The 57,671-nt window shown below is 56.2% G+C and carries 50 protein-coding genes (1 of these 50 running past the window's edge); 25 read left to right on the top strand and 25 right to left on the bottom strand.

Going from position 1 to position 57,671, the window contains the following annotated elements:
* Positions 1-230: 230 nt before the first annotated feature.
* Positions 231-737, bottom strand: a complete 507-nt coding sequence (tpx, locus tag B9Y90_RS07325; RefSeq protein ID WP_039303554.1) for a thiol peroxidase — start codon at positions 735-737, stop codon at positions 231-233.
* A gap of 138 nt (positions 738-875) precedes the next feature.
* On the opposite strand from tpx, the gene ycjG reads away from it, so the two are divergent.
* Positions 876-1,841 (top strand): L-Ala-D/L-Glu epimerase, encoded by a 966-nt coding sequence (gene ycjG / locus B9Y90_RS07330; protein WP_085540787.1) that lies wholly within the window; start codon positions 876-878, stop codon positions 1,839-1,841.
* Positions 1,842-1,844: 3 nt separating this feature from the next.
* On the opposite strand, the gene mpaA is transcribed toward ycjG, so the two are convergent.
* Positions 1,845-2,552 (bottom strand): murein tripeptide amidase MpaA, encoded by a 708-nt coding sequence (gene mpaA / locus B9Y90_RS07335; RefSeq protein ID WP_085540788.1) that lies wholly within the window; start codon positions 2,550-2,552, stop codon positions 1,845-1,847.
* Positions 2,553-2,720: 168 nt separating this feature from the next.
* Between mpaA and B9Y90_RS07340 the strand changes: the two genes are divergently transcribed.
* Both B9Y90_RS07340 and B9Y90_RS07345 read left to right on the top strand, forming a co-directional pair.
* The gene (locus B9Y90_RS07340; RefSeq protein WP_085540789.1) at positions 2,721-4,340 is read left to right on the top strand and encodes a peptide ABC transporter substrate-binding protein; all 1,620 of its coding nucleotides are present in this window, start codon (positions 2,721-2,723) and stop codon (positions 4,338-4,340) included.
* 72 nt (positions 4,341-4,412) lie between these two features.
* Positions 4,413-4,679, top strand: coding sequence for a DksA/TraR family C4-type zinc finger protein (locus B9Y90_RS07345; protein ID WP_039293969.1), 267 nt, complete (start codon positions 4,413-4,415; stop codon positions 4,677-4,679).
* Between the two features lie 28 nt (positions 4,680-4,707).
* Here B9Y90_RS07345 and B9Y90_RS07350 read toward each other — a convergent pair whose 3' ends face one another.
* The 3 genes from B9Y90_RS07350 to B9Y90_RS26380 are packed head-to-tail and all read right to left on the bottom strand — an operon-like array spanning position 4,708 to position 5,887.
* Positions 4,708-4,887: a GGDEF domain-containing protein gene (locus tag B9Y90_RS07350; protein ID WP_085540790.1), complete on the bottom strand. Its 180-nt coding sequence runs from the start codon at positions 4,885-4,887 to the stop codon at positions 4,708-4,710.
* The gene (locus B9Y90_RS07355) at positions 4,884-5,603 is read right to left on the bottom strand and encodes a GGDEF domain-containing protein (RefSeq protein WP_176227851.1); all 720 of its coding nucleotides are present in this window, start codon (positions 5,601-5,603) and stop codon (positions 4,884-4,886) included. The genes B9Y90_RS07350 and B9Y90_RS07355 overlap by 4 nt, the downstream gene beginning before the upstream one ends.
* On the bottom strand, positions 5,585-5,887 hold the full coding sequence (locus B9Y90_RS26380; RefSeq protein ID WP_139827361.1) for a hypothetical protein: 303 nt from the start codon (positions 5,885-5,887) through the stop codon (positions 5,585-5,587). The genes B9Y90_RS07355 and B9Y90_RS26380 overlap by 19 nt, the downstream gene beginning before the upstream one ends.
* A 184-nt stretch (positions 5,888-6,071) precedes the next feature.
* Between B9Y90_RS26380 and zntB the strand changes: the two genes are divergently transcribed.
* The gene (gene zntB / locus B9Y90_RS07360) at positions 6,072-7,055 is read left to right on the top strand and encodes a zinc transporter ZntB (RefSeq protein WP_085540792.1); all 984 of its coding nucleotides are present in this window, start codon (positions 6,072-6,074) and stop codon (positions 7,053-7,055) included.
* Between the two features lie 460 nt (positions 7,056-7,515).
* Here the strand turns inward: zntB and ttcA are convergent, their stop codons facing one another.
* Positions 7,516-8,436 (bottom strand): tRNA 2-thiocytidine(32) synthetase TtcA, encoded by a 921-nt coding sequence (ttcA, locus tag B9Y90_RS07370; protein WP_085540931.1) that lies wholly within the window; start codon positions 8,434-8,436, stop codon positions 7,516-7,518.
* 160 nt (positions 8,437-8,596) lie between these two features.
* Between ttcA and B9Y90_RS07375 the strand changes: the two genes are divergently transcribed.
* Complete coding sequence (locus tag B9Y90_RS07375) at positions 8,597-9,433, top strand: alpha/beta fold hydrolase (protein ID WP_085540793.1); 837 nt, start codon at positions 8,597-8,599, stop codon at positions 9,431-9,433.
* Positions 9,434-9,482: 49 nt separating this feature from the next.
* Here B9Y90_RS07375 and B9Y90_RS07380 read toward each other — a convergent pair whose 3' ends face one another.
* Both B9Y90_RS07380 and B9Y90_RS07385 read right to left on the bottom strand, forming a co-directional pair.
* A complete protein-coding gene (locus B9Y90_RS07380) occupies positions 9,483-9,881 on the bottom strand; it encodes an ACT domain-containing protein (RefSeq protein WP_039293961.1) in 399 nt (132 codons plus the stop codon).
* Between the two features lie 131 nt (positions 9,882-10,012).
* Complete coding sequence (locus B9Y90_RS07385; protein WP_085540794.1) at positions 10,013-12,049, bottom strand: prolyl oligopeptidase family serine peptidase; 2,037 nt, start codon at positions 12,047-12,049, stop codon at positions 10,013-10,015.
* 211 nt (positions 12,050-12,260) lie between these two features.
* Between B9Y90_RS07385 and umuD the strand changes: the two genes are divergently transcribed.
* Positions 12,261-12,680, top strand: a complete 420-nt coding sequence (gene umuD / locus B9Y90_RS07390) for a translesion error-prone DNA polymerase V autoproteolytic subunit (RefSeq protein ID WP_085540932.1) — start codon at positions 12,261-12,263, stop codon at positions 12,678-12,680.
* A 2-nt stretch (positions 12,681-12,682) separates the two neighbouring features.
* Positions 12,683-13,954 (top strand): translesion error-prone DNA polymerase V subunit UmuC, encoded by a 1,272-nt coding sequence (gene umuC, locus B9Y90_RS07395; protein WP_085540795.1) that lies wholly within the window; start codon positions 12,683-12,685, stop codon positions 13,952-13,954.
* A 20-nt stretch (positions 13,955-13,974) separates the two neighbouring features.
* Here umuC and B9Y90_RS07400 read toward each other — a convergent pair whose 3' ends face one another.
* The 7 genes from B9Y90_RS07400 to speB are packed head-to-tail and all read right to left on the bottom strand — an operon-like array spanning position 13,975 to position 20,901.
* Positions 13,975-14,907: a 2-hydroxyacid dehydrogenase gene (locus B9Y90_RS07400; protein ID WP_085540796.1), complete on the bottom strand. Its 933-nt coding sequence runs from the start codon at positions 14,905-14,907 to the stop codon at positions 13,975-13,977.
* 4 nt (positions 14,908-14,911) lie between these two features.
* Positions 14,912-15,640 (bottom strand): class II aldolase/adducin family protein, encoded by a 729-nt coding sequence (locus B9Y90_RS07405; protein WP_039293951.1) that lies wholly within the window; start codon positions 15,638-15,640, stop codon positions 14,912-14,914.
* Between the two features lie 2 nt (positions 15,641-15,642).
* Positions 15,643-17,160: an amino acid ABC transporter permease/ATP-binding protein gene (locus B9Y90_RS07410; protein WP_085540797.1), complete on the bottom strand. Its 1,518-nt coding sequence runs from the start codon at positions 17,158-17,160 to the stop codon at positions 15,643-15,645.
* Positions 17,161-17,191: 31 nt separating this feature from the next.
* Entirely contained in the window at positions 17,192-17,995 is an 804-nt protein-coding gene (locus B9Y90_RS07415) for an ABC transporter substrate-binding protein (RefSeq protein WP_085540798.1), read from the bottom strand.
* A complete protein-coding gene (locus B9Y90_RS07420) occupies positions 17,995-19,080 on the bottom strand; it encodes an isopenicillin N synthase family dioxygenase (RefSeq protein ID WP_085540799.1) in 1,086 nt (361 codons plus the stop codon). Before B9Y90_RS07420 ends, B9Y90_RS07415 begins: the two co-directional genes overlap by 1 nt.
* Complete coding sequence (locus tag B9Y90_RS07425; RefSeq protein ID WP_085540800.1) at positions 19,077-19,940, bottom strand: TIM barrel protein; 864 nt, start codon at positions 19,938-19,940, stop codon at positions 19,077-19,079. Before B9Y90_RS07425 ends, B9Y90_RS07420 begins: the two co-directional genes overlap by 4 nt.
* Positions 19,941-19,950: 10 nt before the next feature.
* Positions 19,951-20,901 carry an agmatinase gene (gene speB / locus B9Y90_RS07430; RefSeq protein ID WP_039293939.1) on the bottom strand — a complete coding sequence of 317 codons (951 nt, stop codon included), beginning with the start codon at positions 20,899-20,901 and terminating at the stop codon, positions 19,951-19,953.
* Positions 20,902-21,016: 115 nt separating this feature from the next.
* Here speB and B9Y90_RS07435 point away from each other — a divergent pair, with 115 nt between their 5' ends.
* A complete protein-coding gene (locus B9Y90_RS07435) occupies positions 21,017-21,928 on the top strand; it encodes a LysR family transcriptional regulator (RefSeq protein ID WP_039293936.1) in 912 nt (303 codons plus the stop codon).
* Positions 21,929-22,038: 110 nt separating this feature from the next.
* Complete coding sequence (locus tag B9Y90_RS07440) at positions 22,039-23,109, top strand: malate/lactate/ureidoglycolate dehydrogenase (protein ID WP_139827362.1); 1,071 nt, start codon at positions 22,039-22,041, stop codon at positions 23,107-23,109.
* A gap of 34 nt (positions 23,110-23,143) precedes the next feature.
* Here B9Y90_RS07440 and B9Y90_RS07445 read toward each other — a convergent pair whose 3' ends face one another.
* Complete coding sequence (locus B9Y90_RS07445) at positions 23,144-23,674, bottom strand: RES family NAD+ phosphorylase (protein ID WP_085540802.1); 531 nt, start codon at positions 23,672-23,674, stop codon at positions 23,144-23,146.
* A 350-nt stretch (positions 23,675-24,024) separates the two neighbouring features.
* A complete protein-coding gene (locus tag B9Y90_RS07450) occupies positions 24,025-24,444 on the bottom strand; it encodes a DUF2000 family protein (RefSeq protein ID WP_085540803.1) in 420 nt (139 codons plus the stop codon).
* 179 nt (positions 24,445-24,623) lie between these two features.
* Between B9Y90_RS07450 and B9Y90_RS07455 the strand changes: the two genes are divergently transcribed.
* Both B9Y90_RS07455 and dbpA read left to right on the top strand, forming a co-directional pair.
* Positions 24,624-25,127 (top strand): DUF1543 domain-containing protein, encoded by a 504-nt coding sequence (locus B9Y90_RS07455; protein WP_085540804.1) that lies wholly within the window; start codon positions 24,624-24,626, stop codon positions 25,125-25,127.
* A 153-nt stretch (positions 25,128-25,280) separates the two neighbouring features.
* Positions 25,281-26,654 carry an ATP-dependent RNA helicase DbpA gene (gene dbpA / locus B9Y90_RS07460; protein WP_039296840.1) on the top strand — a complete coding sequence of 458 codons (1,374 nt, stop codon included), beginning with the start codon at positions 25,281-25,283 and terminating at the stop codon, positions 26,652-26,654.
* A 113-nt stretch (positions 26,655-26,767) separates the two neighbouring features.
* Here dbpA and B9Y90_RS07465 read toward each other — a convergent pair whose 3' ends face one another.
* Both B9Y90_RS07465 and B9Y90_RS07470 read right to left on the bottom strand, forming a co-directional pair.
* Positions 26,768-27,685 carry a bestrophin family protein gene (locus B9Y90_RS07465; RefSeq protein ID WP_039293928.1) on the bottom strand — a complete coding sequence of 306 codons (918 nt, stop codon included), beginning with the start codon at positions 27,683-27,685 and terminating at the stop codon, positions 26,768-26,770.
* A gap of 124 nt (positions 27,686-27,809) precedes the next feature.
* Positions 27,810-29,348: a methyl-accepting chemotaxis protein gene (locus tag B9Y90_RS07470; RefSeq protein ID WP_085540805.1), complete on the bottom strand. Its 1,539-nt coding sequence runs from the start codon at positions 29,346-29,348 to the stop codon at positions 27,810-27,812.
* Between the two features lie 195 nt (positions 29,349-29,543).
* Between B9Y90_RS07470 and B9Y90_RS07475 the strand changes: the two genes are divergently transcribed.
* Both B9Y90_RS07475 and B9Y90_RS07480 read left to right on the top strand, forming a co-directional pair.
* Positions 29,544-30,881: an esterase-like activity of phytase family protein gene (locus tag B9Y90_RS07475; RefSeq protein ID WP_039293923.1), complete on the top strand. Its 1,338-nt coding sequence runs from the start codon at positions 29,544-29,546 to the stop codon at positions 30,879-30,881.
* Between the two features lie 142 nt (positions 30,882-31,023).
* Complete coding sequence (locus B9Y90_RS07480; protein WP_085540806.1) at positions 31,024-31,782, top strand: alpha/beta fold hydrolase; 759 nt, start codon at positions 31,024-31,026, stop codon at positions 31,780-31,782.
* A gap of 32 nt (positions 31,783-31,814) precedes the next feature.
* On the opposite strand, the gene B9Y90_RS07485 is transcribed toward B9Y90_RS07480, so the two are convergent.
* From B9Y90_RS07485 to B9Y90_RS07505, 5 genes are all read right to left on the bottom strand, one after another.
* Entirely contained in the window at positions 31,815-33,545 is a 1,731-nt protein-coding gene (locus B9Y90_RS07485) for an ABC-F family ATP-binding cassette domain-containing protein (protein WP_085540807.1), read from the bottom strand.
* A 315-nt stretch (positions 33,546-33,860) separates the two neighbouring features.
* A complete protein-coding gene (locus B9Y90_RS07490; protein WP_085540808.1) occupies positions 33,861-35,591 on the bottom strand; it encodes an ABC-F family ATP-binding cassette domain-containing protein in 1,731 nt (576 codons plus the stop codon).
* Between the two features lie 432 nt (positions 35,592-36,023).
* A complete protein-coding gene (locus B9Y90_RS07495; protein WP_085540809.1) occupies positions 36,024-38,165 on the bottom strand; it encodes a virulence factor SrfC family protein in 2,142 nt (713 codons plus the stop codon).
* Positions 38,162-41,134 (bottom strand): virulence factor SrfB, encoded by a 2,973-nt coding sequence (locus B9Y90_RS07500; RefSeq protein ID WP_085540810.1) that lies wholly within the window; start codon positions 41,132-41,134, stop codon positions 38,162-38,164. Before B9Y90_RS07500 ends, B9Y90_RS07495 begins: the two co-directional genes overlap by 4 nt.
* Before the next feature lie 2 nt (positions 41,135-41,136).
* Positions 41,137-42,507, bottom strand: coding sequence for an SrfA family protein (locus B9Y90_RS07505; RefSeq protein WP_085540811.1), 1,371 nt, complete (start codon positions 42,505-42,507; stop codon positions 41,137-41,139).
* A gap of 279 nt (positions 42,508-42,786) precedes the next feature.
* On the opposite strand from B9Y90_RS07505, the gene B9Y90_RS07510 reads away from it, so the two are divergent.
* The 4 genes from B9Y90_RS07510 to B9Y90_RS07525 all read left to right on the top strand — a co-directional run bounded on the left by B9Y90_RS07510 (position 42,787) and on the right by B9Y90_RS07525 (position 46,105).
* Positions 42,787-43,338, top strand: a complete 552-nt coding sequence (locus tag B9Y90_RS07510) for a flavodoxin family protein (protein ID WP_085540812.1) — start codon at positions 42,787-42,789, stop codon at positions 43,336-43,338.
* A gap of 147 nt (positions 43,339-43,485) precedes the next feature.
* Positions 43,486-43,944, top strand: coding sequence for a MarR family winged helix-turn-helix transcriptional regulator (locus tag B9Y90_RS07515; protein WP_085540813.1), 459 nt, complete (start codon positions 43,486-43,488; stop codon positions 43,942-43,944).
* Positions 43,945-43,992: 48 nt separating this feature from the next.
* Positions 43,993-45,054 carry an HlyD family secretion protein gene (locus B9Y90_RS07520; protein WP_085540814.1) on the top strand — a complete coding sequence of 354 codons (1,062 nt, stop codon included), beginning with the start codon at positions 43,993-43,995 and terminating at the stop codon, positions 45,052-45,054.
* Positions 45,044-46,105 (top strand): DUF2955 domain-containing protein, encoded by a 1,062-nt coding sequence (locus B9Y90_RS07525; protein ID WP_085540815.1) that lies wholly within the window; start codon positions 45,044-45,046, stop codon positions 46,103-46,105. The genes B9Y90_RS07520 and B9Y90_RS07525 overlap by 11 nt, the downstream gene beginning before the upstream one ends.
* Positions 46,106-46,107: 2 nt before the next feature.
* On the opposite strand, the gene B9Y90_RS07530 is transcribed toward B9Y90_RS07525, so the two are convergent.
* Positions 46,108-46,626 carry an Lrp/AsnC family transcriptional regulator gene (locus tag B9Y90_RS07530; protein WP_039293892.1) on the bottom strand — a complete coding sequence of 173 codons (519 nt, stop codon included), beginning with the start codon at positions 46,624-46,626 and terminating at the stop codon, positions 46,108-46,110.
* Positions 46,627-46,716: 90 nt separating this feature from the next.
* Between B9Y90_RS07530 and B9Y90_RS07535 the strand changes: the two genes are divergently transcribed.
* From B9Y90_RS07535 to urtA, 8 genes are all read left to right on the top strand, one after another.
* Positions 46,717-47,916 carry an MFS transporter gene (locus tag B9Y90_RS07535; RefSeq protein WP_085540816.1) on the top strand — a complete coding sequence of 400 codons (1,200 nt, stop codon included), beginning with the start codon at positions 46,717-46,719 and terminating at the stop codon, positions 47,914-47,916.
* A 147-nt stretch (positions 47,917-48,063) separates the two neighbouring features.
* Positions 48,064-49,662 carry an ABC transporter substrate-binding protein gene (locus tag B9Y90_RS07540; RefSeq protein ID WP_085540817.1) on the top strand — a complete coding sequence of 533 codons (1,599 nt, stop codon included), beginning with the start codon at positions 48,064-48,066 and terminating at the stop codon, positions 49,660-49,662.
* Positions 49,663-49,872: 210 nt separating this feature from the next.
* The gene (locus B9Y90_RS07545) at positions 49,873-50,106 is read left to right on the top strand and encodes a DUF2526 family protein (protein WP_085540818.1); all 234 of its coding nucleotides are present in this window, start codon (positions 49,873-49,875) and stop codon (positions 50,104-50,106) included.
* A gap of 12 nt (positions 50,107-50,118) precedes the next feature.
* Entirely contained in the window at positions 50,119-50,991 is an 873-nt protein-coding gene (locus B9Y90_RS07550) for an NAD(P)-dependent oxidoreductase (protein WP_085540819.1), read from the top strand.
* A 209-nt stretch (positions 50,992-51,200) separates the two neighbouring features.
* Positions 51,201-52,997, top strand: a complete 1,797-nt coding sequence (gene atzF, locus B9Y90_RS07555; RefSeq protein ID WP_217808978.1) for an allophanate hydrolase — start codon at positions 51,201-51,203, stop codon at positions 52,995-52,997.
* A gap of 10 nt (positions 52,998-53,007) precedes the next feature.
* Entirely contained in the window at positions 53,008-56,628 is a 3,621-nt protein-coding gene (gene uca / locus B9Y90_RS07560) for an urea carboxylase (protein WP_085540820.1), read from the top strand.
* Positions 56,629-56,764: 136 nt separating this feature from the next.
* Positions 56,765-57,445 (top strand): GntR family transcriptional regulator, encoded by a 681-nt coding sequence (locus tag B9Y90_RS07565; RefSeq protein ID WP_085540821.1) that lies wholly within the window; start codon positions 56,765-56,767, stop codon positions 57,443-57,445.
* Positions 57,446-57,477: 32 nt separating this feature from the next.
* On the top strand, positions 57,478-57,671 hold the 5' portion of the coding sequence (gene urtA / locus B9Y90_RS07570; RefSeq protein ID WP_085540822.1) for an urea ABC transporter substrate-binding protein. Its footprint extends 1,078 nt past the window's final position; only the first 194 of its 1,272 coding nucleotides appear in the window; it begins with the start codon at positions 57,478-57,480; the stop codon falls past the right edge of the window.

Here is a 57,671-nt window from a genome sequence, read left to right on the forward strand (position 1 = left end):
ATGGCGCTGCTGGCGCATCTTTGCTGGCTTTTTAGCATGGTGACGGCCTTCATGAGGGGATATGTGGCCCGGAGGCTGTGGCTGAAAACGCTGGCCAGGTGAAGAGAAAAAATATCGCGATCGCGACCTGCGGTCGCTCAAAAACAGAACCCCACCGAAAAACAGTGGGGTTAGTCAGCAGTCTGAAAACCCCGGCATGCCGGGGTTTTCTTTTCATACAGACCTGAGGCTTAAGCCTTCAGCACTTCCAGTGCCGCAGCGTAATCCGGCTCGGTGGTGATTTCATTCACCAGCTCGCTGAAGATCACTTCATCGTTCTCATTGATAACCACGACCGCACGTGCGGTCAGGCCTTTCAGCGCGCCTTCGGCAATGCTGACGCCGTAAGTCTGCTGGAACTCAGGGTTACGCAGGGTGGACAGGGTGACAACGTTGTTCAGGCCTTCAGCGCCGCAGAAACGGGACTGAGCGAACGGCAGGTCGGCAGAAATACACAGTACAACGGTGTTATCCAGCTCGGTAGCCAGCTGGTTGAATTTGCGCACGGACGCGGCACACACGCCGGTATCGATGCTTGGGAAAATATTCAGCACTTTACGTTTGCCGGCAAACTGGCTCAGCGCAACGTCAGAAAGATCTTTCGCGACCAGAGAGAAGGCGGCGGCTTTGCTGCCAGTCTGTGGGATCTGACCTGCAACCTTGACCGGGTTGCCCTGGAAATGAACGGTTTGTGACATGTTTAATCTTCCTTTTACATAAAATTAACGCCGGGAACAGTGTATTCCAGGAAATCCGTGATGAACATAAAAAACTGAAAGTACATGCAAAAGCGTGGGCTCGCTATACTCAGGCGATAACCCCAAGGGAGACTGAGAATGAGAACAGTGAAAGTTTACCAGGAAGCCTGGCCGCTCCATACGCCATTTGTGATCTCGCGCGGAACCCGCAGCGAGGCGGTTGTGGTGGTGGTGGAAATTGAAGAAGACGGCATAAAAGGCGTCGGTGAATGCACGCCATACCCGCGCTATGGCGAAAGCGATGCTTCGGTGCTGGCCCAAATCACCACGGTACTTTCACAGGTTGAGCGCGGTATGACGCGTGCTGAACTACAGCAGGCTCTTCCGGCTGGGGCGGCGCGCAATGCCATTGACAGCGCACTTTGGGACCTGGAAGCCCGCCAGAAACACACCACGATATCAGCCCTGAACGCGGTCGAATTGCCAGAAATGGTGACCACGGCGCAAACCGTGACGATCGCCGCCCCGGAACAAATGGCTGCCTCAGCGGCGTTGCTTTGGCAGAAGGGGGCGCGTTTGCTCAAGGTAAAACTGGACGATCGCCTTATCACCGAACGGATGGTGGCCATCCGGGCGGCGGTGCCGGAAGCCATTTTGATTGTGGATGCCAACGAGTCCTGGCGCAGCGATGGCCTGGCCGCCCGCTGCCAGTTGCTGGCCGATCTCAACGTGGCGATGCTGGAACAGCCGCTACCGGCAGGGGATGATGATGCGCTGGCGAATTTTATTCACCCGCTGCCAATTTGCGCCGACGAAAGTTGCCACACCCGCAGCAGTCTGCCGGCGCTTGCCGGGCGCTATGAGATGGTGAACGTTAAGCTCGATAAAACCGGGGGGTTAACAGAGGCATTATTGCTGGCTCAGGCCGCGCGGGAACAGGGGTTTGATGTCATGCTTGGCTGTATGCTCTGCACATCCCGCGCCATTGCCGCCGCTTTACCGCTGGCGGCTAAGGTGCGCTTTGCCGACCTCGACGGCCCCACCTGGCTTGCCGTTGATGTGGAGCCATCGCTGCATTTTGAAACGGGCAAACTGTATCCCTAATACTTACCTGTGCCAGTGCAAAAGGTCAGTCATCGCCCGCAGATAGCGCTCGCTGGCCTCATCGGCTGATATCGGCGGGAACTCAGCCGTAATGCACGGCAGACCTAAATCGGCACACCAACTGCCGAATGACCCCGGCGTTTCGTAGCCAACGCTGGTCACCAGCGGCAGCGCAAAGGCTTCCGCCAGCCAGTGCCCCAGTGCGGAGCTGTGCGGATCTTCAATACAGCCCAGCGGATCGTGAAAAGAGACTACCCAGGCGGGCTGCAACTGGTGAATAAGCTGGCACAACGCGGTGGTTTCCGGCTCGGAACCCGGCGTTTGCCCGGTAGAAAGCACCACGTCACGCTTGTCCGCACTGCTGTTCCAGCGGTAGACGGTATCGCCAGCTTTCCAGTTGGCCGCCGGGAAGTTGCGGTTCAGGTCGACGCCGTGCGCATTGGCGCGCAGGCCAAGCTGGCAGCCGTCCGGGTTCACCGCCAGCACCACGTGGTGCCGCCTGAACTGCGGCTCAATCGTTCTCAAGGCACAGGAAAGCGCCACCATTGCGGCGTTTTCATCCCCGTGAGTACCGGCAATGATAAGCCCACCGCGTTCTTCTGTTTGAGTCGCGGGGAAATAGAGCAGCGGCGCACCTAATACCGATTTGCCGTAGCGTTCACAGCCCGGCGGCAGATGGCCGCGCTGGGGGCGAGGGCGGGTCGTGGGCATGATATTCCTCTCACTGAATAAAGCGGCTATTAACGTCATTAATAGCAATGTTTTAGGGAAAACTCACCTTAATCCGCAGATGTGAGCTTTTTCCTGGAATCAAAAGAATAAATTACGCTACAGTAACTTACACAAATCTCCTGAATGCAAAAACACGGAAGGAAAGCGATGAAAAAAAGCCTCAGTTTTAGCTGTTGTGCGTTGGCCGTGGCCGCCATGCTGCAAAGCGCCTGGGCGGCGGATGTTCCTGCGGGAACGAAGCTGGCGAGCAGTCAGGAGTTAGTCAGACATATTAAAGATGAACCCGCGAGTCTGGACCCAATTAAAGCGGTTGGTCTGCCGGAAATTCAGGTTATTCGCGATTTATTTGAAGGCCTGGTTAACCAAAACGAAAAGGGTGAGCTGGTGCCGGGTGTTGCCACCAAATGGCAAAGCAACGATAACCGCATCTGGACGTTTACGCTCCGCGACAACGCCCGCTGGTCCGATGGAACGCCTGTCACCGCCCAGGATTTTGTTTACAGCTGGCAGCGCCTGGTTGACCCTAAAAATACCTCTTCCTTTGCCTGGTTTGCCGCGCTGGCGGGTATCACCAATGCCCAGGCGATTATCGACGGGAAAATACCAGCCGATCAGCTCGGCGTAACGGCGGTGGATGCTAAAACGCTGCGCGTTCAGCTTGATAAACCTGTGCCGTTCTTCCCAAGCCTGGCAGCAAACTTTGCCTTCTACCCCACGCCTAAAGCGGTCGTCGAAAAATTAGGTAATGAGTGGACGAAACCCGGCAATCTTGTGGGCAACGGCGCATTTACGCTGCAGGACCGCGTGGTGAACGAGAAGCTGGTTGTGGTGCCGAATAAAAACTACTGGGACAACGGGAAAACGGTGCTGACCAAAGTGACCTTTATCCCTATCAACCAGGAGTCTGCGGCAACCAAGCGTTACCTGGCGGGTGATATCGACATCACAGAGTCTTTCCCGAAAAACCTCTACCAGAAACTGCTGAAAGACATTCCGGGGCAGGTTTATACGCCGCCGCAGCTTGGCACTTATTACTATGCGTTTAACACGCAAAAAGGGCCGACGGCAGATGCTCGCGTTCGCCTCGCCCTGAGTATGACCATCGACCGCCGTCTGATGGCCGAGAAAGTATTGGGCACGGGAGAGAAACCGGCCTGGCGCTTTACGCCTGACGTTACCGCGGGCTTTAAGCCGAACCGCTCTCTGTTTGAAGACATGAGCCAGCAGGAGCTGAACGCCCAGGCGAAAATGCTGCTGCGTGCCGCCGGCTATGGCGATGCCAAACCGCTGAAATTGACGCTGCTGTACAACACTTCCGAAAACCACCAGAAGATTGCGATTGCCGTCGCGTCAATGTGGAAGAAAAATCTGGGCGTTGACGTGAAGCTGCAAAATCAGGAGTGGAAAACCTACATCGACAGCCGCAACACCGGCAATTTCGACGTCATTCGTGCGTCATGGGTAGGGGATTACAATGAACCTTCTACTTTCCTGTCGCTGCTAACTTCCACTCACAGCGGCAATATTTCACGCTTCAATTCCCCGGAATACGACAAGCTGCTGTCTCAGGCAGCGCAGGAAACCACCGACAAAGCGCGGAATGCGGATTACAATGCCGCCGAAAAAATCATTCAGGAAAAAGCACCCATCGCGCCAATCTACCAGTACACCAACGGCCGCCTGATCAAACCGTGGCTGAAGGGCTACCCGATCAACAACCCGGAAGACGTGGCCTACAGCCGCACGATGTATATTATCAAACACTAAGCGCGGCTAAAATTTAGTCAGAAAAAGTGTTATTATAGTCACCTCAGGCATAGCGATTGCGGAGGTGACGAGATGGCATCAGGTTGGGCCAATGACGGCGCCGTTCAGGAGCAAATCGACAGTACCGTGGACGACGCCGTGGCCAGAGCGCGCAGCGAGCTACCGAAGGGCGAAAGCCTTGAGTACTGTGAAGAATGCGGCGAACGCATTCCGGAAGCACGGCGCAAAGCGATTCAGGGCGTGCGGTTGTGTATTAGCTGCCAACAGGCGGAAGATGCGCACCGGGCCACGTTCTCAGGCTATAACCGACGTGGCTCGAAAGACAGCCAGTTACGTTAGTAAGAACCGGGCCATTGCCCGGTTTTTTTTATCCCTCGACAGGCTCATCGACTCGGGCGCTGTTTTCCACGCCGTAGCGGTGCCAGCGGTTTCGCCCCTGAGCTTTAGCCGAATACAGCGCGGCATCTGCCTCTGCAATCAACCGGGATGTGCTGATTTCTTTTGACCAGCCGGCTATTCCCAGACTCACCGTTACCGCTGGATTCACGGGCGAAGCGCGTGTTCAAGCGCGGCCTGGGCCAGGTTACGCTGGATGCGTTGCGCAACCAACACGGCCTCTTCGCTGCTGGCGCCCGGCAGCAGAATAATAAACTCTTCGCCACCGAAACGAGCCACGAGATCCCGGTGGTGGCGGACAGATGCCTCCAGAATCTGTGCGACGCGAATCAGGCATTCGTCGCCGGCCAGATGACCATAGCGGTCGTTGTAATTTTTAAAATGATCCACGTCTACCATGATAAGCGACAGCGAAGTATTCATCTGCTGGCCGCGCTGCACGCTTTTATCCAGCAACAACTGAAAGCTGCGGCGGTTAGCGATGCCGGTCAGCGGATCTCTGTTTGCCAGCGATTTTAACTGATGAATCAGCGCGTTGTTTTCCAGCTCCCGCTGCATGGCCAGCCGGCACCAGCCGTGCAAAATACGCCGGCCCGATTCAAAAACAGCGGCGACAAGCAGGAAAATAAGGCTAAGGAATATAACGTCACCCGTTGGGTAGAAAAAATTCCCGGCAAACGCCACCAGCCAGATCGGAATCACGAAGGCATAGAGCGCCCGTGTGTCGGAATAGAGCGAAATCAGCGCGGAAAAAATCAGCAGCGAGGTAAAAGGAAACACCGTTCTGACATCATGCTCCGACAGCAAAATAAAAAAGCCCAATACCCAGCAGGGGCTGAGCAGCGCTATCACTCGGTGAGTAAACACTCGCAGCGGCTCGCTTTGCTTATTGTCGACCATGTTGACAATAAGCAAAGCGTGGCCGCGCAAAGCACGGATATCACTATCATGGTGCCGTCGAGCAGATGCTGAAAACGAACGGTTGCTGTAGATTCACGCAGCGGCGTGAAGATATCTCGCCCGAATATAAACGCAGAGAACAGCAGGTTGAGCCAGAGAAACCAACAGGTGCTAATGGTGACGGAACGCTGGCGCATCATGGCCAGGCGTAATTCCAGATCCGAGGTGGGCTTACGTCGCTCTGATAACATGCTGATCCTTATCCCTCTGAGCCGATATCGCTATGTGCTTAACTTTAGTCCCTGACGTTGGGTTGTCTAATGATTAAGCGATTTCTCCAGCGAATTCAGACTGTTTCACGCCAACCAGCGGTTGCCTTCGTATCAGAGATGGCTAGACTGACAGAAAGAACTGACTCAGCTTGAGGATTGCGCAGTGGATGTAATTAAAGGCAGCGAGCTGCACGTGCCGGACGCGGTATTTGCCTGGCAACTGGACGGCAAGGGCGGCGTGAGGCCCCTCGACAGCAATGAAATTATCGACAGCGAGCATCCCTGCTGGCTACACCTGAATTACACCAACGCTGACAGCGCTGACTGGCTGGCCAACACGCCGCTGTTGCCGAACTATGTCAGGGAGGCGTTAGCCGGTGAAAGCATGCGCCCCCGCGTTTCTCGCGTAGGTGACGGCACGCTAATCACGTTGCGTTGTATTAACGGCAACACCGATGAACGCCCGGACCAACTGGTGGCCGTGCGGCTTTACATCGATGAACGGCTGATTGTCTCTACCCGCAGGCGGCAGGTGCTTGCTCTGGATGATGTGGTGAACGATCTGAATGAAGGCACAGGCCCCACCGACTGCGGCAGCTGGCTGGTGGATGCCTGCGATGCGCTTACCGACCATGCCAGCGAATTTATTGAGCAAATGCACGATAAAATCATCGATCTCGAAGACAATCTGCTCGACCAGCAGGTGCCGCCTCGCGGGGCTTTAGCGCTGTTGCGTAAACAGCTGATTGTCATGCGTCGCTATATGTCGCCGCAGCGTGACGTTTACGCGCGGCTCGCCAGCGAGCGGCTAAGCTGGATGAACGACGATCAGCGTCGTCGCATGCAGGACATTGCCGACAGACTGGGCAGGGGGCTGGACGAAATCGACGCCTGCATCGCCCGCACCGGCGTGATGACCGATGAAATCTCCCAGGTTATGCAGGAATCTTTAAACCGCAGAACCTACACCATGTCGCTGATGGCGATGGTATTTTTACCCAGCACGTTTTTAACCGGGCTGTTTGGCGTTAACCTTGGCGGTATTCCCGGCGGCGGCTGGGCCTTCGGCTTCGCGCTGTTCTGCATAATGTTGGTGGTTATGATAGGCGGTGTTGCCTGGTGGTTACATCGCAGTAAATGGCTGTAAAGTTGCGAGGTTTTGAACGAGTTTGTGGGCAAAAACGGCGCCGTTATTGAGCAAAATCAAGAAACCGAAAGCCTTGCCGCGGCAAACTCTCTCCCGCAGGTGAATGCAACGTCAAGCGATGGGCGTTGCGCTCCATATTGTCTTACTTCCTTTTTTAGAATTACTGCATAGCACAATTGATTCATACCATGCCGGCTTTCAAAGTCGGCTTTTTTTTGCCTGCAATTTGTGGACTATGCTTTAAAGGGCGATTCACCCACGCAGGAGATGACGATGCTGTATCGCAACAGCCTGATGATGAGCGACCCGGCTTTCCCCACCGAACCCGTGCCGGTACCAGACCCGATCCCCAGACCACAGCCGATACCCGATCCGCCGACCGACCCAGATCCAAGGCCGATAATCGACCCACCAACACATCATTGAAGCTTTCCCTCTCCGGGCGGAGAGGGAATGAAGATTATTTAATTTCCAGGATATCCAGACGCTGCAGCGGGGCATCAGCGTTGTCTTCTTCCGGCTGCCAGCCAACGGGCTGCATAGGAATTTCTTCGCGATCGAACGCCAGGTCGCCGCCGTTCACCACTTCTGACCCGTGGGTAATACCCGCGAAGTCAAACAGCTCGGTATCACAGAGATGCGATGGCACCACGTTCTGCATCGCGCTAAACATCGTCTCAATGCGGCCCGGGTAGCGTTTATCCCAGTCGCGCAGCATGTCGGCAATTACCTGACGCTGCAGGTTTGGCTGCGAGCCACACAGGTTGCACGGAATAATTGGATATTCGCGGGCGATGGCAAAACGCTCAATGTCTTTCTCGCGGCAGTAGGCCAGCGGGCGGATAACAATATGTTTGCCGTCGTCGCTCATCAGCTTTGGTGGCATGCCCTTCATCTTGCCGCCGTAGAACATATTCAGGAACAGCGTTTGCAGAATATCGTCGCGGTGGTGGCCCAGCGCGATTTTGGTACAGCCCAGCTCAGTGGCGGTGCGGTAAAGAATGCCGCGGCGCAGGCGGGAACACAGAGAGCAGGTGGTTTTGCCTTCCGGGATCTTCTCTTTCACGATGCCGTAGGTGTTCTCTTCCACAATCTTGTATTCAACGCCGATGCTTTCCAGATAGGCCGGCAGCACATGCTCAGGGAACCCCGGTTGTTTCTGGTCGAGGTTTACCGCCACGAGGCTAAAGCTGATTGGCGCGCTTTTCTGCAGGTTAAGCAGAATTTCCAGCATGGTGTAGCTGTCTTTGCCGCCGGAAAGGCAAACCATAATGCGGTCGCCGTCTTCAATCATGTTGTAATCGGCAATCGCTTCACCCACGTTGCGACGCAGGCGTTTCTGTAACTTGTTCAGGTTGTACTGTTCTTTTTGAGTGGTCATGAAAGTCTCGGGCTCTGAATCCAACACGCGCAGCGTGTCATGCTGGCGTGTATGGTACGGATTGCGGCGGCGAATGCCAGCAGGATTTACGGTCATACCACGTCTATCGGCTATGCTTTATCAGGTTAAACGTAATTCATAGCAGCAAGGAGTGAGGTTTATGACATTCGTAAAGACGAAAGATGGCGTCAATATCTTTTATAAAGACTGGGGGCCGAAAACGGCTCAACCGATTGTTTTTCATCACGGTTGGCCGCTCAGCGCCGATGACTGGGATAACCAGATGCTGTTTTTCTTAGGCGAGGGCTTCCGGGTTATCGCGTTCGACAGACGCGGACATGGCCGGTCTGACCAGGTCAGCGACGGGCACGATATGGATCATTATGCGGCGGATGCCTCGGCGGTGGTGGAACATCTGGATCTGAAAAATGCCGTGCACGTTGGCCACTCAACCGGCGGCGGACAGGTAGCCCGCTATGTCGCCCAATACGGCCAGCCTCAGGGGCGCGTTGCGAAAGCTGTTTTAGTCAGTGCCGTTCCACCATTAATGGTGAAAACGGCGAGTAATCCGGGCGGGACGCCGCTTGAGGTGTTTGACGGCTTCCGTAAGGCGCTGGCGGCAAACCGCGCGCAGTTTTACCTTGATGTTGCCTCTGGCCCGTTCTATGGCTTTAACCGCCAGGGCGCTGAGGTTTCTGAAGGAAGTATTCGGAACTGGTGGCGGCAGGGCATGGCCGGCAGCGCGAAAGCGCACTATGAGGGGATCAAAGCGTTTTCAGAAACTGACCAGACCGACGATCTGAAAGCCATCACCGTACCGGTGCTGGTTCTGCAGGGTGATGACGACCAGGTTGTACCGTACAAAAATGCGGCTATTCTGCAGGATAAACTGCTCAGCAACAGCACGCTGCACATCTACCCCGGCTATCCGCACGGGATGCATACCACGCATGCCGATACCATCAATGCGGACATCCTGAAATTTATCCGCAGCTGATAGCGCTGTTATCAGGGGAGGCAAAAGCTTCCCCTGCTTATTTCTCCGCTTATGCCTCGGATGCCAAAGATGACAAGGCCGACATGGCTGATTCGGTATCTGTATGCGCCACGAAAATATGGTCGTGATAATACCCAGCCACCACGTTACAGCTGATGCCTTTTTTCGCCAGCGCGCGTGAAAATGCGGCGGTAAGGCCCACGGCGGCGAGGGATGAATGAATCTTCAGGGTGATCCAGCTGGCGACGTAATCGTAGTTAACGGCATGTTTATCCGCCAGATCCTGCGGCAAAACCAGCGTGACGCCTTCAACCTCCCGGACGGTCACAATCGCGGCATCTTTTAATTCCGCTGAAGGCGCGGGTAAAGTGCAAAAAACATATTTCCCTGGGTTAAGCTCCGGGGCAGCATTGCTCAGCAGTATTGCCAGGTTATTCTCGCCAGCCATTTATCGGTCTCCTTTTCATTGATTGAGGACGAATTAAATAGCGTTTGAGCGATAAATAAAAATTAAAAAATATGCTGTTGCATTAGGTACGCTAATGATGAGGCGGTGCGCCTGTGACGCACCGCCCGCAGTTATTTCCCGGTCAGCATCTGCCAGAGAAACTCTTCTATCATGGCCTGATGGGCCGCGGTCTGGCTATTTTCCGGCGCGCTGCCGTGGCCGGCGTCCGTTTCCTCATACAGCCAGACGTTCTCGTGCCCTTGCTGCTGCATCCGTGCCGCCATTCGGCGGGCATGAGCCGGACTAACCCTGTCATCCTGGGTGCCGGTGGTGAACAGCGTGGGTGGATAATCTACGTCAGCGGACACTTTGTCGAAAGGAGAATAACGCCGCAGCCACTCCCGCTCTTCGGCAATGTCCGGGTCGCCATACTCGGCAATCCAGGATGCCCCCGCGAGCCAGCGGTGATAGTTCAGCATATCCAGCAGCGGGACTTCACACACCAGCGCGCCAAATAACTCCGGGTAATCGGTGAGCATATTGCCAATCAGCAGGCCGCCGTTGCTCCCGCCCTGCGCGGCAAGTTTTGCGGCACAGGTGACTTTCCGCGCCGCCAGGTCGCTTGCCACAGCGGTAAAATCTTCCCAGGCGCGATGACGATGCTGTTTGAGCGCAGCCTGGTGCCAGCCGGGGCCATATTCACCGCCGCCCCGAATATTCGCGACGACGTAAACCCCGCCGTTTTGCAGCCATGTCACGCCTTTTGAGTCCAGGTAATGAGGTGTTAAAGAAACTTCAAATCCACCGTAACCATACAGCAGCGTCGGATTCTCACCGGACAGCGCCAGCGCTTTGGCGGCCACCTGGAAGTAGGGGACGCGGGTTCCGTCCAGCGAAAGGGCAAAGTGCTGGGTCACGCTAAACTCTCCGGCGTCAAAGCAGGTCGGATCCTGTTTCACGAGGCTGAGCGTGTCATTGTCCAGATCGCCATAGCTGAGGCTGTGTGGCTGCAGAAATCCGTGGCTGACCAGCCGGTAGCGGTTACTTTCATCGTCGATACCGCCGGCGGAAACGTTGGTGAAATCAGGCAGCTCAAGCGTTTTTATGCAGTGCCGCTGGCCGTTATCGATTTTTATAAATTCGACCTTCTCAACGGCGTCCTGGCTCAGGTTAAGCAGAAGGTAGTCGCGGGTTGAACTGTAGCCTTGCAGCGTCGTGCGCGAGTTGGGCGTGAAGAGTGCAATGAAATTGCGCTCGCCCCGCTGAAAATCAGCCAAATCAATCGCCAGTAGAGCACCGGCGGGCCAGACAGTCTCCGCGATTGGCCAGTCGGAGGTGAGCGTAACCAGCAGCCAGTCTTTGAAAAATCCGCAGGAGGCATCTTCAGGAATAGCGATAAGCGTCAGGGTGTTCTGGTCGGTCAAAAGCCAGGTTTGGCCATGGTAAAAGTCTTTGCTGCAGTGCACCAGATCCCGCTCAAAACCGGGGGTGTCATCATGCCAGGCTGAAACGGCCATGTCCGTCGCTTCACCGGCGTAGATAGGCGGTGTATCTTGCGGTGATGTACCCCGAGTCCAGCGATAGACACTGCGTGGATAGCCGGACGTCGTGAGCGTGTCCTCTCCTGCATCGAGCGCCAGCAGCAGCGTGTTTTCATTCAGCCAACTGACCGAACTTTTGCTTTCCGGCAGGAAGAAGCCCTCGGGGATAAACGCTTTATTTACCAGATCGAATTCACGAATTTCACAGGCATCGCCGCCGCTGGATAAAAAGATCAGCGCCCGGGAATAGTCCGGGTGGAGGAGATCGGCGCCATGATAGCTCCAGTTTGCGCCTTCCTCTTCATTCAGACGATCGACATCCAGCACCGTTTCCCATTCTGGTGTCGCGGTAAAGTAAGAGCTTTCAGAAGTCCGGCGCCATATACCGCGAGGGTGTTCGTCATCCTGCCAGAAGTTATACACCGCGTTGCGGTAATGGCTCCCCCAGGGAATATTGGTTTTATCGTCCAGCGACTGCAGGATCGCGCCCCGCATTTGCTGGAAACGCTCTCCCGTGGCGAACCTGTCCGTGGTGCGTTTATTTTGTTTTTCCACCCAGCTTAGCGCCGCGGCATCTTCCGGGGTTTCGAGCTGGCTAAGCAAATCCTGAATCACTGGCTGTGTCATCACGCGTCCTTTTGTTGGGTACCGGGCTTGCAACTGACCATATCATTATGCTCATGCTCATTACACCTGAAGGCTTTTGTGGTTTCTGCCAGCGTGCTCGAATTTTTTCGTTCGCAAAACGAAGGGCTTAGCAAAAGTACGTGTTTTCTTACTTGAAGTGTCTTTTTTACCTGATACTGTATATATAAACAGTATTTTTATTGGCGGTATCATGAACCTTCTAAAACCTGCGGCCTGTTGCCCTGACGCTTCCTTTCCTCTCTTTTCTGACCTGGTGCAGTGCGGGTTTCCGTCACCGGCTCAGGACTATGTTGAGCAACGTATCGATCTCAATAAACTGCTGGTGCGCAATCCCGGCGCGACCTATTTCGTAAAGGCGGCGGGGGATTCGATGGTGGAAGGGGGAATTGGCGAAGGGGACTTGCTGATTGTGGACAGCTCAAGAACGGCGTCACAGGGCGATATAGTCATTGCGGCGATTGACGGGGCGTTCACCGTGAAGCGCCTGCAGCTTCGCCCCACGGTGATGCTACTGCCGATGAATAGCGCCTGGGCACCGATTCCCGTCACCGATGAAGCCGAACTCGATATTTTCGGTATCGTCACTTTTATCATCAAAGCGGCGGGCTAAGCATGTTTGCGCTGGTGGACGTCAACAGCTTCTACGCCTCCTGCGAAACGGCATTCCGCCCGGATTTAGCCGGAAAGCCGGTGGTGGTCTTATCCAATAACGATGGCTGCGTCATCGCCCGCTCTGCGGAAGCCCGATCCTTTGTCAAAATGGGGGAGCCTTTCTTTAAACAGAAAGAGGCTCTCAGGCGGCACGGCGTGCTGACGTTTAGCAGCAACTACGAGCTGTATGCCGACATGAGCGAGCGGGTGATGGGCGTGCTTGAAGAGCTGCTGCCGAGGGTCGAGATTTACTCCATTGACGAAGCATTTTGTGACTTAACGGGCGTGAGTAATTGCTACAACCTGAAGGCCTTTGGCCAGACGATCCGTGCAACCATTCGCCAGCGCACCCGCCTGACGGTGGGCGTGGGCATCGCACCAACAAAAACGCTGGCTAAACTGGCAAATCTTGCGGCAAAAACGTGGCAGGAGCGAACCGGTGGTGTGGTTGATTTATCCCGCCCGAAGCACCAGCGCTGGCTTATGGCACAGCTGCCCGTGGGTGAAGTCTGGGGCGTGGGGCGGCGACTGTCGAAAAAGCTCGATGCCATGGGTATCAAAACGGTTTTACAGCTTGCCGACGCGGATATCCGTTTTATTCGACGGCATTTCAGCGTGGTGCTGGAAAGAACGGTGCGCGAATTGCGCGGCGAGTCATGCCTTGAAATGGATGAGTTCTCTGCCGCCAAACAGGAAATCATCTGCAGCCGTTCGTTCGGGGAACGCATTACCGAGTATGAGGATATGCGCCAGGCGATCGGCAGTTATGCCAGCCGGGCGGCGGAAAAGCTGCGGGCTGAGCATCAATATTGCCGGGTGATCTCTGCTTTTGTGAAGAGCAGCCCGTTTGCCGTGAACGAACCTTATTACGGTAACTGTTCGTCCGTTTCGCTGCTCATTCCCACGCAGGACAGCCGGGATATTATTCAGGCCGCGATGCAAAGCCTGGATGCTATCTGGCAGGCGGGGCACCGTTACCAGAAAGCGGGCGTCATGCTGGGCGATTTCTTTAGTCAGGGTGTGGCGCAATTCGATTTGTTCGACAGCAATGTTCCACGCCCTAACGGCGAAAAGTTGATGACCGTGCTGGACTTCCTGAATCAAAAGCAGGGCAAAGGCACGCTCTATTTTGCCGGGCAGGGCATACAGCAGCGGTGGGCGATGAAGCGCGAAATGCTGTCGCCGCGCTATACCACGCGCTATGCCGATCTGCCGCAGGCGTGGGTTTGCTGATCTTTAGGATGTTGATGAAGCTAATACCCCGTCTGCTTATTGACTGCTCTGTGCAGCGGTAATCCCTGGTTCTGGCGCTGAATATTTTCAAGTAACTGGCTAGCGATAATATCGACAGAGGCTGAGGAGGCCATATGTGGGGTGATCACCACCTGCGGGTGCGTCCACAATAGGTCGCCCTGCGGCAGCGGTTCTTGCGGAAATACATCGAGCACGGCGCCAGAAAGATGACCGCTGTTGAGGGCGGATAGCAGGTCGCCACTGACCATATGTTCACCTCTGCCACAGTTGATCACCGCGGCTCCCCTCGGGAGTTGATTGAACAGCGGCTCCGCCAGGATACCGCACGTTTGTTCAGTGAGCGGCAGAACATTGACCAACACATCAAGCGAGTTCAGAAAAGGCTCAAGCTGATGCTGCCCGTGATAGCCATCAACGCCTCTTAGCTGTTTTTCATTGCGCGACCAGCCAGATACCCGGTAACCCAGCGCCACCAGTTGACTGGCAATGTATCCCCCGATTTCCCCCAGCCCCATGATACCGATGTGGTAATCGGCGGCGGTACGCTGCGGGTGGCATTTCCATATCTGCAAGCGCTGATGAGCTACAGCGCGATCGAAATAGCGCTGGAACCATAATATGCCCCATAGCGCGTACTCGAACATACCGTGACGAAAACTGTCATCCACTACCCGGCAGAGTGGGATCTCGCTGGTGAACACCGGGGAGGGAAGGTGGTCAACGCCAGCCGAAGCGGCCTGAATTAACCTCAGTTTTGGCGAGCGAGTCAACAGCTGCGGGTGCGGATACCAACAACAGGCATAGCTTGCTTCAGCGGCGGCCTGATTGTCAGGCAATACCGCATCTACATCAGGAAACTGCCGCAGAGCAACACAAATCTCATGGGCGAAATCCGCATCGCTGCAATCCACAACAATTGTTATATCAGGCATAACGTTAACCTTTGTACGAGGTATCAATGCGATCAAGACGACGCAGCCACGCCTGCCAGACCAGTTGCCGTTCCTCTTCGACGCCCATTAACTGTTCGCAGGCATGTTGACTGAGGTGTGGGGCGATGGTGTGGATCGGGCTGAGAGGTGCCAGCTGTGAGGCGGCCATCTGGATTTCACAGGCGCGGTTAAGGTAATACATGATGTAAAACGCATCTGCGACGGTACGGCCCACCGATAACAAGCCGTGGCTTTGCAGGATCAGGGCAATGTGGTTACCCAGCGAATGTTGAATACGCTCCCGTTCATCGAGATCAAACGCCACACCTTCATAAGGGTGGTAGCCAACGCGCCGGTAAAACTCGGTACTGATTTGATTAAGCTGCAGCAGGCCATCATGACAGGCGGCGACGGCCATGCCGGGCAAAGTGTGCGTGTGCATTACGCAGTGGGCGTCTTCCCGTGCCATATGCACCGCACTGTGGATGGTAAAGCCTGCGGAATTGGCCGGAGCATTGCCTTCCACGACCCTGCCTTGCATATCCACAACGATCAGGTTACTGGCCGTGACTTCATCAAACATCATACCAAAGGGATTAATTAAAAAGCGCGGCGTACCGTCACCGGGCAGGCGGACGGAGAAGTGAGTGTAAAGGGTATCTTCCCAGCCGAACATTGCCGCCAGACGGTAGGCCGCAGCCAGTTGCTGACGCAGGTGTTGTTCTGTAACCATGACTAGACTCCCATAAATTCACGGATGCGGTTAAGAGAAGGAGACTGCTCCGTGCCGCGGATAACCTGCGGGGAGACGTCGCCCTGAATCACGCCATGTTCCATAATGACAATTCTGTCGGAAATGGATAACGCGAAGTCCATTTCATGCGTGACGATCAACATCGTCATGCCTTCCCGGGCAAGAGACTGAATCACCTTTAGCACTTCGCCGACAAGCTCAGGATCCAGCGCAGAGGTGGGCTCATCAAACAGCATGATGTCCGGTTTCAGAGCCAGTGCTCTGGCGATGGCGACACGTTGTTGCTGCCCGCCGGAGAGCTGGTTCGGGTATTTATTGGCGTGCGCCAGAAGCCCTACGCGATCGAGTAGCCCAAGCGCTTGCGCGCGGGCGGCGTGCGGGTCGAGCAGTTTGTGGTACAGCGGAGCAAGCATCACGTTGTCGAGCACTGTACGATGCGGGAACAAATTAAAGCTCTGGAAGACCATACCGATTCTGCGTACGCCCGCGCGTAGCCGGTGTTTATCGATAATGGCGTTACCTTTCAGGTAGTCTTCACCGTAGAGAATGATCTCTCCTGCATCGATGTTTTCCAGCGCGTTAATAGTACGGATAAGCGTGGTTTTTCCCGAGCCGGATGGGCCGATAATGCTTATTACCTCACCACTCTCGACCTTCATATTGATGCCTTTCAGCACCTGATGTTGCCCCCAGGACTTGCGGAGATCGCGCAAATCAAGGGCTGGAGGCGTGCCGCGGGTAGAAACCGATTCTTTTGCTTCCGACAATGTGGGCAGGCTTTGGCGTAGAGTCAGGCATTCGGCATCGCTCAGTGTTTGTGGGCGTTTGCGCTGAATATCCAGCCGGTTTTCCAGCGCTTTAAACAGCCAGGTAAATACCGTCACCACCATGACGTAATAAACGGCCACCGCAAGCAGTGTTTCCATGACAAGGAAATTCTGGGCATATAAACGCTGGCCGGTCAGCAGTAATTCGGGCAGTGACACTACCGACAAAATCGAACTCAATTTAATCACGGTGATGTATTCATTAATTAGCGTCGGCAGAGCAATGCGAAACGACTGCGGAATAATAATTAAGCGTTGGATCCCGGTGAAACTAAAACTTAATGCGTGGCCTGCCTCGCTTTGCCCTTTAGCCACGGAAATTAAACCACCGCGATGAATTTCTGCCATATAGGCGGCTTCCGTGACGGTCAGCGATACCAGCCCGGCGATAAACGGCACTCCAAGAAGCGGCTGCGTGACCGGGAACAGCTGCGGCAAGTTGTAGACGAACACCAGCAGTACCATTAAGGGCACACTGCGGAAAAACCAAATATAGAGTTCGACGGGGATCTTAATCCAGCGCTGGGCTGAGAGCTTTGCGCAGGCTAAAAGAAAACCTAATACCAGACCAATCGACCAGGATAATGAGCTGACAAAAATAACCGTCACACACGCCTGCCAGAATGCCCCAATGCTAAATAACGAAAAAAAATATCCCCAATCGAACGCCATATCGACTCCTGTTGCTCAATAATTGATTGTCTTAATCGATACTTTCTAAGTTGTATTTCTTAATAATGTCTGCATATTTCCCGTTGGCTTTTAACGTCACCAACGCGGATTTAATGGCATCAACCAGTTGGGTATTTCCTTTTGCAACGTAAATCCCCAGTGGCATCGGATAGACCAGACGCGTGGAGCTAATCGCTAAACGGCCACGGCTTTTATCCACGAGAATTTGCGCAGCAGGGGCGATTTCAAGCTGCGCGTTAGTGTTCTGCGACAGCAGGGCTTGTGACGCTTCCGGTGCTGTTGGGAACTCCAGAATAGTGATGGCCGGTTTCCCGTTCGGCGTACAGTATTCATCCGAGTGTTTCTTCAGGCTGTCCACCCACGACGTGCCTTGTTGTAGCCCGACTTTCAGGCCGCAGAGTTCATCTTCCGTTTTCGGCTGCACCGGGCCATCTTTCAGGGCGATAATCGACGCCCCGGAGAGGGCATACGGAATCGCGTCGGCCTGTTTCTGGCGTTCCGGAGTGACGTACATACCGGAGATGACCGCGTCATACTTCTTGCCTATCCCCAGGATCAAACTGGTGAATTTGGTGTCGATCAACTGTGGTTTGGCTTTTAACTGCCCGGCTATCAGGGCTGAAAATTCCGGATCAAAACCGACGATATTGTTATTGCTGTCATAGGATTCAAACGGTGGGTAAGTGACCTCCATCCCAACCTTAAATACACCGTCGGTCAGCAGTTCCGCCGACTGGGCCAAAGGGGAAAAACACGCGCTGGCGATAAGCGCTAACGCCACGCGGGACGAGACTTTTTTTAAGGCGCTATTCATCATTTATCCTCATGTATTATTGTGGGTTTTTGTTGGGCTTGTTTTTTCAAATGACCAAAGGTGTTGGTGCCCCTCGCTCTCTCCGGTAACTGGAGTTCGCCTTTGGCCACTTTTTCGCGCAGGTAGCGATAGGTTTGTAACGCCTGGCTCCACATATGCTCGCCGATACTCAACTCCTGGTATTCACTGGCTTCACCGGCAGCCAAAAAGTTCGGCAGCGGGCGAATAAGGGTGTGGTAGTCGCAGGCGAAAAACAGCGGGAAGGAGTAGCGTTCCTGTGGCACCTTGCGCACACGATGGGCAGTGGCAATAAAGGTGCCTGCGCTTAGCACTTCCAGCATGTCGCCGATATTGATCACGAAGGCTTCTTCCCCGGCCGCGTTTTTCACCGGCGGGGCATCTATCCACACGCTGTCCTCATTAAGCACTTCAAGCCCTGGTTGATCGGCCAGCAGCAGCGTGAAGCATTCATAATCGGTGTGTGCGCCAATGCCTGGAAAGTCTTCGGCACTTGCATCGAAGGGGTAGTGGATCAGCCGGAGTTTCGCGGGCGGGCAGGTGACCATCGCCTTGAAATACCCCTCTGGTAAGCCAAGCGCGAGGGCAAAAGCGTCAAACAGACGGTGGCCAAGGGCAAAGACCGCTTCATAGTAGGCGAGGATCCGGGATTTAAACTCCGGTAACGCTGGCCACTCGTTAGTGCCGATAAGCGGCGTGCCGGCGACAACAAACGGGTGATCGTCAGCCGCCTGGAAACCGATATCAAAGGCTTCTTTATGGTCTGGTTTGCCGGAGCCGTAGATCTCTTCCCCTTCCGGGACATAACCTTTATGGCTTTTTGAATGGCCGATGTAGTAGGCCATTTTTTCTTCCATCGACATGGCGAAGACCTGTTTCGCCGCAGCACGGATCCCGGCAATCAGCTCTGGTGAGATACCGTGGCCAGTGACGTAGAAAAACCCGACTTCACGCGATGATTTGCCTATCGCATCGGCAACGGCCTGGCGCTTAGCCAAATCGTCACTGGTCAGATCGCTGATATCGATGGTGGGGAGTTCGGTGAATGCGTGTCTTATGCTGTTCATTGCTGCATTTCCTTTTCAGTTAGTGATAAAAACTGGCGAAATTGCTGCTGTTGATACCGGGCCATCCAGGCATTCAGCGACCATAAGTCGGCAACCGGTACGTTGGTAAAGGGCAGGTGATGAAGGTAGCCATCCGGGCCAAATTCCGGCGTCAGTGTGGTTTGCGTGTAACCACGCTTACGCTGTGAGTGCCAGATTTTCATCCAGAACTTTTGCTGGAACGCTAACGCGTCCTGATATTCCGGCGCGGCAGGGTGAGGGATCTGCGGCCCCTGGTCATAACCTGCGCGGGCCTGCACATGATGGACGCGCTCGATAAAAGTGCTGAAATCGTCGCAGGGGTCGTTCAGCAAACGCTCACTGACGACAATCCAGTGGCTGATATCGGCGGTGAAACGTAGCTGCGGTAGTTGTCGGATAATGTCTAGCGTCAGCCATGGACTGTATAGCGATGTCGCCCGGTGAGTTTCAAAACTGCAAACCAGGCCGATATCGGAGGCCATCTCATGCACTTTGCCGAGAAAATCTACCTGCTGAGCCAGCGGCCAGCGATCGTTGCCGGCGAGCAGATTAACAAAGCGCGGGTTCAGCATTTTTGCAGCCACGAAACGTTCTTTTAGCCGCTCCAGATGATGTTCCGGGGTTTCGTGCTGGGCAGGAATCACGCCACCGCCGCTAAACACAATCGCGATATACTCCAGCTCTGCGGTCAACAGACGCCCGGCGAGGTTTTGCAGTTCTTCAGCGGTGGACGGTACGCGTGCTTCAATCCCGCAGCAACCGACGCTTTTTAATTCACTTAAGGTTTGTGGCCAGGGCGTTGTCACCCCCCAAAGAGTGCGAAAGATATTGAGCTGCATGACAACACCCCTATTGGTATTTTACGCCGGGTAATACACAGAGCATTTCGTACAGGAGGTTTGCGGCCAGTTGAGAGGTATTGCCGCTGACATCATAAGGAGGAGAGACTTCCACCAGGTCGCTGCCAATCAGATTCAGTCCACGGCAGCCGCGTACAATCTCTAAGGCCTGAATCGAGGTCAGTCCACCCACCTCCGGCGTACCGGTTCCGGGTGCCCAGATAGGATCGAGGCTGTCGATGTCAAAGCTAAGGTAAACCGGCCCGTCCCCCATCTGCTGGCGGACTTCAGCCATTAACGGGGACAGTGATTTATGCCAGCACTGTTCGGCCTGCACCAGACGGAAACCCCGATCAACGCCCCACTGAAAATCACCGGCAGCGTAGCCCTGGGCGCGCTGGCCAATCTGTACCACGCGCTTAAGATCCAGCAATCCTTCTTCGACGGCGCGTCGGAACGTGGTGCCGTGAGCAATTTTTTCACCGAACATTTCATCATTGGTGTCGGTGTGGGCATCAACATGTATCAGCCCCACGGGGCCATGTTTTTTGGTCAATGCCCGCAGAATAGGCAGAGTGATAGTGTGATCACCACCGAGGGTGAGAGGGATCAGCGGATAACGATTTAAACCAGTGTAGTAATCCTCAATAATCTGCACCGATTTGAGCAAACTGTAGGTGTTAATCGGGACATCGCCGATATCTGCAACGGATAACGAGTCAAACGGCGCGGCGCCGGTGGCCATATTATACGGGCGGATCATCACTGATTCGGCGCGAATATAGCGCGGTCCGTAGCGTGTCCCGGAACGTTGTGAGGTGCCGATATCCAGCGGTATGCCAACAAAGGCAGCGTCAAGACTTTGTAAATCTTCAACAAATGGCAGGCGCATCATTGTTGCACGGCCTGCGAATCGTGGCATTTCGTTGCCACTTTGCGGTTGATGAAAATGGCTATCCATTTTAGCTCCTGAAGATGACGGACAAAACGTAACAGGAGGGATAGTGTGAAAATTGTACGGGATGTTAAATCGTCTGTTATAAATAATTACTTCATCTTTTTGTGAACTAATGACGATGCAAAACGACAGTAGCCTCAATATCCGGCAGTTACAGGTTTTCGAAACGGTCGCGCGGCTGGAGAGTTTTAATCGCGCTCAGCAGGAACTGGGCATTTCGGTTTCGGCCATCAGTAATGCGATGTCACAACTGGAAGGGCAGCTCGGTTTCAGTTTGTGTCAGCGTGGGCGGGGTGGTTTTTCGCTGACGGAAAAAGGACAGCAATTTTTACAACAAGCGATCCGCGTTTTAGGTGAACTGCACGAACTGGAGCGGCAGTCGTCGTTGTTGAAGGGGGAGCATAGCGGGACGCTTTGTATCTCGGCGCTCGATTCGATGGAAACAGAAACCGCGCTGTCGCTGCCGGTGGTGTTACGCAGTTTTATTGATAAATTTCCCTATATACATATCAAACTGATTATTCGTACTCCGGCGGAACAGATTAGCGGCGTGCTCAACAACCATATTGACCTTGCCATCGGCAGCTACAATTCCCAGGTCAATAATATCATCAGTGAACCGCTGTATCGCGAGCAGCACTGGCTCTATTGCAGCGATCTGAACCCGATGTTTTTTAGCCATCAACTCGACAAAGACAAGATCAGCCAGTGCCCGTTGGTCACCCGTAGCTACTGGAACGCGGGCGATTTACGGCGACGGGGATTCAGTAAAGGCAGCGCGACGGTGGAAACGGTGGACGCCCAACTGCTGCTGATCCTCTCCGGAAAGTATATTGGCTATCTCCCCGAACATTATGCCTGGCCGTGGATAAAAGAGAACCGTCTGCGTGTATTACTGCCCAATGAGTTTGGCTTCCAGTCACCGTTTTCTGCTATTTGTAAACGCGGCCGCAGTAATGAACCGTATCTGAAAGAGTTTCGCAGCCTGTTAAAGAAAAATACCGTCGCGAGCCCAAAATGGAATTATTGAGAGCGCCGTTAAGGCAAATATCTGCGTCAGTAAAAAGGTGAGTGGATCAACTACAAAAATTCCGTTATGACATATCCGTTGCAATGAACACCAAACATGGAGTGAAAGCGATGAACGAGATTCGAATTGCCCCCGATCGATTGCATCAGCTGGTCTTCAATCTGTGGATATATGCCGGGAGCCATAGAGCAGAGGCGCAAAAAATTGCCGATCATCTGGTGGCGGCAAATCTGGCTGGCCACGACTCTCATGGTGTGGGCATGATCCCAGGCTATATTGCAGCGAGAGACCAGGGATTATTGCAGCAGAATAAAACATTGCTGGTGGTCAAAGATGCAGGGGCAGTGTTGACCGTGGATGGTCAGCAGGGCTTTGGGCAGGTGATGGCTGCGGATGCTATGGATTTGGCGATTCAGCGCACGCGGAAACTGGGAATGTGCGCTATTGCACTGCGGAATTCACACCATATTGGCCGTATTGGCCATTGGGCTGAAATGTGTGCCAGGGCTGGGTTTATCTCGTTTCATTTCGTCAATGTCGTGGGTGACCCCATGGTTGCGCCGTTTAATGGCAGCGATCGCCGTTTTGGGACCAATCCGTTCTGTGCGGTATTTCCTCGTTCCGGCAAAGCGCCGCTGCTGCTGGATTTTGCCACCAGCGGAATTGCTTACGGTAAAACCCGCGTGGCATGGAACAAAGGCGTTTCGGTCGCTGAAGGGAATCTGATCGATAGTCACGGTCTGCCAACCAACAACCCCGGGGTGATGCACGAGTCGCCTTTTGGTTCACTATTGGCATTTGGTTTACATAAAGGTTATGCCCTGGCGGTGATGTGTGAGGTGCTTGGCGGAGCCGTGTCCGGGGGGCAAACGACGCATCCTCATTCATTGCAAACGTCCCAGGCGGCCATTTTTAACTGTATGACCAGCATGCTATTAGATCCGGCGGCTTTCGATGCCCCAGAGATGCAACAGGAGGCCCAACGTTTTATTGATTGGGTAAAAAACTCCCCGCAACCCGGAGAACAACCTATCCTTGTGCCCGGCGAGTGGGAAGAGATTCAGCGAATGGCGCGCCAGCAACAGGGCATTCCAATTGATACCAATAGCTGGCAACAGATTTGCCATGTGGCTCGCGCTGTCGGTATGCCCGAAGCGGAACTGGCAAAATATAGCGCATAGATGGCGGCGAATAGGGCGTGCTCAGCGTCATTCTCTATAAACCCAAACTCTCCGACAGCGGAACGGGAATCGGTTCACCGCACACAGTCACCGTCGGGCCGCCCAACGCATTCCAGCGAAATAAATTCAAATGCCAGCCGTCGGGAATGCTTCGGGAGCGGTCGATAATGCCATCGGCGTTGGAGACGCGCGCCTGATCAGCGTTTTGCCAGGAAGGCGGTTCAATATTTTGCTGCAGGGCGCTGAGCCAGCAGTGATTAGACAGATCGCGGTTAATGCCTAAAGCCAGACAGGAATATTCGTCTCGCTGGTCTAACACCCGCGCACCTTCGACATACAGTGGGACAAGCACCCGCGGTTTGCCGTCCTTTCGCATATGGGCGGCAACTGCGAGCGTTGCCCACTCACTTACCGGACTCATATAAAGAATTGTTTGTCCTGGCCGATGATAACGTCCTGGGGACTCGGGCCGACTGCGCGACAGCACGCTGCTGAGGAACTCCGCCGGAACGGCACGGAAAAAGAAACCGGTGACGTTTTTGAAATGAAGGTGGTTATCGGACACAATGGCACCTGGCCTGCTCAGAAAATTGGCAATCCTAGTAAACCAAAACGTTGTGACAGAATTGCCATCGCAAAGCCCCGAAGCGTCTGTGATGATTGTGCTACGGCCAGGATAGTTTCGCTTCTGAACTTTTTTTCAACCGGCCTGTCAATATCACAGCCAGAATCATGGGAGAGCGTTTCGAAGTGAAAGGATTGTTGACTGCATTAATACTTATTGCCAGTTTTCTGATTGGCTGTGCGATGTATTACAAAGTGGGCTGCTGGTTTGAGGATGACATCATCAATTTTTACGCCGGAGACGAAGGGTAAAGGCTGGGTAACTGCGCGAGGCATCATTACCCGGAATGTTTAACCTTTAAAGACGGAAAACTTTTTGGTCAGCGGTTTCAGTTTTTCAGTTTCGCCGTAAAGCGCAATGCCAACAAACTCGAGTTCAGCGAAAGGGGTTTCGCGAGTGTCTTTGATTTGTTGCTCAGAAGAATGCGACAGCATGGTGGTGGTAAAAAAGTTATACAGCACGCCTTCTTCCCTGCATTTCTCCAGCGTCGTCCCCAACTGGCTACTGTTTTTAGACTGAAGCACCACCACCGGATAATGGTTCATCCAGGCGCTTAAGCCGCTATCCTGGTTGGGGTAGTCATGAAATACAGGCTTATCGACTTTAAGCATGATACCGCCGCACAGGTGCCCCACGGCATTCATTTGCACGCTGACGTCGGCGTTGCGGTTCACGATGACATACAGCTTATAATCATTATCTTCGAACATTCTGGCTCCTTGTCTGTTTAAGCATCTGCTGCTGATTTAGCTTAGGGCGAAAAGCTCAAGCATAGTAATCGTTTTTTTATCCACCTTCCTGTTGGCGATCAATCTTTAAGGCACAGAGAAAATTATTCAAACGACAATCGTTATATATTATTTTATATAGCGATTAATAAGGAGAGCAGATGGAACTTTACGTCTTTTATGTGGGCGGCAATGCCGGAAAATCCAATATCGAAGTGCATGACGTCCAGCTTGTGGCCGCAGAGAAACCAGAGGACGCATGGCCTGCATTACGTGCAGCCTGGTTTGGTGACAAAGATAAAATCCATATCGACGGTTACGGCAAGCTGTGCTGGGCCGACGGCTACCGCATTCGCCTTTCGGATAAACCCGTTGAGCAAACGCAAAAACTCTTTTTTGTGAACGCCGGCGGCTACAGTCCGAAAACGCTGGCGGAGCTGCATGAGTTTGATTTCTTCGTGGCGGAAAATCCGGCGCAGGCAAAAGAGAAGGCGCTCGCCAGCCTGCTGGTCGAAAGCTATCAGCAGCACAAAGACAACCTGAAAGACGTTGATGACTGCCTGCTGTTAGAAAGCGTGGGGGAGTATTTTATCCATCTGGAAAAAACGGAGCAGGGCGAACGCTTCAGGCCAGAATGGCAGGGTTATTTGCCGATTAGCGAATAGCGCTCTTGTTCTCTACGGAAAAACGGTGCCTTAGCGAAAGGCGCCGTTTTTACTGTTTCACTCGCTAACGCAGCAAAATTGATAAACTCACGCCTGAATCACGCGAATCTGCTAGCATACGCGCCTGCCCGTTATTATTAAGAGATGACCATTGTGACCGCTTTTTCCGCACTGAACGCTTTACCTGAAGCACAACTCGCCAACCTTAGCGAACTGGGGTATCACGAAATGACGCCCGTTCAGGAAGCGGCTTTGCCCGCCATTCTGGCCGGAAAAGACGTCCGTGCGCAGGCTAAAACCGGCAGCGGCAAAACCGCCGCTTTCGGCCTCGGTTTGCTGCAGCACATTGATGCCAGCCAGTTTTTAACCCAGTCGCTGGTGCTGTGCCCAACGCGCGAGCTGGCCGACCAGGTCGCTAAAGAGCTGCGTCGCCTGGCACGCTATATGCCAAATATTAAAATTCTGACTCTGTGCGGCGGCCAGCCGTTCGGCGTGCAGCGCGACTCGTTACAGCACGCGCCGCACATTATCGTTGCCACGCCAGGTCGTCTGCTGGATCACCTGAAAAAAGAAACGGTGAAGCTGGATGCGCTGCAAACGCTGGTGCTGGACGAAGCCGACCGCATGCTGGACATGGGCTTTGCCGACGCCATCGATGAAGTGATTGCCCATGCGCCGGCCAAACGCCAGACGCTGCTTTTCTCCGCCACCTGGCCCGCAGCCATTGCCGCAATTAGTGGGCGAATTCAGCGCGACCCGCAGACTATCGAGATTGATACCGTGGATGAGCTGCCGTCCGTTGAACAGCAGTTTTATGAAGTCTCCCGCGGGGGCAAAATCGGCCTGCTGCTGGCGCTGCTCAGCAAACATCAGCCAGCGTCCTGCGTTGTTTTCTGTAACACCAAAAAAGATTGCCAGGCCGTTTGCGATGCGCTGAACGAGCGCCATCAAAGTGCCCTGGCGCTGCACGGCGACATGGAACAGCGTGACCGCGACCAGACACTGGTGCGCTTCGCCAACGGCAGCAGCCGTGTGCTGGTGGCAACGGACGTTGCGGCACGTGGGCTGGATATTAAAGCGCTGGAAATGGTCATTAACTACGAACTGTCGTGGGACCCGGAAGTGCACGTTCATCGTATTGGCCGTACCGCACGGGCCGGGCAAAGCGGGCTGGCTATCAGCTTCTGTGCACCGGAAGAGGCGCAGCGCGCCAGCGTGCTGGCAGAAATGCTGAATCTTTCCCTGAAATGGCAGCAGCTGCCGTCCGGCATTTCCGTGAAGCCACTGGAAGCAGAAATGGCGACGCTGTGCATCGACGGCGGCAAGAAAGCCAAAATGCGTCCGGGCGATATTCTGGGGGCGTTAACCGGGGATATGGGGCTGGAAGGTGCGGACATCGGCAAAATCGACGTCCACCCAATCCATGTTTACGTTGCGGTACGTCAGTCCGTGGCGCGCCACGCCTGGAAACAGCTGCAGCAGGGCAAAATCAAAGGTAAGTCAGTGAAGGTTCGCCTGCTGAAGTAAACAAGCTTTCCCCTCATCATAACCTTCTCCCCAAGGGGGAGAAGGGATAAAAGAACGGCAATCTCTGTTTTCCTCATCTCCCTTCCGGGGAGAGGGCCGGGGTGAGGGGCAAACTAGCTCAGCCGATAATGTCGGTTAGGCTTCAGCGCCTCCGGTTTCTCCGCCTCATCGTTCATATCCCGTAAATCACGTTCAATGGCCACGCAAATAGCATCCAGCGGCAGGTCGTTATCCTCGGTACCAAACGGATCTTCCAGCTCTTCGGCCAGCGAATCCAGAGAGATAAATGTATATGAGACAAACACGGAAACAAACGGCGTCATGTAGTGCAGGTCGGTTACCAGGGCAAACGGCAGCATAATGCAGAAGATATACACCGTGCGGTGCTGAATCAGGCTGTAGGCGAAGGGCATCGGCGTAGACATAATGCGTTCGCAGCCGCCGGACACGGCCGACAGTTCGTTCAGATGATTGTCCAGGCTGCGCCACAGCACATCGGAAATCACACCATTCTCGCGTTGCTGATTCAGCCAGCTTCCCATCAGCATCAAAATGCGGTTACACGGCGCGTGGCTTTCGCTGACCCAGGCCAGATCCTGCGGGGTCAGGTAACGGCTAAGCATTTCCTGCTGCGGCTTTTTACGTAGCGTCATGCGCAGGCTGTTGCAGAAGGCAACCTGTAAATTCACAAACCGCTGCACCGCCTCAGGCTGATCCCCCGCCAGCGTTTTTACCTCACGCAGCAAAGAGCGCGAGGTGATAGCCAACTGTCCCCACAGCAATCGCGCTTCGTTAAAGCGTGCATAGCAGGCGCTGTTGCGGAACCCGAGGAAAATGGCGATCGCCACGCCGAGAATGCTAAACGGCGCGATGGTGAGCTTGATCCCGAGGGTTTCATACCACGGCAGGAAGAAAATAACGCTAATAGAAAGCAGCAGATTCAGCAGCAGTCGGGAATAGATTTTTTCCAGTACCGAGCCGTGCCAGACGAAGAGGCGAGCTAACCAGTGTTGAGGCGGGCGAACGATCATGATGAGTAACAGACTAGTAACAAGAGACTGTATTTAACGGCAGACCGTGACGCAGATCAATCTTTATCGCTACAGAAACTTAACAAAGGCTACCCCAACGCGCGATGAGGTAGCCGCAATGTTATCAGGCGAGTTTAAACACCGAGACGGCTTCATTGAGCCGGTGAGACTGATCTTTAAGGGAATGCGCGGCAGCGGAAGCCTGCTCAACCAGCGCGGCATTTTGCTGGGTGACCACGTCCATTTGCAGCACGGCCTGATTAATCTGCTCAATACCGCGGCTTTGCTCGCCGGTAGAGACAGCGATCTCGGCCATCAGCGTGGTGACCTGGCTAATCGACGCGGAAATACGCTTCATGCTTTCCCCAGCGCGGTTCACCAGCTCGCTGCCGTTGGTGACCTGCTGGCCGGACAACTCAATCAGCTCCTTAATTTCTTTTGCCGCCACGGAAGAACGCTGGGCGAGATTGCGCACCTCGGCTGCGACCACCGCAAAACCTCGGCCTTGTTCACCCGCACGAGCGGCTTCAACCGCTGCGTTAAGGGCAAGAATATTGGTCTGGAAAGCGATGTCTTCAATGATGGAGATAATGCTGTCGATTTTGCCGGAACTGGTTTCGATATTGCGCATGGAGCCTATGACCTGGTCGACGATTTGCTGACCTTCGCTCGCCGCCGCGCGCATACCGTTAGCCAGAGTATTGGCCTGATGCGAGCTTTCTGACGTCCGTTTAACCGTGACGGTAAGCTGTTCCATGCTGGCCGCCGTTTCACCCAGCGATGCCGCCTGTTCTTCGGTACGAGCGGACAAATCGGTATTGCCCGCCGCAATTTCTTCTGACGCATAACCAACGGTGGTGCTGGACTCGCGCACCTGGTGGATAATTTCAGTGAGCGACAGGCGCATTTGCTCGAGGCTGTGCATCATCTGGCCAATTTCATCATTGGATTTGATATCAATGGAACGATGCAGCAGGCCGTTGGCAATTTCAGCGCAGTGTGCCTTCGCGGTATCCAGCTCTTTAAGGACGCGCACTTTCAGCAAAACAAAGGCGGCGGCAAGAATCGCAATAAACAGCGCGGCAAACAGACCAATGGCGACAAAACTTGAATGAAAACCGGCCTGCGCGTCGTCGTTGAGCCGGTGCGCGTGCTCTTCCCTGAACGCCAGCAGCTTATCCAGCGTGATTTCGAATCCACGGTCGAGCGCCGGGATGGTGGCCGTGACCAGTTCAGCGCTGCGGACTTTGTCATTGGCTTTGGCAGCGTCCAGCAGGGGCTGTAGCCCACCGTCGCGGTAGGCGAGCCAGGCGGCTTTATACTCATCGGCGAGCGTTTGTTCCCCGGGCTGTTTGGCCGCCTCCTGGTAAGCCTGGAAGCTGGTGTCGGCTTTATCCAGCGCTTCTTTGGCCCCGACCAGACTCTGGTTAGCCTGCGTGGCGTTGCCGGATTCCATCTCCTGAATGGCCTGCATGGCACGAACGCGCATGGTGCGGCTGTGGTTAATGGGATCAATCACGGATAACACAACGCGGATTTCACTGTTGACGTCATTGAGGGCGTGGTTGCTGCGGGTAAGGGACCAAATGTTGGAGGCCGTGCTGGCGAGAAAAATAAGCAACAGCGTGCTGAAAACCAAAATCGAAAAACGCCTGACTGACATACTAAATCCTTAAGTCGGTGAAATATTCTTTTCCCAGGCAGCGCTGAAGGGCATTCAACACTGCTGACCGTAGGGTTATCGGCAGCACGAAGGGGATATTTACCGGGCGAGAAATTTAGAGCACAAAGTGTAATCTTACTGTCATCTGGCTATTTTATAACTCCGGTACCTCAACCACCGATATGTATAAAAACCATGAAATTAAAAACACTTGCCTTACTTTGCAGTACCGCTTTCCCTCTGGCTGTTTACGCTGCGGATGCGCAGGTTGATCGTTACGTTGTCACGTTCCCGCAGGGGGACAGCGTGGCCTACAAAGGTGAATATGCCGCCAACTTCCCCCATGGATTACCGGTCGGCGTAGGTTCGGGCCTGACCTTTATGGGCAAGCAGGGCGACGATCTGATTTTTACCACCGTGACGGATCGTGGTCCCAATGCTGACTCGCCGAAAGCCGGGAAAAAAGAGTCCAAGATTTTTGCCAACCCTGATTTCACGCCGCTGCTGATGACCATCCGCGTGAGCAACGGCAAAGCCGAAGCTATCGACGCGAAGCCGCTGCATGATGCGCAGGGGCCCATTAGCGGGCTGCCGCTGCCGGAAGGGCTGATTGGCGCCACCAATGAAATTGCCCTGAGCGATGCGTTGCAGCAGTTGAAGAGCGACAAACGCGGGCTGGATACCGAAGGCATCACGCCGGACGGCAAGGGCGGTTACTGGTTGTGCGATGAGTACGGCCCGTTCGTTATCCATGTCGATGCTGACGGCAAAATCCTGAAAAAATATGGCCCGCAGGCTGAGCACGGTGAACAGGGCGTGGCGGGTGGATTGCCGAATATTGTCAAATGGCGTCAGCCTAACCGTGGGTTCGAAGGCATAACCCGTATGCCGGATGGCCGGATTATTGCGGCGGTACAGAGCACGCTGGATATTGACGGCAAAACCAAAAACAGCGCGCAGTTCACGCGCCTGGTGAGCCTCGACCCGGCGACCGGTAAAACCGAAATGTACGGCTACCCGATCGACGTGGACGTCTATAAAAAAGCCAAAGATGCCAAAATTGGCGACATTGTGGCGTTGGATAATCACCGCCTGTTGCTGATTGAGCAAGGCGGCGACAAAAACAAGCAAATGCGCAATCTGGTCTACGTGGTTGACCTGAATGGCGCCACAGACCTGGCCGGGTTCGATAAAGAAAAAGCCCCAGAGTTTGATGATGCTGAGCAGTTGAAGGCGCGCGGCATCAAGCTGGCGAGTAAAAAAGAAATTGTTGACCTGCGCAAGCTGGGCTGGCAGCAGGAAAAAGCCGAAGGCATGGCGCTGATTGATAACCAGACGATTGCCGTGATCAACGACAACGACTTTGGCCTGCAGGCCGTGCTGGCGAACGCCGACGACTATCAGGTGGACGGCAAAGGTCACCTGCTGAAAGACGGTGCGGAAGTGGCGACCAAAATCGAGCTGAAGCCGCTGGAAAAACCAGAATCACAGAACGATTTCTGGGTGATTAAGCTGCCCGAACCCCTGAAATAATCTCTGCCCTTGCTCCTTTGCCAGCCGACAGGGGAGCAAGCCATTAAAGCCAGGCCGGCCAGGAGCATTTTAGAGAAAGGAGTGGCAGGAAAATACGGTATACTGTATATAAACACAGTTATTGTAAGAAAAGGGAATGTTGATGCAAAACTTCTTCTCCGCCACGGCGCAATGCCGCGTGCGCTATCTGGATTTACCCGGCGGGGGTGTGCCGCTCCTGTTCATTCACGGCCTCGGCTGTGCCTCCTCTTATGAATATCCCCGCGTCGTCAGCGATCCGGCCTGGAGTTCCCGCCGCAGTATTCTCATCGATTTACCCGGCAGCGGCTACAGCGAAAGGCCGCAGGAATACGGCTACAGCACCCGTGAACAGGCAAATGTGGTGGCCGATTTGGTGGAGCATTTAGGATTAAATCGTTTCTTTTTGTACGGCCATAGCATGGGCGGCAGTATCGCGATTGAAGTCGCCGCCGCCATGCCGGGGAAAATTGCGGGGTTGATGGTGTCGGAGCCCAATTTCCGCGCTGGCGGTGGAATGTACAGCCGCATGATTGCCGCGCAGACAGAAGACGAATTTGTGGCTCATGGTTACCAAAAAGCCATCGCGGCTAACGAGGCAAATCCGTGGTCCGGCAGCCTGCAAAATAGCGATCCCAGGGCGGTATGGCGCGCAGCAGTCTGCCTGGTCAGCGGCATCGAGCCGGACTGGCATCAGCTTTTTGCCCAGCTAAAAATCCCCAAAACGCTTATTTTTGGTGAGCTTTCGCTGCCGGATGAAGATTTTACCGCTTTCCAGCAGGCCGGAGTCACAACCGCCATCGTACCGAGCGCCGGGCACTCTATGTCGTGGGAAAACCCCGCCGGGCTGGCGAGAGTGCTGGCCGAACAGTGCAGAGCGTAATAAAAAAGCCATCCCGAGGGATGGCTTTACGGTTAAATCGCTAACTTTTTATTTAACGCCTCAATCTCTGCCCGCCACTGCTTTTGCAGCGCCGGTTTCTGGTGCTTTTCCTTACGCGCCACGTCCTCCGCCAGCTTTTCTTCCAGCTCGATAAGCCGTTCCAGCAGCGCATCGCTTTCACTGTAGCGCTGAGTTTGAATGACAGATGGCTCTGGTTTGGCTTCGGCCACCGGCTGCCCGGTTTCCTCGGCGGTCAGCAGGGCATACAGCGCGTCCAGGTCGTGCCATTCACTTAACACGCCGTTATCCACCAGCCAGAAGCGGTTACAGCCTTTGGCGATCAGCTCGCGGTCGTGGGTCACCAGCAGCACGCCACCTTCAAAGGTTTGCAGCGTTTCCGCCAGCGCCTCTTTGCCTTCCATGTCCAGGTGGTTGGTCGGCTCATCCAGCATCAGCAGGGAGTAGCGGGCCAGCGTCAGGCCAACGAACAGCAGCCGCGAACGTTCGCCACCGCTCAGCGTACTGACGGTTTGCTGGTGCCGCAGCCACGGGAATCCGGCGCTGATTAACGCCATTTTCCTGTCCTGTTCGCTGAGCGGCGCAAACGGTTCCAGTGCCGCCAGCAGAGAGTCACCGTCGTTAAGCTGGTGTAGCGTCTGGTCGTAATACCCCATGTGCACGCGAGGATGCAGGCGAATAGCGTCCTCACGTTCCGGCTGCTGGTACTGCTGCCAAAGCAGGCGCAGCAGAGAAGACTTGCCGCAGCCGTTCCGGCCTATAACCGCCACGCGGTCGCCGCTTTTCACCCTTTGTAACGGCAGGGTAAACAGCGGCTCACACTCTGGCGCGGGCCGAACCTTCAGCGACTCCAGCTCCAGTAGCCTGTCGGCAATCAGCGCTTCGCCTTTCAGCTTAAGCTGCCACTGGCTGCCCGCCGTGAGCTCAGTTTGTTCGTCCTTCAGCCGGTCGATGCGCTTCTCCATCTGCTTGGCTTTTCGGGAGAGGTCTTCGTTGTCGTAGACCCGGCCCCAAATCGCCAGCCGTTTGGCGCTGGCTGTAATGCGGTCGATTTCCTTCTGCTCCGCCTGATGGCGGTGGGCGTCGGTCTTGTCACGTTCTTCCAGCGCGCTACGTGCCTGAGAACACGGCAGAGCAAAGAAATGCAGTGAACAATCGCGCAAAATCCAACTGCCGTTGGTGACGTTATCCAGCAGGCTGCGGTCGTGTGAAACCAGCACGAAGCTGCCGCTCCAGCTGCGCAGGAACTGTTCCAGCCAAAGCAGCGTGGGCAAGTCCAGGTGGTTACTGGGCTCATCCAGCAGCAGCAAGTCTGGCTCGCTAATCAGCGCTCGCGCCAGCAGAAGGCGAGTATGCTGCCCGCCGCTCAGCGTGCCGGCAGTCAGCCGCCAGTCCGTTTCGTTAAAGCCCATGCTTGCCAGCAAAGCTTCTGCCCGCCAGCGTTCGCTATCACGCTGGTTTTCCTCAATTTGCGCCAGCACGGCATCGAGCATGGTCATCGCATTAAGGCTTTCCGGCAGGTGCTGTTCAACCCTTGCCATCAGGCAGCTAGCCACGCGAGTCACCGAGCCGCTGGTGGGCGAAAGGGTGCCATCCAGCAGTTTCAGCAGGGTACTTTTGCCGCAGCCGTTATGACCGATCAGGCCAATACGGTCGCCTTTTTTCAGGGTAAAAGTGATGGACTCCAGCAGCGGACCGAAAGCGGTGTCGAGGTGCAGAGACTGGGCGGTTAATAAAGTGCTCATATGTGCTTACTCAAGAGTTATGGCGTGCAAACGCCTCGTCGTATAACGCTGACGATAACCCGGTAAGCCCGAGAGAAGGGATTCAGTAAGTTTCTTCGCTCAAGCCGAAGTTATCGCAGCACGGAACCGATAACGCTTGAGCAGAGACGATCGCCAAAAGTATGCGAACGGTTAAAGCGCTCACAAGACATCATGGGGATCCTCCTTATATTCGTTGAGTGAATGGGTAGGCGGATTGTAGCGGGAAAGTTAATGGGTTGCCACCTGCCAGTGCAGAGCGTAATAAAAAAGCCATCCCGAGGGATGGCTTTACGGTTAAATCGCTAACTTTTTATTTAACGCCTCAATCTCTGCCCGCCACTGCTTTTGCAGCGCCGGTTTCTGGTGCTTTTCCTTACGCGCCACGTCCTCCGCCAGCTTTTCTTCCAGCTCGATAAGCCGTTCCAGCAGCGCATCGCTTTCACTGTAGCGCTGAGTTTGAATGACAGATGGCTCTGGTTTGGCTTCGGCCACCGGCTGCCCGGTTTCCTCGGCGGTCAGCAGGGCATACAGCGCGTCCAGGTCGTGCCATTCACTTAACACGCCGTTATCCACCAGCCAGAAGCGGTTACAGCCTTTGGCGATCAGCTCGCGGTCGTGGGTCACCAGCAGCACGCCACCTTCAAAGGTTTGCAGCGTTTCCGCCAGCGCCTCTTTGCCTTCCATGTCCAGGTGGTTGGTCGGCTCATCCAGCATCAGCAGGGAGTAGCGGGCCAGCGTCAGGCCAACGAACAGCAGCCGCGAACGTTCGCCACCGCTCAGCGTACTGACGGTTTGCTGGTGCCGCAGCCACGGGAATCCGGCGCTGATTAACGCCATTTTCCTGTCCTGTTCGCTGAGCGGCGCAAACGGTTCCAGTGCCGCCAGCAGAGAGTCACCGTCGTTAAGCTGGTGTAGCGTCTGGTCGTAATACCCCATGTGCACGCGAGGATGCAGGCGAATAGCGTCCTCACGTTCCGGCTGCTGGTACTGCTGCCAAAGCAGGCGCAGCAGAGAAGACTTGCCGCAGCCGTTCCGGCCTATAACCGCCACGCGGTCGCCGCTTTTCACCCTTTGTAACGGCAGGGTAAACAGCGGCTCACACTCTGGCGCGGGCCGAACCTTCAGCGACTCCAGCTCCAGTAGCCTGTCGGCAATCAGCGCTTCGCCTTTCAGCTTAAGCTGCCACTGGCTGCCCGCCGTGAGCTCAGTTTGTTCGTCCTTCAGCCGGTCGATGCGCTTCTCCATCTGCTTGGCTTTTCGGGAGAGGTCTTCGTTGTCGTAGACCCGGCCCCAAATCGCCAGCCGTTTGGCGCTGGCTGTAATGCGGTCGATTTCCTTCTGCTCCGCCTGATGGCGGTGGGCGTCGGTCTTGTCACGTTCTTCCAGCGCGCTACGTGCCTGAGAACACGGCAGAGCAAAGAAATGCAGTGAACAATCGCGCAAAATCCAACTGCCGTTGGTGACGTTATCCAGCAGGCTGCGGTCGTGTGAAACCAGCACGAAGCTGCCGCTCCAGCTGCGCAGGAACTGTTCCAGCCAAAGCAGCGTGGGCAAGTCCAGGTGGTTACTGGGCTCATCCAGCAGCAGCAAGTCTGGCTCGCTAATCAGCGCTCGCGCCAGCAGAAGGCGAGTATGCTGCCCGCCGCTCAGCGTGCCGGCAGTCAGCCGCCAGTCCGTTTCGTTAAAGCCCATGCTTGCCAGCAAAGCTTCTGCCCGCCAGCGTTCGCTATCACGCTGGTTTTCCTCAATTTGCGCCAGCACGGCATCGAGCATGGTCATCGCATTAAGGCTTTCCGGCAGGCGCTGTTCAACCCTTGCCATCAGGCAGCTAGCCACGCGAGTCACCGAGCCGCTGGTGGGCGAAAGGGTGCCATCCAGCAGTTTCAGCAGGGTACTTTTGCCGCAGCCGTTATGACCGATCAGGCCAATACGGTCGCCTTTTTTCAGGGTAAAAGTGATGGACTCCAGCAGCGGACCGAAAGCGGTGTCGAGGTGCAGAGACTGGGCGGTTAATAAAGTGCTCATATGTGCTTACTCAAGAGTTATGGCGTGCAAACGCCTCGTCGTATAACGCTGACGATAACCCGGTAAGCCCGAGAGAAGGGATTCAGTAAGTTTCTTCGCTCAAGCCGAAGTTATCGCAGCACGGAACCGATAACGCTTGAGCAGAGACGATCGCCAAAAGTATGCGAACGGTTAAAGCGCTCACAAGACATCATGGGGATCCTCCTTATATTCGTTGAGTGAATGGGTAGGCGGATTGTAGCGGGAAAGTTAATGGGTTGCCACCTGCCAGAATTTGTTGCGAATGCCTTTAACGGCGGCGTCGCTGCTTATCCTCTCCCTAACCCTCTCCCTGGAAGGGAGAGGGAATAGATCACCTGCTGTTTTGACCTGTTGTTTTCTCCCTCGCCCCTCTCGGGAGAGGGCCGGGGTGAGGGGCTGACGCCACCCAATTCACCCTAGCAGCTTCACCAGCGTCTGCCGCTGCTTCTCATTAATATCCAGCGGATTTTGATAGCCGATATTCTCCGTTGCACGCGTATACAGCGCGACCAGCCAGTCGTATACGTAGCTGGCGTTGCCGCGTGTGGGCTGCTCGCCCAGTTTCGTCAGGCGGCGACTGATATCCGCCTGCGCGGGCGGTGCAAACACGGCCAGTCCTTTATTGACGCGGCTTGCTGGTCGGCCGGAAACGGGCACGCTGGCGTAGCCCAGCCAGGCAATAAAATCACCCAGCACCGTGCTGGCGCGGGAAATATCCAACTCAAGGCCTGAATCGCCGTTTTGCATACTGCGTTCCAGCCTCATCGGCACATCCAGCCGGTAGCTGGCGACGATCAGCACATCGCACAGCGCCTGAAGCTGAATGCTGTCCAGGCCAAACTGGTGCGCCGCCTCCCGGCGCTGGCCCAGCAGGCGCAGGTGGTTAACCCAAAGCTGGTGCACGGCGCGGGCGTAGCTGATGCCTTCGGTCTGGGGGACAACATGCTCGGCCGCGTCGGCAAACAAGTCTATCTCCAGCGCAAAGCCTTCCGGTTTAGGCTGATGCTGCTGTTGGTGCTGCAGCCATATCTGCTGCAGCGCATCCCGGGATGGCACCAGGCTTGCCAGCAAATCACCGTGCTGGGTTGCCCGGGCCTGCAGAGCTCGCACCAGATCTTCTGCCTGCTGGCGAGCCTGTTGCGGAGTGGCCTGCTGCGCGTCAATAAAGCGCTGGAACAGCGCGACGGTTTGCGCTTCCAGGTCGTTGCGCAGGGCGGCGAGGCGCTGTTCACGGCGGGTGCCATTAAGTGCATCAGTCAACCATTCCAGCAGGCGATGCATGTTTCTGCTGTCGAGCGCCTGCAGCGTGCCCCAGCGCTTGCCAGGGTTGCCGATCAGGCGCTGAACGCCGTCATCCAGGCTGGCACCAAGCGTAAAACGGGCATCAAACGGCGTGATGGCCCAGACCAGGCCCGGCAGCGCGCTGTGCCCCGGGCTTTGGGTGCTGTCTACCCACCACGCCAGCGCTTTCCCTGTCGCCTGAACTTCACTGCGTTCGCTGACGGCGTTACACACCAGCAGCGTGTCCGGCTGAAGACGAGTGGTGTACCAGCTTAGCTGATTCGCCGGGATATCCAGTAAATCCACGTTGCTCAGCGCGGTTGGCTGGCTGAGGGTGAAAATAACTTCGGCGCACAGTTGCGCGAGGTCGTTCTGCGGCAGGCTGAGGTGCGAACCCGGCTGATTTCCCACCAGCGGGCAAACCATCACATCCGCCTGTTCCGGCGCCTCTTCAGGGCCGGAAGGTATCAGAAAACCTTCGGCAGGCAGCAGGAAGCTGTCCACCACGAGGCTTGCCGGGGCCAGAACCTGTTCCACGCTACCCAAATGCTGCAAAGCCTGCGCCAGCCGCAGCCAGGTTTCCGTCAGGGCGCTGTCTTCGCCCCACAGCAGGGCGAACAGCGAGGCGCGATCTTCTGTCGAAAGGCAAGGTGCAAGCTCGGCCATGCGGTAAACCAGGCGCTCATCCAGGTGATGCTGGCGGCGCTGGAGGCGGTGGTAGCCGTACAGCAGATCGGCCGTTTGCTCACGGGTTAACCCTGGCGCAACTGCAGACAGACGGCGGGCTTCAAGTTCAGTCAGCCGCAGGGCAACCGCACTGGATGTTGCCAGACGGGGTGCGTCAGAGGCGTGATAGCGGTTGATAAACTGCTGCGCCAGTTCGGCCTCGCTGAACAGCGTCAGCAGCAGCGGGTAATTATCCACTTCCGGCGGCTGCTGCACGCTAAAACGCACCGCCATCGCCGCTGGCGTATGTCCAGGATTGATGTGCGTCAGGTAGTCCAGGCGTTTATCGCCGAGCTGAATATCGATGCGGCCATTCGGGCTGCCCTGCAGGGTATTCAGCAGATGATTTTTGCCGTCCAGGGCGTGACCATAAATGCCCAGCGTCAGCGGAGCATCCTCCAGCGCACTGATGCGACGGTGTCGTTCGCTCAGCTGTTGGAGGCGCGCAAGCAGGCTGTCCGCTTCATTGTCGAGCAGCGACGAAAAAGTGCGGGTCATCTGAACCCAGTTCACCAGATGGCTGAGCGTGGTAGTTAGCTGCTTCATTTTTGGTATACGCTCCCGCTGTCTATCCAGTAATGCGTCGCCCCGCTGTAGCTGCCGGCGAGGGTATTCAGTTTAAAACTCAGTTGTTCGAGGGGGACTTTGCTACCGTCCGACAGCCAGGCCTCGGCAAGGTGGAACGACTCGGCCTCGCGGGTCTGCTTCAGGCGCACGTTCAGCACGCCGTCTCCGGCAATTGATTTCGCCAGCTGCGGAGAGTTAATCGCCAGCGTGTAGAGCGGCGTGGCTGGCCAGCGGGCGTTATCCAACTGACGGAACCCAAGGCAAGCGTTGCCGCGCAGCGGGAAGTGGACTCGGGTGTCCAGGCTCGCCTGCGGGCTGTCGAGATCGATATCCCGATACCAGACGTTGTCTTCCAGCAGCCGGTCGTTGCCGTCCAGCATGCCCAGGTAGCGCACGGTGGAATAGGCCTGAATATCGGCGGCTTTAAAGTTAAAGCTCGGCAGACGCAGATCCATCGCCAGGCTGCACAGCATCGCACCCACCGCGGCGGTAGATTTCGGGTTACCGATGCGCCCTTGCTGGCTGAACGGATACCACTCGTGGGTCTGGTAGTTATCGAGCCAGACAATGCGGTTAACCGGCACCGGTTGCAGGTGGCGCAGCAGCGCCTGCACGCCCGGCAGACAGCCCGGGCGACCGGTGACTAGCAGCACGTCGCAGCAATAATGGTTGATCACCTCGCACAGCGCCTGCAGCGGCGCGGTGAGGGTGAACTGGCCCGCCAGCAGCGCATCCTGCAGCGCGGCAATTTCCGCCTGCAGCGGTACGCTCATGATGTCGAACTGCGGCGCGTCGGCAGGCAGCTCGTGCTGCACCGCTTGCTGAACGTAGTTGATCACGTTGCGGGTTGGCTGCAGGGTCAGTAGCTCGCCGAAGGTCGCTTCCAGCACCGAATCCGGCGCTTCCGGATCGCTCTCTTCCCAGAAAGAAAGCACCGCATGGCCAAGCGGAATAAATAGCTGGAGCGCGGTTTGCTGGCGCAGCGTGGCGCGGGTGTCCATGCGGCCAGATTCCCCGAACAGCGTGGTCATCAGGCCTGGTGCGTCAGCAACGCCCGCTTTGTGGATGTGGGCCTGTAACGCAGGCAGGACGCAGCGCTGAATCACGTCCAGCAAAATATCGTCCCCGGCGACTTTAAAGCCTTCACGGAACAGCAGGCGCGGCGCTATTTTCACGTTGCTGCCCACACCGTCGTCCAGTTGATACTGGGTGATGGCCATATCGGTTGTGCCGCCGCCGATGTCAATCGAAGCCACGCGCAGGGTTTTACCGACGGGTTCGTCCGGCGTCAGGGTGCGGTCAGGGCGGGCGAGGCTTTCAAAGAAACGCCCGGTTTGCCCGGCGTAATTCACCAGCGCCTCGTTATACAGCCAGACCAGCTGGCCGCAGGTGGCTTCGTCCCACTCCATCTGCACTTCTGGCACCGGCACGATACTTTTCTTTTTGTCGCGCTCGAGGGTGAAGCCTTCGTCGGTCGGGTGCCAGTCCATCGCTTTCCACACCAGGCCGACGGCCTCCTGCATCCGCTGGCGGAACAGTTCGCGCTCAGGCTTCGGCATTGCAGAAGGTAAAGTCAGGATCAGGTTGCGCAGCTGGCGAGGTGAGGTCGGGTGCCCCATGCTCTGGCGGGATCCAATGCTGTTGATCTGCATCAGCGCCTGGGAGAGCAGCTCGCACAGCATCAGGGTCATCAGCGAGCTGCGGCTGTACTGCGGCGAAAACACCGGCAGGCGCTCGTCCATCGGCAGGGCGTACAGCGGCTGGCCGTCGTCGTTCATCAGGTTCATCAGCGGGAACGCGGTCGCCAGCGGCTCGCGCTGGGTTTTCACACCCATTTGACTGAAGCGCCAGTCCTGGCTGGCTGGCGTGACGTCCCACAGGTAGCGGCGCGGGCTGGAGATCCCGCTGGCGCCTTCTGTACCGAGGCGAGCGCAGGCCATGCGGCGGGCTTCGTCGCCCACGCGGGCAATAGACGGCCAGACAAAGGCGTCATCGCGCCCGCTTTCAACGGAGAAATGCTGTTTGCCAAATTTTGCCTCGCTGAACTCAAGGCGGCTGGTAAACATCGCGTCGTTGATCAGCTGCGGCTCGCTCAGGGAGCGGATCTGCAGCTCGGCGGTCTGGCGCAGGCCATCGTTCTCCTCGCCGTGGTCTTCGATCAACACGCCGCAGGTGTGGGTGTTGCCCACATCCAGCACCAGATCTACGTCAATCGGCGGGGATTGCAGCGTGGCGGTGACGATCTTCACTTCCGGGACGGCGAGCTGGTTGCCGATAAGTTCCAGAATGTTCAGATAGTGAGCCTGGTATTCAAAGGCTTTCATCGCGGCGGCGAGTTCACGCTCGGTGCGCTCTTCCACGCGGGTGGCAAACTGGGAGAAGGTTTCGCGCAGCCAGCCGTCCACCCAGGTCTGGTCGAGGAAATCTTTGATCTCGTGGTTGTGCCAGGCCAGCGCAAAACGGGCGCCGTTGCGGACGTCATTTTCCGTCGGCGCCAGATGGGCGGCGGGATGATCGTCCGCGTAAATTTTGCTGTCCAGCGCGATGCTGATACGCACCGTATTTCCTGCAGAATCTGGCGTTTCCAGAACACGCACCTGCACGCGAGCCCAGTTATCCGGGCCGCCCACAAAGGTACGCGGTGGGTTAAAGCGCAGGAACGGCAGCGGCAGCCAGGTTTTATCCATTACCCGCAGGGAGTGGCCAAGCGTAATGGTGCTTTCGGGTTTCACCACTTCTGGCGCGGTGCCGTTTTCGCCCGGCAGGGTAAATTTGCCGGGCACAACATCGTAATCAAGGCGTAACAGCGGGCCGTTGGCCGTCTGGCGTACAAAGCGCCCGGCGTGGGCGGCGTTAGTCTGCGGCGCAAGGCCAAAGTCCAGGAACTGAATGCCGCTGTCTTTGATGAGCGTGACGCTCGGCTTGTAGTGAAAAAGGGTCGCCAGCATGATCAGTTACTCACTTTTCGGAAGGTGATCGGTATGACTTTGTCGCCTTCATAGCGGCCGGTGCAAACGGCGGCACCGTTGCTGCCGGTTTTACAGGTCACTTCCGGCATCGGGTAGCGGCTGCCGTCGCTACAGCGCGCGTTACCGCGGGTTTTAATCATCAGCGCGCCGTTCTGATGCAGGCCGGAAAACACTTCGGCTTTACAGACAATGTTGTCGCCGTGCACCAGGCGCACCGTGCCTTTGTTGTTGGCTATCTGGTAGCGAAGGCTTGGCGCTTTACCAGTGATCGGGTCACTGAAATCGATCTGTGCTCGCCAGGTGCCGTTGAGGAATTTAGTGGAGCCAATTTTCACGGCTTCTGCCGGTAGAATTAACGCATTCTTCGGCACGTCTGCGGCCACGGCAATCGGCTCAGGATTTTCTTCTGGCGCGGCAACCGGCGCTGGCTCAGGTTTAGGCGGCACCACAACTTCGGCAGGCGTCAGCGGCAAAGTAGTTTTCGCTACATCGACGGCCTGAATGGGGGCTGGCGCAATAGGTGTAGGCGGGACTTCGGCCTGGGCGGTTGCCACCGGCGCGGTCTGGTTCTCGCTAAGCAGCAGATAACCCACTGGAGCCGCAACGGCGACGGCAATCACCGCGGCGACCGGCAGCAGCCAGCGGCGGCGAGGCTTCGCAACTACAGCGGCAGGTTCCGGGCGCGGGGCTGGTTTTTCTTCTTCGGCTGCGGTTTTTTTCACTGCGGTAAGGCTATAAACCGGAGAATCATCATCCACCTGAACCGCCATCGGGGCTTCAAGCAGCGGTTTTTCGGGCTCGCTAATTTCTACCGGCAGCGGCTCCGGCATCGCTTCTTCAGGGATAAACGCGATTTCAGGCTCGCGCGATTCCACCACCCGCAGGCACTCCAGCACATCGTCCCGTGCGCCCTGGTTAAGATTCACAAAACCCCAGAAGGTGATCACCGGCTTGCCGTTCACCAGATAGACGTGCTGGCTGCCAGGGAACTGCAGGGCTTTTTCCAGCAGTGCGCCAAAGAGGCGGATCGAGGTTTTCTCCGCCTGCTGGCAGCGGGCGCTGAGCGAGGCCACGTTAGATAAACAATTATCCAGATAGCGGAGGGCGGTGCGACGCTCTTCGTCGCTGGCGGCGGCCCAACTGGTGACGCTGCCTTCCTGAGGCGCATACCAGTCGACGCGGTCGCCTTCGTCGTTCGGCTGGGGAATGGCCAGCGCGTCGGCGACGGCCTGCTGTTTACGAAGGCGTAATGTTTCGCGTATTTGAAACGCGGAATCAAACACTGCCTGACCGTTTTCGCCCAGCGCGAGAAAGTCATCCAGGCATCCGCTGCGCAATAATGTTTTTGCCACGTCATCAATCCTGCTGTTAACGGCTCACCCGAGAGCCATCTTCACGCTTTACAGTTTAACGAAGCGGCCCTAAGTCAAACGGCAGAAGAGACGCCAAAATGGGTAAATTATCTGGCTATTAGACAAAATGGGGCGGTAAGATGCGGGCGATACTTACCTGCGAGTAAGTCACTTACTGGCGGGTAACTTCTTGACCAGAAAGAAAAAGACAGACACGATTAACCCAGATTTCACGGCCACCAGGCCAGAGCTTTCCCTCTAACCATGTCGAGAAATATTATGGCTAAAATCGCTGTTATTTACTTTTCCGGATACGGTCACACCAAGCGTGTGGCAGAGCATGTTGCCCAGGGGGCAAACGCCGAACTGATCGCCGTAGACAGCAACGGTGATATTCAGGAAGCGGACTGGCAAAAACTGAACGACGCCAAAGGGATCATCTTTGGGGCGCCGACCTACATGGGCAACGTGCCGTGGCAGTTTAAGAAGTTTGCCGATGCGTCGTCCAAAGTCTGGTTCACCCGTGGCTGGCAGGACAAAGTGTTCGGCGGTTTCACCAACAGCGCCAGCCTGAACGGCGACAAGCAGGTGAGCCTGCAGTGGATGCAAACTCTGGCTTCTCAGCACGGCGGTATTTGGGTGAGCCTGGGCCAGTTGCCGGCGAACACGCTGGCGGCGACCCGCGAAGACGCGAACAACCTGGGCGGCTCAGTTGGGCTGCTGGTGCAGTCTCCGGCTGACGCAGGCGCTGAACAAATTGCCCAGGGTGACCTGGACACTGCCGTGAAGTATGGCGCACGCGTGGCCGATATTGCTACCCGCCTGAGCTAACGACACCTTTCTTTTCTAAAGCGCCTGCGGGCGCTTTTGTCTGTGCCTTTTCCTCAGTAATTACCCCTGGTTATTGTCAGTTGTATTCACCAAATAAATACTTATCATGATAATTATCATAGTGACTATATACATGGGGATTACCCGATGCATGACGATAAATACGACATTATCGATTTTCCCGACCGCCCGCTTGGGATGCGCCTGGCGATGCTGGTGCGCCTTTGGCGCGGCATTGTGGATGATGCCGTGGCGTTTACCGGTCTGACCCAAAGCAGCTGGACGACGCTGATGCAGCTCAGCGTGGCGGGGGAGAAAATCACCGTCACGGATCTGGCCCGGGCGCAGGGTATCGACCTGCCACCTCTGACGCGCACGCTGGCACAGCTGGAAAAAGAGGGCTACGTCACCCGCACGCCGGACGAAAAAGACAGGCGGGTGAAATTTATCTCGCTGACGCCCGCGGGCCAAAAAGCGATTAAAGCGGTAAGTGAAACGGTGGAGCGCTGCCAGGCCCAGGTCGCACAAGGCATTCCGGAGGAGCAAATAGAACAATTCAGCCAGACGGTAAACCTGCTGGCCGCCAACATGATCAAAATTCGGTAGTTCTTTCACGCCGGGTTTCCCGGCGTATTTCTCATTTAGCGAGTAGTTATGACCCCTGAACAACGATTTACCCGCTGGGTAAAAGTCACGCTGGCGCTGTTTGCCGCGATGTTTTGCTATTTTCTGGCCGCCGACATCTGGGTACCACAAACCCCGGACTCTACCGTGATGCGCGTGGTGACCCCGGTTTCATCCCGCGTTTCGGGCTACGTGACGCATATCTACGTCAGCAACAACAGCGTGGTGAAGAAAGGGGATGTGCTGTTCGAGATAGACAATAAGCCTTACCAGAATCAGCTTGAACGTGCGGAAATTGCCTATCAGCAGGCGATTCTCGATAACCAGCAAATTGACGCCCAAATCAGCGCCGCGCGAGCAAAAATTAAAGCTGCCCAACTGGATGCCGACAACGCCGGGCGCAGCTATCACCGCTTTAACGGGCTAAGCAGCGGTAACCTGATTTCTAAACAGGATCTGGATGCGGCCTTTACACGCTGGCAAAGCGCGGTGCAAAACGTCAACAACCTCCAGGCTGCGCTGGCACAGCTGGTGATTTCGCGGGGTGAACGCGGGGATCAAAACGTCACGCTGCAAAAATACCGCAACCTGCTGAACGACGCCCGGTTAAATCTGGATTACACCCGTGTGGTTGCCAGCAGCGACGGCATTATCAGTAATTTGCAGCTAAAAGAAGGCTGGTATGCCGGGGCCGGTTCCCCCGCGCTGGCGCTGGTTAACGACAAGCTCGATATCGTGGCCGACTTCCGCGAGAAAAGCCTGAGTAAAACCCGCCCAGAAACAACGGCGGACATCGTTTTTGACGGCCTACCGGGGCAGGTTTTCAAAGCCCGGGTCACCAGCAAAGACGCGGGTGTTTTGCCGGGGCAGCAGGCCATCAACGGGCAGCTTTCCGCGCCGGAGACCTCAAATCGCTGGGTGAGGGACGCGCAGCGTATGCGCATTCATTTGCTGCTTGAAGACGGGAAAACGCCGGACCTTCCGGCGGGCGCGCGAGCCACGGTGCAGCTCTACAATTCGCCTTCCGCTTTCGCTTCGTTTATCGGCGGGATGCAAATCAGGCTGGTGAGCTACCTGCATTATGTTTATTAAATTTATTCTTGGCCCGCTGAAACGGAATGCGCCGACGCCGTTCAGCGGCAATGATTTCCGCCATATGCTGCGTATCGTGATGGCGGGCTGTGTGGGGATGTTTGTCTACAGCTGGGTTAACACGCAGTACGGGGTGTTCTACGTGGTTTACCCCATCATGCTCACCGGGCTGGTACCCATTTTTAACGGCCATATTGCCCGGCAAATGATCGCCAATGCGCTGCTGAACTGCGTGGAAATGACGCTGCTGTTTGCGGTGCTGGCGAATTACCCGCTGCCGATGACGCTGATTGTGTTTCTGATGTACATGACGCGCTTCTACCTGATGAGCCGGGGGCCGCTCTTCCTGTTTGGCTCCATGGGCGTGGTCTGTTTAAGCGTGATGGCCAACTTCCTGAGCTACCCGACCACCGACATGAGCGACCTGATGTTTTCTAACATCATTGGTAGCCTTTTGGCCGTGGGGCTGTCGGCGCTTAGCTGCTATTTGCTGCCAGACGTAGAGCCGCGCAAGCCGCCGCCTCCGATTCAAAAGGACGGGCCACGGGTGATGCATGAAACGCTGCTCGCTTCGTTAACGGCGACTATCTTATTCACCGTGTTCCAGGTCTACACGCTGAATGACTCTCTGGCCGCGCTAATGGCGGGCATTTTTGCCCTGTTCCCCATGCATTTTCGCGGGGCGATCCTTTCGTCCTGGTGGCGCATCGTCGGGGTGATTGCCGGGTGTCTTTACGCCATTCTGGTGCAACTGGTGATCTACGATTTTAGCCGCCATCTGATCCTGCTGATGCCGCTGATTAGCCTCGGCCTGCTGCTGGCCGCGCGAATTCATGTGTTTGAGAAGGTCGGGCCGGGCGTGGGCTTTTCTATTCTGACCACGCTGGCGCTGATGTTCGGGCAATACATGCACCCTAATCAGGACATTGTTTTCAGCGCGCTGTACCGTATTTCATCGGTATCGGTGGCGATTGTCGGCACGCTGGCCGTCACCTTTATTATTCATAAAATACTGAATAACTTCGCCTCAACGCGCTACATCGTGAAATGACGTTAGTCCTGTTCCGGCCAGTCGCGGGTAATGCCCGGCTGGACAGGGCGCTCAAGATAGGTGGACAGGACGATGTACGTCCTGGTCGCCACCACGCCGTTGATCTCATACAGATGTGCAAGCAGAGCCTCAAGCGCCCTTGAATCCTCGGTGCGGACCTTCAGCAGCATGGACGTGTCCCCGGCCACGGAATGGATCTCTTCCACTTCCGGATAGGCGGAAATTCGCAGCAGATCCGGCGTTTTTCCCCAACCTTTGGTATCAATGTGGACAAACGCCAGCAGGGATTTGCTGATGGCCTTCGGGTCGAGCAGCGCCGCCGTCTGCTGGATCACCCCGGAACGCTTCAGGCGTTTGACTCTTTCGTGTACCGCGGGGGCGGAAAGTGCAACCTTTTCGCCAAGTTCGGCATAGCTGATGGTCGCATCCTCCACCAGCGCGCCTAATATTCTTCGGTCAGCGGCATCAAGAGTTCGCTCTGCCGCACCGTTCTGCTTAATACTGTCTGTTTCTTTTTTCATATTGCCCCTGACTAATGACGCTGAATTTCATTCGGATAAAATTGGTTTTTATCGAATGTAAGTCAAGTTTAATCATTGCCAGGAAGAAAAATGAAAAACAGCCAGTGTCTGGAACTGCATCCAGAGCCGTCTCTGTCTCCCGCTAAAGCTGTATATGTGCTGACCGGCTGCGTCGGCGTTATCGGCGCTAACTCAATGGTGCTGGGGCCTATCGCGCCGGCAGTAGCATCGTCTATCGGGGCGGGTGTGCCTACGGTGATGATGGCCGCGGCGGCTTTTGGCCTGGGGACGGCGGCGAGCGCACTTTTCCTGGCTCGTTTGATCGATTTAGTCGGGTCGGCGCGGATGCTCAAATTCACCATGATGCTTCTGGGCGCGGCGCTGTTGATTTGCGCGGCTTCGCCTTCCGTGGCGGTGTTTATTGCCGCTCAACTGATAGCCGGGATGGCTTCCGGTATCGCGCTGCCCGCGATTTATGCCAGCGCCGCCGCCATTGCGGAGCCGGGGCGTGAAAGCCGAACCATCGGCAAGGTGCTGACGGGCTGGACGCTGAGCATGATCGCTGGCGTGTCGTTTTCCGTGGTGCTGACCGAGTTGTTCAGCTGGCGCGCGGTGTATGTGTCCGTGAGCTGTCTGGCGGCCCTGGCGCTGATCGCGCTTGTCAGGTTGAACATGCAGGATCGCCCGGCGGCAGGCATTGCGCCTTCACCGCTGTCTGCCCTGGGGCTGCCGGGCATCAAGTCATTGCTGGTGGTTTGTGGCGCGTTTATGACCGCGTTTTACGGGATTTATGCCTACCTCGGCGATCACCTGCATCAGGATCTCGGCCTGCCGATGACGGCCAACGGCGGGGTGGCGATTGCCTATGGGGCCGGGTTCGGCTGTGCCGCCTTACTCAGCGGGATGGTGGATCGGTTTGGCCCTAAACGCCTGATGCCGCCAGTGCTTTTGGTGGCCGCCTTTGTTTACCTGGGTCTGGCGATGCTTGGCGGTTCGCTGATCGGGGTTATTTGCCTGCTGTTTGTGCTGGGCCTGGTGAACCACCTGGGCGTGAACTTACTGATTCAGCGCCTGACGGCCATCGACCCGGCTAAGCGCGGCACGCTGATGGGATTGAACAGCGCCGTGACTTATCTCGCGGTGTTTGCTGGCAGCAGCAGCTACGGGCCGCTTTATACCGATCATGGGTTTACCACTGTCTCGCTGGTCTCTCTGGGGCTGATGATCATCGCGGTGCTGACCTGTCTGTGGCGTGATTTTGTCGGGCAGGGCGTGAAGGTTGTGGGCTGAGCCACTTCGCTGAGCGCCCCGTTAACCGCCACAATTGTATAGAAAGGGAAGGTTTGCCATTTGCTTGTCGCTAAGGGCTGTGCTGTTATTACTGTGAGAAATAATAAGTAGCTCAACCATTTGGCAAGCAAATAAAAGGCAAACACTATGTCTAAAGGGAAAACACTGCTCGGTCTGCTGCTGAGCGCGCTCCTCCCGACAGGAAGCGCGATGGCGGCGGCTAACAGCACGCTGGTTTACTGCTCCGAAGCCTCCCCTGAATCCTTTAACCCACAAATTGCCAGCTCCGGCCCAAGTTTCGTCGCCAGCTCGCAAACCCTGTATAACCGCCTGATTGATTTCAGCCTGGCCGACAACACGCCGGTACCGTCACTGGCGACGGAATGGAAAATCAGTCCCGATGGCAAAACCTATACGTTTACCCTGCGAAAGGGCGTGAAGTTCAACAGCAACAAGTTCTTCAAACCCACGCGTGACTTCAATGCCGACGATGTTGTGTTCTCGGTCATGCGCCAGAAAGATGCCAATAATCCGTATCACAAGGTGTCGCAGGCGAACTACGAATACTTCAACGATGTTGGCCTCGACAAGCTCATCGTGGACGTTAAAAAGCTGGATGACTATCACGTCCAGTTCACCCTGAGCGAGCCTAACGCGGCGTTTCTCGCCGACTGGGGCATGGACTTTGCCTCTATTTTGTCCGCAGAGTACGCGGATGCGATGCTGAAAGCCGGTACGCCGGAGCGGGTGGACAACAACCCGATCGGCACCGGGCCTTACGCGCTGCAGGATTACAAAGTGGATTCCGTGATTCGCTACGTTGCGAATCCCAATTACTGGAAAGGTGAAGTCCCAACCAAACACCTGATTTTCTCCATCACCCCGAACGTGCAAACCCGTCTGGCGAAGCTGCAGAAAAATGAATGCCAGATTATCCCTGCGCCAGCCCCGGTGCAGTTCGATGCCATCAAGGCGGATAAAGACCTGGCGCTGCACAGCATCGACGGCCTGAACGTCGGCTATCTGGCGTTTAACACCAGTAAGAAGCCGTTCGATAACGCGCTGGTGCGCCAGGCGCTGAACTATGCGGTGGACAAAAAAGCCATCGTCAACGCCATTTTTATGGGGTCCGGTTCGGTAGCAAAATCGCCGATCCCGCCGACCATGCTGGGCTACGACAAGGATCTTAAAGACTACGGGTACGACCCAGAAAAAGCCAAAGTCTTGCTGAAGCAGGCCGGGCTGGAGAAGGGCTTTGATACCGATCTGTGGTCTATGCCGGTGCAGCGTCCGTACAACCCGAACTCGCGGCGCATTGCGGAAATGATCCAGAGCGACTGGGCGAAAGTGGGCGTGAACGCCAAAATAGTCACCTTCGAATGGGGTGAATATCTGTCCGGGATGCGTAAAGGGGAGCATTCCTCGGCGCTGTTTGGCTGGATGTCCGATAACGGTGACCCGGATAACTTTGCCGATACCCTGCTGGGCTGCGGCAGCGTCGCCAGTGGTTCGAACGTCGCCCGCTGGTGTGACAAAAACTACGATGCACTGGTACAGAAAGCGAAGCTGACCAGTGACCCGGCTGCCCGCGCGAAGCTCTACGTTCAGGCGCAGGAAGTTTACTATCAGCAGGCGCCGTGGATTGCGCTGGCGAACGGTAAAACCTTCTACGCGACCCGCAGCAACGTGAGCGGTTATACCGTTAGCCTCGCTGGCAGTGATTTCTCCAAAGCGAAGCTGGATTAATTTATACCAACCCTCACCCCGGCCCTCTCCCTGGAAGGGAGAGGGGGAATACAGATGCTGGTTTTTTAATTCCCGCGCTCTGAAAGGGAGAGGGGATACAGATGCCGGTTTTTTATTCCCACACTCAGGGAAAAGGGGTTCTCTTTTTATTCCCTCGCCCCTCAGGGGAGAGGGTTAGGGTGAGGGGCAAAACATCATAAGGAACACGCCATGACCCATCTTGCAGACGTGATAAACCGTGTAGACGACGCCATTGCCAAAGACATCATCATCCCAATGAACGAACTGCTGGTTGAACTCAGCGCCGATGCAGCGCTCACGCGAGAAGACCGCTATGCCCAGCAGCAACGGCTGCGTATCGCCATTGCCCACAAAGGCAATCATCACAAAGAAGAAACCGAAGAACGCCGCGAGCAGTTGACCCGCAGCGGCACTATTCTCTAGCCGGGAGTTATTATGCGTATTGGATTTATCGGGTTGGGCGGAATGGGCCAGCCAATGGCAGAAAATCTGCTGAAAGCCGGGCATCAGGTTGCCGTCTGGAACCGCTCTCAGGCACCTGCGGAAGCCTTAAAAGCGAAAGGGGCGACAATACACGCCACGCCAGCAGCGTTCACCGACAGCGAAGTGTTGATCACTATGCTAGCCGACGACGACACCAGCCGCCGGGTGGTGATCGAGCAGGGCGCGCTGGAAGCACTGCCGCAGGGCGCTATCTGGATCAACATGGCCACGGTTTCCGTCGCCTTTACCAATGAGATGGCGGAAAAAGCCAGCGCAACCGGGCATCGCTATATTGCTGCACCGGTACTGGGGCGCGTGGACGTTGCCGCCGCGGGCAATCTCAATATCCTTACCGCAGGGCCAGCAGAACTGTTGGACTGCGTGCAGCCGCTCTTCGATGTGTTGGGGCAAAAAAACTGGCGCTTTGGCGACAGGCCAGAGCAGGCGGCAGCGGTGAAGTTGGCTGCTAACTTTATGCTCGCCAGCGCCATTGAAGCGATGGGGGAATCTTCTGCGCTGGTCGGGGCCTACGATGTGGCCGCCGGGGATTTCCTCGGCATGCTGACCAGCACCCTGTTTGCCGCCCCGGCGTATAAAAATTATGGTGCGATGATCGCCGAATCACGCTACAGCCCGGCCGGATTTACCATGAAACTGGGACTGAAAGACGTGCGTCTGGCGCAGCAGGCGGCGGAAAATAAAAATGTGCCAATGGGTTTTGCGGGCGTATTGCGGGATAACTACCTCGATGCGCTGGCTCACGGCGATGAACATCTTGACTGGGCGGCATTAGCCACCGTTTCCGCTCGCCGTAGCGGGAAATAACCTTCCCTGGCGGTGAAGGTATTATATTCACCGCCAGATATATCCTCTTAATTATTCATCCGCACTAAAATAACGCCCCGCGACGGTGCTTTAAAGATAATAAAATCTTATTTTTTAATACAATCTCCTTGCAAATCATTTTTTTATAAATTCTGGCACTGTAATTGCTTTATCTATTCCATCTTGTATACCAGGTGGGATGCCAGCTTATGTCAGTCGCTTTATTGTCGCAGTGGGTAGCCGATTACCAGCCGCAGCCGCATTTGCTGCCGGGCGCTTATCAGCAATTAATGGCTAATATTTCGCGGCAGGATAATGCGTGGATATATATCGCCAGCGAGCAGCAAATTCATGAGCAAATAAAAGCGTTATTGCAGGTCATTAATGATGGGGAAAAAACGCCGACGGATTTCCCGCTATTTGGCGTGCCGTTTGCGGTTAAAGACAATATTGATGTAGCCGGGATGCCAACCAGCGCCGCTTGCCCGGTGTTTACTTATCATCCCGCTAATGATGCTACGGTGATTGCGCGCCTTCGCGCCGCCGGGGCCATTGTGGTGGGCAAAACTAACCTCGACCAGTTCGCGACGGGCCTGGTCGGCACCCGCTCGCCGTATGGCGCGGTGGTGAACAGTTTCAATCCGGACTACGTGAGCGGTGGTTCGAGTTCAGGCTCCGCATCTGTGGTGGCGCGCGGTTTGGTTTGCTTCTCACTGGGAACGGACACCGCAGGCTCCGGGCGTGTACCCGCCGGGTTCAATAACATCGTTGGCTTAAAGCCAACCAAAGGCTGGCTTTCTACGGCGGGCGTAGTCCCGGCCTGCCGCCTCAACGACTGTGTGTCGATCTTCGCTCATTCAGCGGTGGATGCGTCCCTGGTCGCCAACGTTGCAGGTGGGTACGATCCGCTTGATCCTTACTCCCGAAGCAACCCTAACATCGCACCGGCTCGTTTTAGCCCCCGCCTGCGTTTTGCCATTCCAGACCGCCTGACGTTCTTTGGCGACAAGCTCAGCGAAGAGGCTTTCCAGCTGGCGCTGGATAAGTTAATGGCGATGGGTGCGGAGCTGGTAGCGGTAGATTTCAGTGATTTCACCCGGCTGGCGGAACAGTTGTACAACGGGGCGTGGGTGGCCGAGCGAACCGTTGCGGTGAAGGAAATCCTCGAAAAACATCCTGATGCCATGGACCCTACGGTACGTGGGATCGTCGCCAAAGGGTTGAGCTTCACGGCCTGCGATGCCTGGCAGGCGGAATACACCCGCGCTGAACTTGTCCGCCATATTCAGCAGCAGCTTGCCTCGTTTGATGCCCTTGTGGTGCCAACGTCGCCGACGATCCATACGCTGGCTGAAATGCGCGACGAGCCGGTGGCCTATAACTCGCAGTTTGGTACCTACACCAACTTTACCAACCTGGCTGACCTCAGCGCGCTGGCGCTTCCGGCAGATTTCCGGGCCGATGGTCTGCCAGCAGGGATCACGTTGATCGCACCCGCCTGGCACGATGCCGCGCTCAGCCATTTTGGTGCGCAGTGGCAGGCGCAGCTTGATCTGCCTGCCGGAGCAACATCCCAGAAAGTGCCTGAACAACAGACTATGACGCCTGCCAGCAGCTACGTGCGTGTCGCTGTTGTGGGCGCGCATCTGCGCGGGATGCCGCTTAACCACCAGCTAACCGGCCGCAACGCCGTCTTCGTCGAAGATACTCATACGGCAGAGACCTATCGCCTTTACGCCCTGGCGAACACCCAGCCGCCGAAGCCGGGCCTGGTTCGCGCCGCCGAAGGGCAGCCGATCGCCGTTGAGCTGTGGGATATCCCGCTCGCGCGTTTTGGCGAGTTTGTCGCCGAAATCCCCGCGCCGTTGGGTATCGGCACTTTGACCCTGCAGGACGGGCGCAGCGTGAAGGGCTTTATCTGTGAACCGTGTGTGACAGAAGGCGCCACGGACATTACCGCATGGGGCGGCTGGAAGGCCTGGCTTGCCCGTCAACCTGGCGCTTAAGGAGAGGAATATGTTTAACAAAGTCTTAATTGCCAACCGCGGCGAAATTGCCTGTCGTGCTATCCGCACGCTGAAGAAAATGAACATTACCAGCGTGGCCGTTTATTCCGACGCGGATGCCAGCGCGCAGCACGTTATTGATGCCGATGAAGCGATAGCGCTCGGCGGAGATAAAGCCAGCGACACCTATCTGAATATCGAGAAAATACTGGCGGCGGCAAAAGAGAGCGGTGCAGAGGCGATTTTCCCCGGTTACGGCTTCCTCTCAGAGCGGGCCGAATTTGCCGAGGCTTGTGAGGCGGCAGAGGTTGTTTTTATCGGGCCAACGGCGCAGCAAATCAGTGATTTTGGCCTGAAGCACCGCGCCCGCGAGCTGGCTTCTGGCGTAGATGTGCCGATGACGCCGGGCACCGGGCTGCTGACATCCCTTACCGAAGCGCAGCTGGCGGCAGCGGAAATCGGCTATCCGGTAATGCTAAAAACCACGGCGGGCGGGGGCGGGATCGGCCTGACCCGCTGCGACAGCGAACCTGCGCTGCTCGAGGCCTGGGAAAGCGTGAAGCGTATGGGCGCGCAGTTTTTCAGCGACGATGGCGTGTTTATCGAGCGTTTTGTCGATAAAGCCCGGCACCTGGAGGTGCAGATCTTTGGCGATGGCAAAGGGAAGGTGGTTTCCTTAGGAGAGCGTGATTGCTCGCTGCAGCGCCGTAACCAAAAAGTTGTCGAAGAAACACCAGCCCCCAATTTGCCGCAGACCACGCGCGCAGCGCTGCACCGTGCCGCCGTGGCGCTGGGTGAATCTGTTCATTACCGCAGCGCGGGAACCGTGGAGTTTATCTACGATGCAGCGCGGGATGCGTTCTACTTCCTGGAGGTGAACACCCGCCTGCAGGTTGAACACCCGGTGACTGAATGCGTCACGGGCTTGGATCTGATCGAATGCATGGTTCTGGTCGCGGCAGGCGTGTCGCCGGACTGGCAAAAAATGGCCGAAGCGCCTCAGGGGGCGGCGATTGAAGTCCGCATTTATGCCGAGGACGCGCTGAAAAACTTCCAGCCCTCGCCGGGCGTATTAACCGACGTTTATTTCCCAGAAGGCGTGCGGGTTGACGGCTGGGTCAGCACCGGCAGCGAAGTCAGCGCGTTTTACGATCCGATGATCGCCAAGATCATCGTTCACGGCGATGACCGCCTGCAGGCGTTAAGTAAACTAAACGACGCGCTGGCAGCCACCCGGCTGCACGGGATCGCCACCAATCTGGATTATCTGCGCCAGATCGTCCGCCTGCCGGAGTTTAAGGCCGGGGTGATGTGGACGCGCCTGCTGGACAGCGTGAGTTATCAGGCGCAGGCCGTGGAAGTGCTGGAGCCGGGCACCTGGAGCAGCATTCAGGACAGCCCAGGCCGCCTCGGATACTGGGATATCGGCGTGCCGCCGTCCGGGCCGATGGATGATTTTGCTTTCCGCCTGGCGAACCGCATTGTCGGCAACCATCCTTCCGCCGCCGGGCTCGAGTTTACCCTGCAGGGGCCGACGCTGCGCTTCCACAGTGAAGCCACTATCGCGCTGACCGGCGCGCCTTGCCCGGCGACGCTGGATGACCAGCCAGTGACCTTCTGGCAGCCCACAGTAGTGAAAGCCGGGCAGATCCTGACGCTGGGCAGGGCGACCAGCGGCTGCCGTACCTATCTGGCGGTGCGTAACGGTTTTGACGTGCCTGTGTATCTCGGCAGCCGCTCTACCTTTGCGCTTGGCCAGTTTGGTGGGCATGCGGGGCGCACATTACGCGTCGCGGATGTGCTCGCCATCTCTCAGCCTTGCCTGCCAGCCTGCACTACGCCAGCGCCGATTAGCCTGCCGCAGGCCCCTGAACCCGCGCTAATCCCGCAGTACGGAGAGGTATGGGAGATTGGCGTGCTTTACGGGCCACACGGCGCGCCGGATTTCTTCACGCCTGAGTCGATGGAGGCCTTTTTCAACGCCGAATGGCAGGTTCACTACAACTCTAACCGCCTCGGCGTGCGCCTTGTCGGGCCAAAGCCGGAGTGGACCAGAGCCGACGGTGGCGAGGCGGGGTTACACCCTTCCAACGTGCACGACTGCGAATATGCCATCGGTGCGGTGAACTTTACCGGTGACTTCCCGGTGATCCTGACTCGTGACGGTCCAAGTCTCGGCGGATTTGTCTGCCCGGTGACGATTGCCAAAGCGGAGTTGTGGAAAGTCGGGCAGGTGAAGCCGGGCGATCGAATTCGTTTCCATGCCATCAGCTTTGAGCACGCGCAGTCGCTGGAGATTGCCCAGCAGGTGGCGGTGACTAACCTGTGTGCCGGCGCCAGCCTGCCGGATCTGCATCCTTCCATTGCGCCAGGTGCGACGACCAGCGCGGCGATTCTGGCGGAAATCCCCACTCAGGCTGAGCTTCCGGCGGTGGTTTACCGTCAGGCAGGCGACAACTATGTGCTGATCGAATACGGCGATAACGTACTCGACCTGGCGCTGCGGTTGCGTATCTATCTGCTGATGAAGGCGATTAATCAGGCGGCACAGGCGGGGATCGAGGAGCTTTCTCCCGGCGTGCGTTCGCTGCAGATCCGCTATGACAGCCAGCGTATTTCCCAGAGCCAACTGCTCACGCTGCTGCTGGGCATTGAGAAACAGCTGGGCGATGTGACCCAGTTGAAAATTCCTTCCCGCATCGTGCATTTACCGCTGGCCTTCGAAGACAGCGCCACGCTGGCGGCGGTGGAGCGTTATCAACAAACGGTTCGGGAAGAGGCTCCGTGGCTGCCAAACAACGTGGACTTTATTCAGCGCACCAACGGGCTGCAAAGCCGCGACGAGGTGAAACAGATCCTGTTCGACGCCAGCTATCTGGTGCTCGGCCTGGGAGATGTGTATCTCGGCGCACCTTGCGCTGTGCCGCTCGACCCGCGTCATCGCCTGTTGAGTTCGAAGTACAACCCGGCGCGGACGTGGACAGCTGAAGGCACGGTAGGGATCGGCGGGATGTATATGTGCATCTACGGCATGGATTCGCCCGGGGGTTATCAGCTGGTGGGGCGCACGCTGCCCATCTGGAACAAATTCCTCAAAAACGACCAGTTTGGCGACGAGCCGTGGCTGCTCAAGTTCTTCGACCAGGTACGTTTCTACCCGGTGAGCGAGGAAGATCTAACCGCGTTCCGCACGGCGTTCCGGGAAGGGCGTGCTCAGGTTGAGATCGAAGAAGTTGAGTTTGATTTTGCCGAATATAGCCGTTTTCTTGCCGACAACGCCGACGATATTGCCGCTTTCCGCAGCCGCCAACAGGAAGCTTTCCTGAGCGAAGTGGCGCACTGGCAAGAACAGGAAAGCGCGGCGGTGGAGAGTGCGCTGATGGCGGTGGAACTGCCGGAGGAGGAACAGGCCGGGCAGCTCGTCAGCGCTGACCTGAACGGCAATATCTGGAAGATCCTGGTGGAGCCGGGGCAAAGCGTGAAGCAGGGTGAGCCGCTGATCGTTGTTGAGGCGATGAAAATGGAGCTGCTGGTTAGTGCCCCGTGTGACGGCAAGGTGGTGCGGATCCAGTGCCAACAGGGCCGACCGGTGGGGCCTGGCGATGCGCTGTTGTGGCTGGAGGCGGTGTAGAGGGATTTAGCCCCTCACCCTAACCCTCTCCCCAAAGGGGAGAGGGAATAAAAACCGACAAATCATCCCATTTTTTCTCCCTCTCCCTTCCAGGGAGAGGGCCGGGGTGAGGGTAAAAATGACACGGAAAAACACTATGCCAAAGCGACCAGAAGCCGTAGCCGAGCGAATCTACCAGCAGCTCAAACAGGAAATCTTCGACTTCCTCCTGCTGCCGGGCGACCGCTTTAGCGAAAACGAAATTGCGGAGCGCATGAGCGCCAGCCGCACGCCGGTTCGCCAGGCACTTTACGCGCTGCAGCAGGAAGGTTATGTCGACGTGCAGCCCCGCAGCGGCTGGCAAATCCGCGCGGTAGATTTCGATCATCTCGAAGCGCTTTACGATCTGCGCATCGTGCTGGAGCTGGAGGCAGTGAAACGCCTTTGCCAGCGGGCAGACTCCGTTTTCCCACTGCCGCTACAGGCGCTGAAACAGTTCTGGCTGGATGAACCGCCGCTGGCCGAGGGAATGAACGTCGCGCCGCACGATGAAGCTTTTCACATGACGCTGGTCTCTGCCGCGGGCAACCCTGAAATGGCGAGGGTTCACCGGGAGATCACCGAAAAAATTCGCATTGTGCGCCGGCTGGATTTTACCCGTCAGCCTCGCGTGAGTGCGACATATGCCGAGCATGGACAGATCCTGCTTGCCGTCCGGGACCGTAACCTAGAGGAGGCTCAAACCCGACTACACGACCACATCGCCGCAAGTCAGAAAGAGGTTCGTCAGATAACGCTTCATATGCTGCACCAGGCCCGGCACTTCAAGCTGAGCTAATCACTTATTGTTACTTCAGGGGAGTCAGACTTATGCAACGTCGTACCTTTGTTAAAGCTTTCGCGCTTTCCGCTTCGGTTGTCAGCTTTGGATGGGCCTTCGCTGCCCAGGCGGCGGACACCATCAAAGTCGGGATCATGCACTCGCTGTCGGGCACCATGGCCATTTCTGAAACGCCGCTGAAAGACGTGGCGTTAATGACCATTGACGACATCAATGCGAAGGG

Source organism: Cedecea sp. NFIX57 (assembly GCF_900177785.1).
In the GTDB taxonomy this organism is placed as follows: domain Bacteria; phylum Pseudomonadota; class Gammaproteobacteria; order Enterobacterales; family Enterobacteriaceae; genus Cedecea; species Cedecea neteri_C.

Excerpts from the sequence above, each read along its gene's own strand:
- tpx (WP_039303554.1), bottom strand. The coding sequence starts at position 737 with ATGTCACAAACCGTTCATTTCCAGGGCAACCCGGTCAAGGTTGCAGGT.
- ycjG (WP_085540787.1), top strand. The coding sequence starts at position 876 with ATGAGAACAGTGAAAGTTTACCAGGAAGCCTGGCCGCTCCATACGCCA.
- mpaA (WP_085540788.1), bottom strand. The coding sequence starts at position 2,552 with ATGCCCACGACCCGCCCTCGCCCCCAGCGCGGCCATCTGCCGCCGGGC.
- B9Y90_RS07340 (WP_085540789.1), top strand. The coding sequence starts at position 2,721 with ATGAAAAAAAGCCTCAGTTTTAGCTGTTGTGCGTTGGCCGTGGCCGCC.
- B9Y90_RS07345 (WP_039293969.1), top strand. The coding sequence starts at position 4,413 with ATGGCATCAGGTTGGGCCAATGACGGCGCCGTTCAGGAGCAAATCGAC.
- B9Y90_RS26380 (WP_139827361.1), bottom strand. The coding sequence starts at position 5,887 with ATGTTATCAGAGCGACGTAAGCCCACCTCGGATCTGGAATTACGCCTG.
- ttcA (WP_085540931.1), bottom strand. The coding sequence starts at position 8,436 with ATGACCACTCAAAAAGAACAGTACAACCTGAACAAGTTACAGAAACGC.
- B9Y90_RS07375 (WP_085540793.1), top strand. The coding sequence starts at position 8,597 with ATGACATTCGTAAAGACGAAAGATGGCGTCAATATCTTTTATAAAGAC.
- B9Y90_RS07380 (WP_039293961.1), bottom strand. The coding sequence starts at position 9,881 with ATGGCTGGCGAGAATAACCTGGCAATACTGCTGAGCAATGCTGCCCCG.
- B9Y90_RS07385 (WP_085540794.1), bottom strand. The coding sequence starts at position 12,049 with ATGACACAGCCAGTGATTCAGGATTTGCTTAGCCAGCTCGAAACCCCG.
- umuD (WP_085540932.1), top strand. The coding sequence starts at position 12,261 with ATGAACCTTCTAAAACCTGCGGCCTGTTGCCCTGACGCTTCCTTTCCT.
- umuC (WP_085540795.1), top strand. The coding sequence starts at position 12,683 with ATGTTTGCGCTGGTGGACGTCAACAGCTTCTACGCCTCCTGCGAAACG.
- B9Y90_RS07400 (WP_085540796.1), bottom strand. The coding sequence starts at position 14,907 with ATGCCTGATATAACAATTGTTGTGGATTGCAGCGATGCGGATTTCGCC.
- B9Y90_RS07405 (WP_039293951.1), bottom strand. The coding sequence starts at position 15,640 with ATGGTTACAGAACAACACCTGCGTCAGCAACTGGCTGCGGCCTACCGT.
- B9Y90_RS07410 (WP_085540797.1), bottom strand. The coding sequence starts at position 17,160 with ATGGCGTTCGATTGGGGATATTTTTTTTCGTTATTTAGCATTGGGGCA.
- B9Y90_RS07415 (WP_085540798.1), bottom strand. The coding sequence starts at position 17,995 with ATGAATAGCGCCTTAAAAAAAGTCTCGTCCCGCGTGGCGTTAGCGCTT.
- B9Y90_RS07420 (WP_085540799.1), bottom strand. The coding sequence starts at position 19,080 with ATGAACAGCATAAGACACGCATTCACCGAACTCCCCACCATCGATATC.
- B9Y90_RS07425 (WP_085540800.1), bottom strand. The coding sequence starts at position 19,940 with ATGCAGCTCAATATCTTTCGCACTCTTTGGGGGGTGACAACGCCCTGG.
- speB (WP_039293939.1), bottom strand. The coding sequence starts at position 20,901 with ATGGATAGCCATTTTCATCAACCGCAAAGTGGCAACGAAATGCCACGA.
- B9Y90_RS07435 (WP_039293936.1), top strand. The coding sequence starts at position 21,017 with ATGCAAAACGACAGTAGCCTCAATATCCGGCAGTTACAGGTTTTCGAA.
- B9Y90_RS07440 (WP_139827362.1), top strand. The coding sequence starts at position 22,039 with ATGAACGAGATTCGAATTGCCCCCGATCGATTGCATCAGCTGGTCTTC.
- B9Y90_RS07450 (WP_085540803.1), bottom strand. The coding sequence starts at position 24,444 with ATGTTCGAAGATAATGATTATAAGCTGTATGTCATCGTGAACCGCAAC.
- B9Y90_RS07455 (WP_085540804.1), top strand. The coding sequence starts at position 24,624 with ATGGAACTTTACGTCTTTTATGTGGGCGGCAATGCCGGAAAATCCAAT.
- B9Y90_RS07465 (WP_039293928.1), bottom strand. The coding sequence starts at position 27,685 with ATGATCGTTCGCCCGCCTCAACACTGGTTAGCTCGCCTCTTCGTCTGG.
- B9Y90_RS07470 (WP_085540805.1), bottom strand. The coding sequence starts at position 29,348 with ATGTCAGTCAGGCGTTTTTCGATTTTGGTTTTCAGCACGCTGTTGCTT.
- B9Y90_RS07475 (WP_039293923.1), top strand. The coding sequence starts at position 29,544 with ATGAAATTAAAAACACTTGCCTTACTTTGCAGTACCGCTTTCCCTCTG.
- B9Y90_RS07480 (WP_085540806.1), top strand. The coding sequence starts at position 31,024 with ATGCAAAACTTCTTCTCCGCCACGGCGCAATGCCGCGTGCGCTATCTG.
- B9Y90_RS07485 (WP_085540807.1), bottom strand. The coding sequence starts at position 33,545 with ATGAGCACTTTATTAACCGCCCAGTCTCTGCACCTCGACACCGCTTTC.
- B9Y90_RS07490 (WP_085540808.1), bottom strand. The coding sequence starts at position 35,591 with ATGAGCACTTTATTAACCGCCCAGTCTCTGCACCTCGACACCGCTTTC.
- B9Y90_RS07495 (WP_085540809.1), bottom strand. The coding sequence starts at position 38,165 with ATGAAGCAGCTAACTACCACGCTCAGCCATCTGGTGAACTGGGTTCAG.
- B9Y90_RS07500 (WP_085540810.1), bottom strand. The coding sequence starts at position 41,134 with ATGCTGGCGACCCTTTTTCACTACAAGCCGAGCGTCACGCTCATCAAA.
- B9Y90_RS07510 (WP_085540812.1), top strand. The coding sequence starts at position 42,787 with ATGGCTAAAATCGCTGTTATTTACTTTTCCGGATACGGTCACACCAAG.
- B9Y90_RS07515 (WP_085540813.1), top strand. The coding sequence starts at position 43,486 with ATGCATGACGATAAATACGACATTATCGATTTTCCCGACCGCCCGCTT.
- B9Y90_RS07520 (WP_085540814.1), top strand. The coding sequence starts at position 43,993 with ATGACCCCTGAACAACGATTTACCCGCTGGGTAAAAGTCACGCTGGCG.
- B9Y90_RS07525 (WP_085540815.1), top strand. The coding sequence starts at position 45,044 with ATGTTTATTAAATTTATTCTTGGCCCGCTGAAACGGAATGCGCCGACG.
- B9Y90_RS07530 (WP_039293892.1), bottom strand. The coding sequence starts at position 46,626 with ATGAAAAAAGAAACAGACAGTATTAAGCAGAACGGTGCGGCAGAGCGA.
- B9Y90_RS07535 (WP_085540816.1), top strand. The coding sequence starts at position 46,717 with ATGAAAAACAGCCAGTGTCTGGAACTGCATCCAGAGCCGTCTCTGTCT.
- B9Y90_RS07540 (WP_085540817.1), top strand. The coding sequence starts at position 48,064 with ATGTCTAAAGGGAAAACACTGCTCGGTCTGCTGCTGAGCGCGCTCCTC.
- B9Y90_RS07545 (WP_085540818.1), top strand. The coding sequence starts at position 49,873 with ATGACCCATCTTGCAGACGTGATAAACCGTGTAGACGACGCCATTGCC.
- B9Y90_RS07550 (WP_085540819.1), top strand. The coding sequence starts at position 50,119 with ATGCGTATTGGATTTATCGGGTTGGGCGGAATGGGCCAGCCAATGGCA.
- atzF (WP_217808978.1), top strand. The coding sequence starts at position 51,201 with ATGTCAGTCGCTTTATTGTCGCAGTGGGTAGCCGATTACCAGCCGCAG.
- uca (WP_085540820.1), top strand. The coding sequence starts at position 53,008 with ATGTTTAACAAAGTCTTAATTGCCAACCGCGGCGAAATTGCCTGTCGT.
- B9Y90_RS07565 (WP_085540821.1), top strand. The coding sequence starts at position 56,765 with ATGCCAAAGCGACCAGAAGCCGTAGCCGAGCGAATCTACCAGCAGCTC.